Genomic DNA, 56,934 nt, shown 5'->3' on the forward strand with positions numbered 1-56,934 from the left:
ACTGCAGGCAGATAGCCCTTGGGTGGTATGATCTGTCCGCCGACCGACGGGAAGGTTTCGGCGATGAAGCCGGCCACGCCCTGACCGCGCGCTTGAAGTGCTTCGATAGCGGGATCGACCAGATCGGCGTATTTCTGGGCGCGGTCGGGATCGTCCCGTTTGTACGTCCCGCGATAGTCATCGGCGACATCGACCAGTTCGACCCAATCGGCTTTACCAATCCCGCCTGGCTTATTGAACTTGTAGGCCGAGATCGCGACCGCCGCGTTGGTGTTGCCGTGATAGCCGTGATCGGGCGTCACGATTCCCTTGGCCCCGGTGTGGGCGCGGGCAAGGCGCAGGGCCAGCTCGTTCGCTTCGGTGCCCGAGTTCACGAAAAAGCAGACCGCGAACTGATCGGGCAGCTTGGACAGTACCTTGTCCGCAAAGGCGGTTTGCGCGGGGTGCAGATAGCGCGTGTTCGAGTTCATGCGCTTCAACTGATCCGCTGCCACCGCCTGAATACGGGGATGTGCGTGGCCGACATGGGGGACGTTGTTATAGGCGTCCAGATAGGGGCGTCCCCATTCGTCAAACAGGTGATGCTTCCAGCCACGCACCAGCATAACCGGGTCCGAATAGGTCAGGCTGAGGTTGCCTCCGAAATGCGCGCGGCGCCCGTCTAGCACCTGCGCTTTATCGGTCGGCTGATAGCAGACGTGGTCGCCTGGCAGGTTCAGAAGCGCCGCCGGGTTGGGGCAAATGGCACGCCACATATACATCTCGTCCGGGTCGCCAACGCCGGGCCAGTCGGCCTCGATCCCCTCGGTGGTTAGGGCCAATTGGAAATGCACATGCGGGGCCCAGCCGCCGTTCTGGCTGGCATCGCCCAGCTGGCAGAAGGCAGCACCCTTTTCGACCATATCTCCGGGTTTCAGGCGGTCCATGAACTCGGGATTCAGGTGGCCGTAGAGCGTATAGAAGGCGTCGCCCTCGGGCGTTTCGTGCGACAGGATTATGACCCCGCCATAGTCCAAATGTCCGGTGCGGTTTTCGGCCACAAAAACGGTGCCGTCACAGGGTGCGTATAGAGGCTTTCCGGCTGGCGCAAAGGCGTCCACGGCCAGATGCACGGTGCGTCGATCGCTGGCTTTCCACGGGCCTTTGCGGAAGGCGGGCTCGGCATAGATCAGGCGTGGCTCGTGATAGTAGCCCAGCCAGACACGGCCGTTGTCTTCGAATTCTTCGCCCACGCGGGCGGCTTCTGACAAGGGCATGTGGAATGGATTCTGCGGCCATGTGCTGTGTTCGACCGACAGAGACCCTAAGGGTGCATTGCTCAGGTCTTCACCCAAAACGGGCGCGAAGTTCCCGCGCTCTTGATCCAGCCACGCCATGACACGGTCAGCCCCTTCGACAACGGGTAAACCACAAGCCGCGCGCAGGCGTGCGGAAAGAAGGCCGGGGTGCAGATCGTAGCTCTCGAGGAACCGCCACGCGGGCGCTTGGCTGATCGTGACATAGGGATCATCCGGGTTGTCCGCTGCCATCAAGGTGGAGTTCACGACACTGACCGCCAAACGCGTCCGTAAGAGGGGCCAAATTAGGTCGATCTCATCTGCAGTCAGGGGGTACGCTGCGTGATAGCCCGATACGAATGCGGCCAGCGCGGCTTCGGGGTTTGGGTGGTCCAGCACGAGATAGGCGGCGGCCACGGCCACATCACAAATCCGAGGCGCGGCGCACATGTCGCCAAAGTCGATCAACCCGGACAGGGAAAGGCTTAGAAGTCCCCCGTCCACGAGGATGTTATAATCATTTGCGTCATTGTGGATGGCCTGTATTGGTAGGCTATCAAGCGTAGGCTTGATGGCGTCAAAACCAGCATGAATGGTTTCGATCAGCGCGCGGTGGTTGGGTTGTGCAATGCACGATAGCTCATCCCCGATCCATCCCGCCTGCATCAGATCCCACTTGAAATCACGCTGAAGCGCGTCGTGTTGAAAGTCCTGAAGCGCCCACGCCGTTTGGCCCAGTGCTTCCCCAATCTGGTGGATCAGCGCGTCGGTTTTTGGAGCGGCCTTGGCATAGCAACGGCCCGGCAAACGCTCGATCAGCCAGATCAGGCGCTGGGCGCCGGTCTCATCTGGAAGATGAAGGAAACGTGCGCCATCTGGGGTAGGGATGATGCGGGGGATTAGCGCGCTGGGTGCTTTGCCTTGGATGTGATCCATCGCCTTGATTTGCAGATCGACCAACCAATCCTCGCAATCCGGGCGCATGGCCTTAAGGACATACCCTTCACCTGTTTCAGTCTCGGCAAGGAAGTTCAGATCATACTCGCCATCCAACTGCCGAAGCTGGGCGTCGATGCCCCAATGCGTCAACAGTACGTGTTTCCAGTGGTCCATGTGCTGTCCTTCTTGAGGGGCGGATTCGACCCGCGCGCGATGGGGCGATTGTTGCGCATTTTTGGGTGGCTTTGGCAACCTGCCGCCTTCGGTTGATCAAGAAAATCTGTGGAATGTTTTTGAGAGGGCTTGCGTCGCCAAAACTTCTGTGCCCAAACTAAATGACCGGCGGTCATTAAATTGCGATGAGTTGACGCAACGAGAGCTGCCACCAGCCAAGGGAACAACGCGATGAAGCTTACTGTTAATGGTGTCTCCCATGACGTGGATGTCGAAGACGACATGCCGCTTCTGTGGGTTCTGAGGGATGAGTTGAAACTGGATGGCCCGAAATACGGTTGCGGTGTTGCGGCCTGTGGAGCGTGTACGGTTCATGTTGATGGTGTTGCCGTTCGGTCTTGCCAGACGCTGGTTGGCGATGTGGACGGTCCCGTGACCACGATCGAAGGTCTGGGAAACCCCGACGAAATGCACGCCGTGCAGGCCGCTTGGCTGAAACATCAGGTTGCGCAATGCGGATACTGTCAGGGTGGGCAGATGATGCAGGCGGCAGATTTGCTGGCTAACAACCCGGTGCCCACGGATGAAGACATCGACGACGCCATGTCGGGCAACCTGTGTCGCTGTGGCACCTATCCTCGTATTCGCGCCGCTGTGAAGACCGCCGCGCAATCCCTGCAGGAGGGCTGACTATGGGACGTATCGGAACCATTGCACGCCGCACGTTTCTTGTCGGCTCGGCAGCCATTTTGGGTGGAGTCGCTTTCGGCTATTACAAATATAAGCAACCCGTAGACAATCCGCTGGATGATGATCTGGCGCAAGGCGAAGCGGCACTGACGCCCTATGTTTTGATCAACGCCGATGGCGTGACACTGATCACCCCGCGCGCCGACAAGGGGCAGGGGGCATATTCGGTGCAGGCAGCCTTGATCGCCGAGGAACTGGACGTAGAACTGGACCAGATCAACGTCGACCCCGGCCCGCCGTCGCCTGCCTACTGGAATACTGCAATTGCGGCCGAAGGCGTGCCGTTCCCCTCGACCGATCGAGGCATGGCAGCGGAAACCATGCGCGGCTTCATGGGCACGGTGATCAAGCTGATGGGCATGCAAATCACTGGTGGCTCGACAACGGTGCCGGATGGCTTTGAGAAGCTGCGCGTAGCAGGGGCCGTCGCGCGCGAGACGCTGAAAGCGGCGGCGGCCGAGATGTCTGGCCTTGCGATCACGCAGTTGAAAACTGAACGTGGCGCGGTGGTCCTGCCAGACGGTAAGCGGATCCCTTATGAAGCGCTTGCAGCCAAAGCGGCCGAGATCGACCCCGTGACGGATGTGACCCTGCGCCCCTCGACGCAGTGGCGCCTGGTCGGTAAGCCGATGCAACGCGTTGACATGGTGGCAAAATCCACCGGCACGCAGAGCTATGGCATCGACATGCGAATGGAAGGCATGGTGCATGCTGCCGTACGTGTGAACCCGCGCAAAGGCGGCGAGATGATCTCGTTTGACGCGTCAGATGCGGAAGGGATGCGCGGTGTACAGAAGGTGATCCCGGTCACCGGCGGCGTGGGTGTGATTGCCGACAACACGTGGCGTGCGTTTCAGGCTGTCGATGCGATCGATGTCGAATGGGGCGCGGCCCCACACCCGGCTGAACAAGCTGAACACTGGCAGGCGCTGGCAGATGCGATTGACGCTGGTGATGCCGATGCAACACCGCGCGATGACGGCGACGTTGACGGGGTCGCGGCAACGGTCGAAGCCGAATACCGCGCGCCTTATCTGGCCCATGCGCCGCTGGAGCCGATGAACGCCACGGTGCTGGTGACGGACAGCCGCGTAGATGTTTGGACCGGAAACCAGATCCCCCGCATGACGCAGGCCAGCGTTGCCAAGATGACGGGCGTTAGTGCGGATGACGTGCACGTCCACATCTTGATGATGGGCGGCAGCTTCGGGCACCGTCTGGAAGACGAGGTCGTCAAGCGCGCGACCGAATTGGCCATCGCTATGAAGGGCACGCCGGTCAAACTGACCTATAAGCGCGAAGAGGATACGCTTCAGGACTTCACCCGGCCCATCGCAATGATGCGCGGGCGTGGGGCTGTGGCGGATGGCAATGTGACCGCGATGGAAATCAAGGTCGCCGCGCCCTCGATCATGGACAGCCAGATGGTGGAACGTCAGGGCTTCCCGGTCCCCGGCCCGGACACCACGATCACGCAGGCCCTTTGGGATCAACCCTATGCGATCCCGAACTACCGCGTGACGGGATACCGCGCGCCTAAACTGGGGCCGGTCAGCTCGTGGCGCTCGGTCGGGGCGTCGCAAAACGGGTTCTTCCACGAGAACTTCCTGAACGCTCTTATTCACGAGGCCGGCGCGGATCCGGTTGAGGAACGCCTGCGTCTGATGACAGACGACCCGTCCCGCAAGACCTTGGAGGCCGTGGCCGAGATGTCGGGCTGGGGCGGTGAGCTGGCTGCGAACAAAGCGCGAGGCATAGCCTTATGCCTGTCCTTCGGCACCCCCTGCGCGCAGGTGATCGAGATCACGAATGGCGAGGACGGCATCAAGCTGGACAAAGTTTGGGTGGCTGCCGAAGTAGGCAAAGTCGTCGACCCGGTGAATTTCGAAAACCTCGTCGCGGGCGGCGTGATCTGGGGGCTGGGTCATGCGATCAACAGCCAGATCACATACTCCGACGGCATGGCCGAGCAAGAGAATTTCTTCGACTTCGAAGGATTGCGCAACAACCAAGCGCCCGAGGTGTTTGTGCGCGGCATGGAGAACCGGGACTATGTGACCGGCGTAGGCGAACCGCCCGTACCGCCCGCCGCGCCTGCGCTGGCCGAGGCGATCTTTCAAGCGACCGGAGAGCGGCCCACGGAGATGCCATTTGGCGAGAAGTTTGGGTTTGTGTGAGGAGAAACGGGGCGCCTAGCCTCGTTCAATACCATCAAGCAATTCGTTCACTTGCGCCATGAGTTGGGCCATAGTTTCCTGATCGAACCGATTGTGTCGCTGATAGTCAGAGCTTTGGATGATTGCATCTGAAATCCTGACTGCTGCTCTAATAATACGTGGCAAACCTGAAATCTCCAGCGACCACGATTGAGGTGAGAAATGTGCGAATTCGTTCCGAAATTCGTGAAGTCGTGAAAGGTCGCCCGCCTCATTAAACGGAATCTCTTTTGCGTTACGCTTTGTCATGCTGGCGCCAATAGATTTAGGGAGCCGATTGATGAGTAATCTTGTGTCTGCAAGTCTCGGGTTGGGTCGCTCAGAATTTGGGTCATCTCGATTTCGGACGCCATCCTTTTCGCCATACAGGTAATTGTGCATCGCCTTTTCTCCATCATTGGAGAAAACGCCAAGCCCATCCGTTCTAGTCAATATGCAGATGCATGCATTCTGGAGCATGTTATGGGCTGCTAAGATCGCCCATTTCCAAGCGAAAACGTCATCTGGGATCGCCTTTAGTGCACGCGTTAGCTCTTTAACCGCGCTTTCGCATTCAATGAACTCGTCGGTGCTGTAGTAGCCCGATGAATCAGAAACCATTACCGTTTCTTCCCACGCCCAGCCCGCTGTCCCGGCTTCCCAGCCGTTGACCGCCCCTTGGCCTTCTGCGCCGCTTCGCCTGCTGCCTCAATCGCGGATTGCCGCGCCAGCGGGTCGTCCGCCACGGCCAGTTCCACAGCTTCCAGCCGATGCACTTCATCCCGCAGGCGGGCGGCTTCTTCGAATTCGAGGTTCTCGGCGGCCTTGCGCATCTCGGCCTTCAGGCCCTCCAAATGGGCCAGAAGGTTGTCGCCAACCATGGGTTTGTCGATGGTGGCGGTGACGCGGGACATGTCGGTGTCGCCGTCGTACAGCCCGGCCAGAACGTCCTCGACATTCTTCTTCACGGTTTCGGGCGTGATCCCGTGTTTGACGTTATAGGCATGCTGTTTTTCACGCCGCCGTTCGGTTTCCTTCAGCGCTCGTTCCATCGAGCCGGTGATGCGGTCGGCATACATGATGACGCGGCCATCCGCGTTTCGCGCAGCGCGACCGATGGTCTGGATCAGTGAGGTTTCGGACCGCAGGAAGCCTTCCTTATCCGCGTCCAGAATGGCGACCAGCCCGCATTCCGGGATGTCCAAGCCTTCGCGCAGTAGGTTGATGCCAACCAGAACGTCGAACGCCCCAAGGCGCAGGTCGCGCAGGATCTCGATCCGTTCAATCGTGTCGATGTCCGAGTGCATATAGCGCACGCGGATGCCCTGTTCGTGCAGGTATTCGGTCAGATCCTCGGCCATGCGTTTGGTCAGCGTTGTGACCAGCGTGCGCATGTCGTTGGCGGCGACTTTGCGGACTTCGTCCAGCAGATCGTCCACCTGCATTTCGACCGGGCGGATTTCAACCTCGGGGTCCAGAAGGCCGGTGGGGCGGATGACCTGTTCGGCGAAGACACCGCCGGTCTGTTCCAGTTCCCAATTCGAGGGCGTCGCGGACACGAAGACCGATTGCGGGCGCATGGCGTCCCATTCCTCGAACTTCAGGGGGCGGTTGTCCATACAGCTGGGCAGGCGGAACCCGTGTTCGGCCAGCGTGAATTTACGACGGTAGTCACCCCGGTACATGCCGCCGATTTGGGGCACGGACACGTGGCTTTCATCGGCAAAGACAATCGCGTTGTCGGGGATGTACTCGAACAGGGTGGGGGGCGGTTCGCCCGGCGCGCGGCCTGTCAGGTAACGCGAGTAGTTTTCGATCCCGTTGCAGAACCCGGCCGCTTCCAGCATTTCCAGATCGAACTTAGTGCGTTGTTCCAGGCGCTGGGCTTCCAGCAGTTTGCCCTCGTCCTCGAACTGTTTCAGGCGCAGCGTGAGTTCCTGTTTGATGCTTTGAATGGCCTGTTTCAGCGTCGGTGTGGGCGTCACATAGTGCGAGTTCGCGTAAATGCGCACTTTCTCCAGCGTATCGGTCTTGGCGCCGGTCAGCGTGTCAAATTCGGTGATGCTCTCCAGCTCTTCCCCGAAGAAAGAGAACCGCCAACCGCGGTCTTCAAGGTGGCTGGGCCAGACCTCAAGGCTGTCGCCACGCACCCGGAAGGACCCGCGTTGGAACGCATTGTCATTGCGCTTGTACTGCTGGGCAACCAGATCACGCATCATCGCGCGCTGGTCATATTCCTCGCCGACAGTGATGTCTTGCGTCATGGCGGTATAGGTCTCGGGCGAGCCGATACCATAGATGCAGCTGACCGAGGCCACGATGATAACATCGTCGCGTTCCAGAAGCGCCCGCGTGGCTGAGTGGCGCATCCGGTCGATCTGTTCGTTGATCTGGCTTTCCTTCTCGATGAAGGTGTCCGACCGCGCGACATAGGCTTCGGGCTGGTAATAGTCATAGTAGCTGACGAAGTATTCGACCGCGTTGTCTGGGAAGAACCCCTTCATCTCACCATACAGCTGGGCGGCCAAGGTTTTGTTCGGGGCAAGGATGATCGCGGGGCGCTGAGTTTCCTCGATGATCTTGGCCATCGTGAAGGTCTTGCCGGTGCCGGTTGCGCCAAGCAGCACCTGATCTTGTTCGCCATTTTCAATGCCGCTTTTCAGTTCGGCAATCGCCGTGGGCTGGTCGCCTGCGGGCTTGAATGGTGTGTGCATAACGAACCGCTTGCCGCCTTCCAGCTTAGGGCGGGCGACAGGGGCCATGGTGGGGTTGGTCAGCGGGCTGTGTGGGGTCGGGTCATGGGGCATGCGAATCTCTCCGTTCCCCAAGAATGGTCACTTTTTGTTCTTCTTCAAGGGTGCCTAACGCAAGATTAACAAGAATCTCCCCATAATTGGCGAGTTGCAGTGTTAAGTTTTTTTTATGACGTTAGGAATATACCAAACATGTGCCTGAGACACATCCGGAGTATGCAATCAGTGAGTGAGCTGCGTGACTGCATTGCGTGTTTGTATCAAATATCCAAACTTCCCTAAGTATTTACAAAGTAATAATGAAATTGGAAAAAATTTCAAAAATAGTGCAATTAAAGGTGTTTTTCTTCTTGCCGACATTTGGTCTCTGCGATAGCGTGATTAGGCAAGCAGCAGAACGGACTGCCGGTGGCGACGATACACCCACCCCACCCCTCGCTCCCTCGTCGTCTACCGGCAGTCTCCCTGTTCTCATCCCCTCGTCACACTCACGGACCATTCTTAGGTTGAGATACTCACAGAGTGAGCGTTCAGCTGCTGCACATCTTTGATTCAGCCTTGAACTGCGTGGCCGCATGACGGATAACCGTGTCAGTTTTGCAAGGAGATACAGAATGCGTGCTCGTATCTATCAGCCCGCGCGTAACGCGATGTCGTCGGGCATGGGAAAGACCAAGGTTTGGGTTCTTGAGTATGCGGCTGATGCTGCCCGTGAACTTGATCCGCTGATGGGGTGGACGGGGTCGTCGGACACGCAAAGTCAGGTGCGTCTGAAATTCCCAAGTAAAGAGGCCGCGTTGGACTATGCCAAGGAACACGGCATCGAGGCTACCGTCTCTGAACCGCACAAGCGCAAGCCGAATATTCGAACGGGCGGTTATGGTGAAAATTTTGCCACCAACCGTCGCGGTCCCTGGACGCACTAAGACATACCAAATGATCCTGAAAACCCCGCCATGCTGCGGGGTTTTGCTTTTCGGGGTCAGTGGTTCAGGAAACTGCGCGATGCGGCCTCGAACTCGCGCGGCTTTTCTGCGTGAAGCCAGTGGCCCGCGCCGGGGATCTTGGCCTGCTTGGCCGCGGGGAACAGCGCTTTGATGGTGGGGCGGTGCTCCGGCAGGACGTAATCCGAGGTTGCGCCGGCCAGAAACAAGGCCGGACCTGCGAAAGAGCCCGAGACCTCGGGGAAGCCAACGATCTTGGCCATCTCGGTTTCCAGCACATCCAAGTTAAGCCGCCACTTCCGCTCTTTCACGTTCAGCGATTGTAACAGAAACGCCCGGACAGAAGCATCATCAAGCACCTGTGCCAGTTGGCGATCCGCGTCGCTACGGGTGTCTACGAGATCCAGATCAATCCTACGCATGGCCTCGATCATGGATTTCTGGCTGTGTTGATAAGCGATGGGTGCGATATCGGCGACGAGAAGCTTGTTCACCAAGGAATCGTCTTGTAGCGCCAGAATCATCGACGCCTTTCCGCCCATCGAATGTCCGATCACATCTGCCTGACCACCAAGATGGCGGATCACCTGCGCGAGGTCCTCGGCCATGTCGTGATAGCTTTGCGTGTCGAACCAGGGGCTATCGCCGTGGTTCCGCATGTCAACGGACACCACGCACCGATCATCCGATAGGCGTTTGGCAATGACGTTCCAATTGCGGCCCGAGCCGAAGAGCCCGTGGACGATCAGGATTGGCGGGCGGGACGTGTCGTCTCCGAATGTCTGCATCGTAAGCATATGCCCTGATAGCGTGACAGGCGCCTGGTTTGAACCCGGAACTGTCTGCAGGCGGCTTTGGGCTTTCGGATACCCTGCAGGTGCAGCTATGGTTGTTCGTATAGAGATCGGAAATATCGGGGATTGAATTGGATATCGCGGCGCGCACAGATCGGCTTGCCCAATTGCTTGAAGAAAGGCTGGACGTTCGTGGCAAGGGATTTGACGTAAAACTGCGCCGGGCAGGGCGTCTTTTACCGCGCCATTTGCGCATGAAGGGCCGAATGCTTGCTGATGCCACCGCCCGCGCAGATCATCCCCGGCTGCTGCGACAGCTGGACGAGGCGGCTTTGGATTTGGCCGCTGCCGATCTAGAACGCTACTTGCTGAGCATTGATCCTTGGACGCGTCGCAAAAATATCTTTCTAAGCTGGTCCGCAGGCCTGTCGTTCAACCTGCTCTTGGGTGCAGGACTTGTTTTTGCACTACTTTGGTATGTGAGGGGCTGATCCGCTTTCTTCTTTTCCCAAACGCGCTGGGGCGTTATGTCTGAACGCGGTTCAAAGATCGGGGTGGATATGACACGGAAAAGCGAAATTCGGCGCGAAGCGTTGCGTCTAGCCCTGATTGAAGCGGCCGAAGAACGGATCAAGCAGGACGGTGCCGGTGCGATCAAGGCCCGCGAACTTGCTAAAGAGGTCGGATGTGCCACCGGCGCGATTTACAATGTGTTTGAAGATCTAAACGCATTGATCATGGCGGTGAACGGGCGCACCTTTCTTGCGATGGGTAAAAACATTGCGCAAAGCCGGCGCGATGCGGCAGGGCAGCCCCCGCAACGTGTTTTGATCGCAATGTCTTTGACCTATTTAGACTTCGCTGCCAGACACACCAATCTTTGGCGTGCGCTGTTTGATTTGCAAATGACAGTGACCGAGGTGCCGGATTGGTATCAGTCCGAGCTAGATAAGCTCTTCGCGAACATCTCGGAAACTCTTGCCGATCTGTGGCCGACACGCGACGCGGATGAGATCGCGTTGATGACGCGGGCGCTGTTTTCTTCGATACATGGAATCGTTTTGCTGGGTTTGCAGCAAAGAATTTCGGGCGTTCCGAAGGAAATGATTGCGATGATGATCGAGAAAACACTGCTCGAACTGACAAATTCTGCAAGCTAAGTTTCTGAAATAGAAAGATTATCGAAACAAAGTTGAACGCTGTTCACAAAAAGGCTTGAACAACGTTCACGATTTGCTATCTCTATTTGTGAACGATGTTCATGAAATCGGAGGCACAGATGTTCAGAACTTTGAAAACTCTTTTTGATGGGACAAATGCTCGGGCCGAGGAGCAGGTACGGGAAACCTATTCGATCGAGTTGATTGACCAGAAAATTCGCGAAGCCAATCAGGGGCTGAAAGCCGCAAAGATGAGCCTTGCAGCATTGACCCAGCGGGCGCGTACTGAAGAGCGTATGGTTGAAGGCCTGGCGGATCGCATTTCGGATCTGGAAGAGCGCGCGAAGGCGGCGCTTGAAGCCGGGCGGGATGCACTTGCCCAGGAAGCTGCCCAAGCCATCGCGTCTTTGGAAAACGAACGGGCCACACGGAAGGCAACGCAGGAACGGCTTGAGGCACGGGTGATCCGGCTTCGTGCCACGGTCGAGACGGTGAACCGCCGCATAACCGATCTGAAGCAAGGGGCGATTGCGGCTCGTGCTACACGGGTCGAGGCGGGCGTGCATCGCAAGCTGGCCACTACCTTATCGGGCGCGGGTGCGTTGGAAGAGGCTGAAGAGCTGATCCAGAATGTGATGAAGGAAGACGACCCATTCGAACAGGCCGAGATCTTGCGCGAAATCGATCAAGATCTGACCCAGAACAACGTCGCGAGCCGACTAGAGGATGCGGGCTTTGGCGACCGGACGAAGGCAACTGGCGCAAGCGTGCTGGAGCGCCTGAAAGCCTCGAAGTAACCCCCTTAGAGCTACAGAATGAATTGAAGGATTAAGACAATGCAAAAGACACACAGTGATACTTGGTTGATTATGGCTTTGAATGCAGCGGGCGTGGTCGCCGCCTACCTGCTCTTGGGGCTATCGCTTTACAAGTCGGTGGACGTGCCACTTGCCACGAAGGGCTATTGGGGCATGGGGATTGTCCTGCTGACCCTGTCGCTGATCAACCTTGTGAAGTACCGCTTTGACACCCGCGCCAGCGAAGATCGCATTCAACGGATCGAGGATGCGAAGCACGAAAAACTGCTGGAAGAGTTCATTTCCGACGACAAGTAGCCAGCGCCGAAACAAGAAAAGCCCCGGATCGCTCCGGGGCTTTTTGTCTTATAGTGAACCGGATTACAGGTTCGGATACAGCGGGAAGCGCGCGCAGAGGGCGGCGACTTTCTCGCGTACCGAGGCTTCCACATCGGCGTTAGCGTCGGCGCCATTTGCGGCCAGACCGTCGACAACTTCGATGATCAGATCAGCAATCTCGCGGAACTCTGCTTCTCCAAAGCCACGGGTGGTGCCGGCAGGGGTGCCCAGACGGATGCCCGAGGTTACCATCGGCTTTTCCGGGTCAAACGGGATGCCGTTCTTGTTGCAGGTGATGTGAGCGCGCCCAAGAGCTGCGTCCACGATGTTGCCGGTTACGCCTTTCGGGCGCAGGTCCACCAGCATCAGGTGTGTGTCAGTGCCGCCGGACACGATGTCCAGACCACCTTTGACCAGCTGATCGGCCAAGGCTACGGCGTTCGCACGTACTTGCTTCTGGTACTCTTTGAATTCAGGACGCAGCGCTTCACCGAAAGCCGCGGCTTTACCAGCGATGACGTGCATCAAAGGGCCACCCTGAATACCGGGGAAAATTGCCGAGTTCACCTTCTTCGCGATATCTGCGTCGTTGGTTACGATCATGCCACCACGCGGACCGCGCAGGGTTTTGTGGGTGGTGGTGGTTGCAACGTGAGCGTGCGGGAAGGGCGAGGGGTGTTCGCCAGCCGCAATCAGGCCTGCGATGTGGGCCATATCGACCATCAGATAGGCGCCAACCGAATCTGCAATCTCGCGGAACTTGGCGAAATCGATTTGACGCGGAATGGCCGAGCCACCAGCGATGATCATCTGGGGCTTGTGTTCGTTAGCCAGTTCCTGGATCTGGTCATAGTCGATCAGGCTGTCTTCGCGACGCACACCGTAATGCACGGCGTTGAACCACTTGCCTGACTGGTTGGGCTTTGCGCCGTGGGTCAAGTGACCGCCAGCCGACAGGTCCATGCCCAGAATGGTGTCGCCGGGCTTGATCAGCGCCTGGAACACACCTTGGTTCGCCTGCGAACCCGAGTTCGGCTGAACGTTGGCAAATTCACAGCCAAACAGTTCCTTGGCGCGGTCGATGGCCAGGTTCTCGGCCACGTCGACATACTGGCAACCGCCATAGTAACGACGTCCGGGATAACCTTCGGCGTATTTGTTGGTCAGAACCGAGCCCTGAGCCTCCATTACAGCGGCAGAGACGATGTTCTCTGATGCAATCAGCTCGATCTCGTCGCGCTGACGGCCCAGCTCATTGGTGATCGAGCCCCACAGCTCGGGGTCGCGGGTGGCGAGGGATTCGGTAAAGAAACCTTGGTCACGGGTGGCAGTCATGCGCGTTTTCCTTCAATTAAGGTCCGATTCAGGATTTCCTATCGGAAACATCCCATGTCGCAAAGACCAGAAAGCGACGCGGCGACGGAAAGACGCGGCATTATCTGGTGATTTGTGGAAACATGTGGTTGTTTCGGAAACAAAGCCGCCAATCGGGACAATCAGCATGAGTCGAAAAATCGCGTTCGTAGCAAGTGATACGACCATTGCGCTGGCCGCGCATGATGAATTGGTGTCACGCTATGGGAATGTCCCCGAGGACGAGGCCGATATCATCGTAGCACTTGGTGGCGATGGGTTCATGCTGCACACGCTGCACAGTACGCAGCATCTTCCGGCCCCGGTTTATGGCATGAATTGCGGGACGGTTGGGTTCTTGATGAACGAATACGCGCCTGACGGGCTGATCGACCGCCTGATCGTCGCGGAAGAAGAGGTCATCAACCCGCTGTCGATGCGGGCTGAAACAGCGAAAGGCGCGGTATACGAGGCGCTGGCCATCAACGAAGTCAGCTTGTTGCGTGCCGGCCCTCAGGCCGCGAAGCTTCAGATCAGCGTCGATGGGCGGGTGCGTCTGGACGAACTGGTGTGCGATGGGGCGCTTCTGAGTACCCCTGCTGGGTCGACCGCCTACAACTATTCAGCCCACGGACCCATTTTGCCAATTGGATCAGATGTGTTGGCTCTGACTGCCATGGCAGCTTTCCGCCCGCGCCGTTGGCGCGGCGCGCTTTTGCCTAAGAATGCAGTCGTGCGCTTTGATGTGCTTCAGCCGGATAAGCGTCCTGTGATGGCAGATGCGGACAGCCGGTCCGTGCCAAACGTCATTTCGGTCGAGATCCGGTCCTGCAGTGATATCAAGCACCGCATTCTGTTCGACCCCGGACACGGATTGGAAGAACGCCTGATCCGCGAGCAGTTCGTCTAACGAAAAACGCCCCCGAAATCGGGGGCGTTTCTTTTTGTTAGGGTTGGCTTAGTAACCCAAAGAGGCCAGCGCATCTTTGATTTCGTCCAGAATGGCCGGATCGTCGATGGTGGCAGGCATCTTGTATTCCTTGCCATCCGCAATCGACACCATGGTTGCGCGCAGGATTTTGCCCGAGCGTGTCTTGGGCAGGCGATCCACGACCACGCAAAGCTTGAAGGCGGCAACTGGGCCGATTTTCTCGCGTACCAGCTTGACGCATTCGGCGGTGATTTCCTCGTCCGGGCGATCCGTGCCGGCGTTCAGGCAGACCATGCCAAGCGGCAGTTGGCCTTTCAGCTGGTCGGTCACACCGATCACGGCACATTCAGCCACGTCGGGATGTGAGGCCAGAACCTCTTCCATGCCGCCGGTCGACAGGCGGTGGCCTGCCACGTTGATCACGTCGTCGGTGCGCGCCATGATATAGACATAGCCGTCTTCATCGATGTAACCCGCATCGCCAGTCTCGTAATAGCCGGGGAACGTGTTCAGATAGCTCGACTTGAACCGCTCTTCGGCGTTCCACAGGGTCGGCAGCGTGCCGGGGGGCAGGGGCAGTTTGATCGCAATCGCGCCCAGCTCGCCTGCGGGCATCGGGTGTCCGCCTTCGTCCAGGATCTGCACGTCAAAGCCCGGCATCGGAACCGAGGGCGAGCCCAGTTTGATCGGCAGCTCTTCGATCCCGATCGGGTTCGCGGCAATGGCATAACCGGTTTCGGTCTGCCACCAATGGTCCACCACAGGCACTTTCAGCTGATCCTGCGCCCAGACGATGGTGTCGGGGTCAGCGCGTTCGCCAGCCAGATAGACCTGCTTGAGGCAGCTCAGATCGTACTTCTTCACGAATTCGCCCTTGGGGTCTTCGCGTTTCACAGCGCGGAAGGCGGTCGGGGCGGTGAAGAAGGACTTCACGTTGTGCTCGCTGATCACGCGCCAGAAGGTGCCCGCGTCGGGCGTGCCCACGGGTTTACCTTCAAACACGATGGTCGTGTTGCCGTGCACCAGCGGACCATAGGTGATGTAGGAGTGGCCCACGACCCAACCCACGTCAGAAGCCGCCCAGAATACATCGCCGGGATCGACGTTATAGAGGTTCTTCATGGTCCAGTTCAGCGCCACAAGATGCCCGCCGGTGTGGCGGATGACGCCTTTGGGCTGACCCGTGGTGCCCGAAGTGTAGAGAATATAGGCCGGGTGATTGCCTTCGACCGGGACACAGGCGGCGGGGGCGGCGTTTGCTTCCAACTCGGCCCAGTCGAAATCACGACCTTCGATCAGCTCGGCCGGATGCTCTTCGCGCTGCAGGATCAGGGTGAAGTCGGGCTTGTGCTCGGACAGATCAATCGCGCCGTCGAGAAGCGGCTTGTATGCCACGACGCGGCCGGGCTCCAACCCGCAGGATGCTGCGATGATTGCCTTGGGTTTGGCATCGTCGATGCGAACGGCCAGTTCGTTCGAGGCAAAGCCGCCGAACACGACCGAGTGCACGGCACCGATACGGGTGACGGCCAGCATGGCGATCAGCGCTTCAGTGACCATCGGCATATAGATGATGACGCGGTCGCCCTTGGTCACGCCTTTTTCGACCAAAGCACCGGCGACTTTCTCGACGCGGTCTTTCAGTTCGGCATAGGTGGTTTTCGACTGACGGCCGGTGATCGGGCTGTCATAGATGATGGCCACCTGATCGGCGCGTCCATTTTCAACGTGACGGTCCACTGCGTTGTAGCAGGTGTTGACCATCCCGTCCGAGAACCATTCGTATAGCGGGGCGTTGCCGTCAAAGAGCGCCTTGGTGGGGGCCTTGTCCCAGCTGATGGCTTGGGCCGCGTCCATCCAGAACTTTTCTGGGTTCGATTGCCACGCCGCGTAAACGTCTTTGTATGCCATGGTGCACATCCTCCAATTTCCCTTGATGAATGTGTTACGCCGCTACGACCTATCCGGGCAAGAACCGTGTTGGACGTAGCGTCACATTATCGCGGAAAATTTGCAGGGCGGTGGAAAATTGCCTGCAAATTTTTGCAAACCCCAGTGTTTTGAGGGATCTGAGTTTGAAAAAGGCGGGGTTTGCAAAATTGCAAACTCCGCCTTGCAAAGTTTCGCAGGGAATCGTTTAGCCGTAATGCGCAACCGGTGTTCCGGCGATGGCAGACATGTTCAAAAGTCCGCGTGCGGTGATCGAAGGCGTCACGATATGGGCGCGGTTGCCCATGCCCATCAGGATCGGTCCGACCTCCAGTCCCCCACCTTTCACTTTCAGCGTATTGCGCACTGCGCTGGCTGCATCTGTGTTGGCGAAAACCAGCACGTTTGCAGGTCCGTCAAAGCGGGCAGCAGGGAACAGACGGCGACGTACTTCGGGATCCAACGCGGCGTCCACGTGCATTTCGCCCTCATAGGCAAAGTCGCGCGGGGCAGCGTCCAGAATGTCGAGAGCACCGCGCGCACGCGCACCGCTGTCTCCTCCATGATTGCCGAATTGCGAATACGAACAGACAGCGATTTTGGGTTCAACGCCAAACCGACGCACGTGGCGGGCCGCGGCGCAGACGGTTTCGGCGATTTGTTCGGCGCTGGGCGTGTTGTGTACGTGGGTGTCCGCGATGAACAGCGGGCCGTCCTGAAGGATCATCAAGCTCAACGCTCCGACCGGATGCAGTGCTTCATGGCCCAAAATCTGCTGGATATAATTCAAGTGCCACAGATATTGCCCGAACGTACCGGCAATTAGACTGTCCGCATGACCCAAATGGACCATGATGCCCCCGATGGCGGTGGTGTTCGTGCGCATGATCGCCTTGGCCAGATCGGGCGTCACGCCCTTGCGGGCCATCAGTTCGTGATAGGCGCTCCAATAATCGCGATAACGGTCATCTCGTTCAGGGTTTACGACCTCGAAATCACGACCGGGCACGATCGACAGGCCAGCCCGTTCAGCGCGAAGGGCGATCACGTCCGGACGCCCGATCAGGATTGGCGCGTCTGTGGTTTCCTCAATCATCGCATTGGCGGCCCGCAATACGCGCTCGTCCTCGCCCTCGGCAAAGACAATGCGACGTTCGGCGGTGCCTGCGGCTTCGAAAACCGGGCGCATGATCAGCGCGGATTTGAAGACCGAGCCGTCCAGCTTCGACTTGTAGGCATCCAGATCGGCGACCGGACGGGTCGCTACCCCACTTTCCATCGCGGCCTTGGCCACGGCGCTGGCGACCACGCCCATCAAGCGCGGATCGAACGGTTTTGGGATCAGGTAGTCTTCGCCAAAGGTCAGCTGTTCGCCTTTGTACGCAGCTGCGGCCTCGGCCGAGGTGGTGGCGCGGGCCAGTGCTGCGATGCCTTCGATGCAACCCAACTGCATGGCGTCGTTGATTTCGGTCGCGCCGACATCCAAGGCGCCCCGGAAAATGAAGGGAAAACACAGTACGTTGTTGACCTGATTGGGAAAATCCGAGCGCCCCGTTGCCATGATTGCATCTGGCGCAACCTTGCGCACCTCGTCTGGCATGATTTCGGGCGTTGGGTTGGCAAGGGCAAACACGATCGGGCGGTCGGCCATCTTGGCCACCATCTCGGGCTTCAGAACGCCGGGGCCGGAAAGGCCAAGAAACAGATCTGCGCCTTCGATCACGTCATCCAGGCCCGCCGGGCTGTTGCCCTGTGCATATGCTGCTTTCTGTGGCGTCATGTCTTTTTCGCGGCCTTGATAGACCAAGCCTTCGATGTCGCAGAGCCAAACATTCTCGCGTTTGACGCCCAGCTTCAGCAGCATATTCAGGCAAGCAATGCCGGCAGCCCCGCCACCGGTCGAGACGACTTTGATATCCTCAAAGGATTTTCCTGCCACTTTCAGTGCATTGGTGGCCGCTGCCCCAACCACGATGGCGGTTCCGTGCTGATCATCGTGAAAGACAGGGATGTTCATCCGTTCGCGGCAGATTTGTTCAACGATGAAACAATCGGGGGCCTTAATGTCTTCAAGGTTGATCGCGCCAAAGCTTGGTTCCATCGCACAGACGATCTCGGCCAGCTTTTCGGGATTGGATTCGTTCAGCTCAATGTCGAAGCAATCGATATTGGCAAACTTCTTGAACAAAACCGCCTTGCCTTCCATCACAGGCTTTGAGGCCAGCGCCCCAATGTTGCCCAACCCCAGTACGGCGGACCCATTGGAGACAACCGCGACCAGATTGCCGCGTGCCGTGTAACGACTTGCTACTGAAGGATTTTTTGCGATCTCTACGCAGGCTTCAGCTACGCCTGGCGAATAGGCAAGGCTTAGGTCGCGCCCATTTGCCATCGGCTTTGTCGCGCGGATCTCAAGCTTTCCGGGCTGTGGAAATTCGTGATAATCCAGAGCGCGTTTGCGCAGATAGCTGTCTTCGGACATCGGGGTCTCCCAAGGTTTAGATTAGATAGTTTAACTTTAAACCATCTTGCCTCCACCACCCCGATACACCAGCAGTGCAAGGGCAATCAAGTCTGCTCAATGTACAATAGCATGGCATTACCTTGCGGCCAGCCCCTTGATGCTCGGATTGCGCTTGCATCCGAGAATGCAGAGGTTCAGGGTTGCGGGATAGATTTTTTTGCAGGAGCGGATCATGTCGCTGTTGGAAGCTGCCAAGGCCGTGCGTGAAAATGCGCATGCCCCATATTCAAACTTCAAGGTCGGCGCTGCGCTACGCACAAGCGCGGGCGTTGTGCATGTCGGGTGCAATGTCGAGAACATCGCCTATCCAGAAGGGACTTGCGCTGAAGCAGGCGCGATTGCTGCGATGTGTGCAGCGGGCGAACGCGAGATTGCCGAGGCGCTGGTGATCGCGGACGCCCCCTTACCGGTTACGCCCTGCGGTGGCTGCCGTCAGAAACTGGCCGAGTTTTCCGGCCCTGATGTGAAAATTACCATGATGACGATGGGGGGTGAACGCCTGACCATGACCATGGCTGAACTTCTGCCCGGAGCTTTCGGTGCCGCGCATATGGAGAACACATGACCCGCGCCTTCGTAATTGTAATGGATAGCGTGGGCTGCGGTGGCGCCCCCGACGCACACAAGTTTTTTAACAACAAGACCGTGCCGGATACCGGAGCAAACACGCTGGCCCATATCGCGCAAGCCTGCGCCGAGGGGCGTGCCGAAGATGGGCGCTCGGGCCCGCTTTCCGTACCCAATCTGGATGCTTTGGGACTGGGTGCCGCGATCCGTCTGGCGTCGGGTGATCAAACGCCGGGGATGACAGCCTCGCCCACCGGACTGTGGGGGGCAGCAGAAGAAGTCTCGCCAGGAAAAGACACGCCCACGGGTCATTGGGAGATTGCGGGCGTTCCCTTGCCTTGGGATTGGGGATACTTCCCCGACACCGTTCCCGCCTTTCCCGAAGATGTAACTACCGCTATCTGCAAAGCTGCTGGAGTGGACGGTATTCTGGGCGACAAGCATGCTTCGGGTACGGTCGTTTTGGACGAACTAGGGGCAGAGCATATCCGTACCGGGCGACCCATCGTTTATACCTCGGTCGACAGCGTCATTCAGATCGCCGCGCACGAGGAACACTTCGGGCTAGACCGGCTCTATGCCGTGTGTGAAGCCATCGCGCCCATGGTTCATGACATGCGGATCGGCCGCGTCATCGCGCGCCCCTTCTTGGGGTCCGAGGCCAAAGGATTCACCCGCACAACCAACCGCCGTGACTTTGCCATGACACCGCCAGAACCCACGCTGTGCGATTGGGTGACGGATGCGGGCGGCAAAGTGCATGCTATTGGCAAGATTGGGGATATTTTCGCACATCGTGGGATCTCGAACGTACGCAAAGGGGCTGATGCCGACCTGATGGAGTATCTGGTGGCCTCATTCGACGGCGCGCAAGACGGTGATTTGGTTTTTGCCAATTTTGTCGAATTTGACACGAAATACGGCCACCGTCGCGACATCGCGGGCTATGCTCGCGCCTTGGAATGGTTCGACAGCCAAGTACCGCGCGTACTGGGCAAAATGCGCGCGGGCGATCTGGTCCTGTTCACCGCAGATCACGGAAACGATCCCAGCTGGGTCGGCACGGATCACACCCGCGAGCGTGTGCCTGTAGTTGCGGCCGGGCTTGGTGCCCGCGAAGTTGGGCAAGTCGGGTTTTCAGATATAGGTGCGTCAGTTGCAGCGCATCTGGGGCTGAACGCGCGCGGGGCAGGGAGGTCGTTTCTGTGAGCTTTAAAGAACTGCCCAAGGTCGAGCTGCACTTGCATATCGAAGGTGGCGCGCCGCCAGCGTTTATCAGGTCCTTGGCCAAGGAAAAGTCCGTTGATCTTTCGAAAATCTTCACCGAAGACGGCGGGTATGCCTATCGTGACTTCTGGCATTTCCTCGAAGTGTACGAGGCCGCAACATCCGTCCTGACCGGGCCAGAAGAATTTCGCCGCCTGACCAAAGCAGTGCTGGAATCCTGCGCCGAACAAGGTGTCGTCTATGCTGAAACCTTCCTGTCGCCGGACTTCTGCGGTGGGCGTGATCTGGCCGCGTGGAAAGATTACCTTGCCGCCATACAGGACGCCGCCGACGAGGCCGAGCGCGATATGGGCATTACCCTTCGCGGAATCATAACCTGTATCCGCCATTTCGGCCCTGATCTGGCTCGCGAAACTGCGTATTGCGCGCAGGAAACTGCGGGCGATTTTATCACGGGCTTTGGTATGGGCGGGGATGAGAAGTCGGGCAGTCAGGGCGATTTTTCCTATGCGTTCGACATGGCGCGCGAGGCGGGCTTGCGTCTGACCACCCATGCAGGTGAATGGAACGGACCCGACGAGGTGCGCGCCGCATTGGACGATCTGAAAGTCGAACGTATTGGCCACGGCGTGCGCGCGATCGAGGATCTGGCGCTGGTGGACCGTCTGGCCGAGGATGGAGTGACTCTGGAAGTCTGCCCCGGCTCGAATGTGTTTCTGGGGGTATATCCCAACCTGGCTTCGCACCCGATTGCCAAATTGCGCGAACGCGGGGTGAAAGTGACCGTGTCGACGGACGATCCCCCATTTTTCCGTACCGACATGAACAAGGAATACGAAGACCTGTCGCGACAATTCGGTTGGACGGCAGAAGATTTTCGCGAACTGAACATGGTGGCTATAGATGCCGCGTTCTGCGACGACGCCACCCGCACCCGCATCCGCAAACAATTGGAGACGCAAGATGTATGATCACCTGACCGTTGTTGATCACCCCCTGATCCAGCACAAGCTGACATTGATGCGGGATGAAGCCACACCCACCTGTCTGTTCCGACAGCTTCTACGCGAGATCAGCCAGCTGCTGGCCTATGAGGTGACGCGTGAGCTTCCAATGACATCCAAGCGCATCACCACGCCGATGCAGGAAATGGATGCGCCTGTTCTTGCCGGTCGCAAGCTTGCGCTCGTGTCGATCTTGCGCGCAGGCAACGGGTTGCTGGATGGCGTATTGGAACTGATCCCGTCGGCCCGCGTTGGTTTTGTCGGTCTTTATCGTGACGAAGAAACTCTGGAGCCGGTCGAGTATTACTTCAAAGTGCCCGAAGCGATTGACGAACGTCTGGTGATTGCTGTTGATCCGATGCTGGCCACGGGCAACAGCTCGGTCGCGGCGATTGACATGCTGAAGAAGGCTGGTGCCAAGGACATCCTGTTCATGTGCCTTCTGGCCGCACCGGAAGGTGTTGCGCGCATGAAGGAAGCCCATCCCGATGTGCCGATCATCACGGCATCGCTTGATGAGAAACTGAATGAGAAGGGCTATATCGTTCCGGGTCTAGGTGACGCAGGCGACCGGATGTTCGGCACAAAGTAAATATAAGTAGCTTCGGCTGCGAAACGGGCGCCCGTCTGGCCATCAGATCGGCGCCCTTTTTATTCGCCGCAGATCCCTTGCAGCCTTACCCAATCATCATCAGACAAAAGAGGCTTGGCGCTGGCTTCAGGCACCGGATCTGCTTCAATCAGGTGTAGTGTCGACTCACCGGTCAGATCCAACGCATAGGCATAGGGCGTCGCGCTGATGTCTTGCGCCTTGAACCGTTCTAGAAGCGCAGTGGCCTGTACCTCGGATTGGGGCGCGATCAGAAGATCTTCAGCATATTGGTCAATTGCCGCCTCGGGCAGATATCCGGTCGTCAAAAGCCGCACTGTTCCGCGCAGGCCAACATGGTCTAGCAGCGGTAATATCGGATCCGTGCTATCACGACGCAGTTCCTCGGCCAGAAGAAAGCCTGCCAATACGTCCGGATGTTCGAAATCTTCAATCAATGCGCGGTTCAGAAGAGTGATATTCCCCGGCAAATGCTTGGAACTTTGCACACCAGACGACAGCACGACCACGCGAAGGTTCTGATTGCTCGTTGTTTTGCGCGCCAGTCGGGTCAACACAGAACGTCCCTCGCGGCCACGGCATTCCTGCCCGGTGATGCGTCCGATCCGTGTCAGGATTTGCTGTCCAATAGCGGCGCGCGTAGGTTCGGGCACTACCGACACCGTATAGCTGCGCAACGCGCCGGGCAGCCAGAAAACAGCCAGTATCAGCAGAAACGCCAGAATGCCCGCTGTCACCAAGTGGCGCAACCGACCGGGATGAGGGCGGCGACGCTCGATCAGCTTGCGCACCTTTTCAAGCGCGCGGATCATCTCGTCATCTTCGGTCTCCAGCTCTTCCGTGGCATCATCGCCGGGGCGGAAGATTGCTGGACGTTCGCCGGGATTGACGCGCTGGATCGCGGGCAGGGACCAATGGTTCAACACGTTCTCGCGCATGTCCGAGATCGTCAGCGTTGCATCCCCAAGAGACAATAGGACATCCAGCCTTTGCGCCCCCTCTTCGGGGCGCCAAAGGGCTGTGGCCTCAAGCCGGTCATATTTGGTTAGGGCCGTCATGTTCGGACGGGGCTTTCTGCTCGTTCTTAATTGGACGCAGAATAGCGCCAACCAACCCGCCCGGCAATCGGAACTGCTTTAGTCTTCGGAACGTGCCCAGTCACGCAGCTGAAATTTCTGGATTTTCCCGGTCGAGGTCTTGGGAAGCTCGCAGAATTCGATCCGCTTCGGGGTTTTGAACCCAGCCAAACGTTCGCGGGCAAAAGCGATCAACTCTTCCTCGCTTGCGTCGGTGCCGTCTTTCAGCTCGATATAAGCGCAGGGGATCTCGCCCCATTTGTCATCGGGCTTGGCGACTACGGCGCACAGGCTGACGGCAGGGTGATGCATCAGCACGCCTTCAACCTCGACCGAGCTGACGTTTTCGCCGCCCGAGATGATGATGTCTTTTGAGCGGTCGGTGATCTTGATATAGCCATCCGGCGTTTGAAAGGCGACGTCGCCCGAATGGAAATACCCGCCCTGAAACGCCTCGGTGGTGGCTTCATGGTTCTTCAGGTAGCCTTTCATGACCGAGTTGCCTCGGATCATGATCTCGCCCGTGGTTTCGCCATCCATGGGGACTTGCGCCATTGTCTCGTCCAGCACAGTGATGTCCTCCATCTGCGGGAAGGCGACGCCTGTGCGGGCCTTGATCGCGGCGCGGTCGTCTTGTGGAAGCTCGTCCCATTCGGGGCCATTCCAAAGACATTCTGTCACGTGGCCATAGGTTTCCGTCAGGCCGTAAACCTGTGTGACGTTGAAGCCCAAGGGTTCGATCGCGGCCAAGGTGGCCGCAGCGGGCGGGGCGCCTGCGGTGAAGACCTCGACCACGTGATCGAAGCTGCGGCGATGTTCGTCAGGGGCGTTCACGATCATATTCAGCACGATCGGCGCGCCGCCAAAATGGGTCACGCCCTCATCCGCGATGGCGTCGTAGACGGCCTTCGCGGTGATCGCGCGGCAGCACACCACGGTGCCGCCCAGAACCGGCATCATCCAGGTGTGGTTCCAGTTGTTGCAGTGAAACAGCGGCACGATGGTCAGGTAGCGCGGGTAAAGCTGCATGTTCCAGCTAATCGGCGTGCCCATCGTCATCAAATAGGCACCGCGATGGTGATAGACCACGCCCTTCGGCCGCCCGGTGGTGCCCGAGGTATAGTTCAGTGCAAGGCTTTCCCATTCATCCTCCGGCATGATCCAGTCGAAATCTGGGTCTCCGCTTTCCAGCAGATCTTCGTATTCGGGATGGCGACCCGAGGCCGGGAAACCCGCGTCGGGGGCGGCGACTTCGATGATTTCGGGCTGCTGCACGCCATCGTTCGACATCTGCTTAAGGGCCGCTTCGGCCAACGGCACCAGTTCGGAGTCGACCAGTACGGCTTTGGCGGCACCATGGCCAAAAATATAAGCAACCGTGTCGACGTCCAATCGGGTGTTGATCGTGTTCAGAATCGCCCCACAGGCGGGAATGCCAAAGCTGGCTTCGACATGGGCCAGAGTGTTGTGCAAAAGCGTGCCGACCACATCACCGGGCTGGATTCCGCGCGCTGCCAAAGCCGAGGCCAACCGGCTGACACGCCCGTGATATTCGCGATAGGTCAGGCGCCGATCACCCTCGATCACAGCCTCGCGGTTGGGAAACACCTTTGCGGCACGTTGTAGATGTGAAAGCGGGGTCAGGGGCACAAAGTTTGCCGCACATTTATCCAGCCCGCGTTCGTCTGCCATCCAACCCATTCTCACTCCTCCCAAAGCGATGTGTTTTCTTAACCTGTGTCGTTTTCAGAGTGGACCCCAGTGTGCCCCCTGTGGTCAATGGCCCTGAGAGGCTTTTCGGGTAAGGAAAACGACATGGCGGCGGACAGACCATTGGCAGCGGCGGGATTTGTCTTTGCCGCGATGTTCTTTCTGGGGTTCTTCGACAACCTTGTCCGCCAGATCGCGCCCGAGCTTGGGTTGTGGCAGTTCCACCTAATGCGGACCATCATGGCCTTTGGGCTCTTTGCGTTGATGTCCTTGTCGGATCGCGTTCGATTGCGCCCAATTCGGGCTTGGGCCGTTATGGTGCGCGGAGGTCTGGCGGCCATTGCGATGCTGTTTTACTTCGGCGGGTTGGGCTTTTTGCCCGTGGGGCAGGTGGCCTCGGGGCTGTTTACCGCGCCGATTTGGGTGATGCTGATCTCGGCCTTGTTCTTTGGAAAACCCATTGGGTTCACGCGGATGGGGGCGGCCCTTGTGGGCTTCGTCGGCGTAGTGATCGTGCTGGACCCATTTAGCGAAGGCATTCGCCCAGCGGTCGTTGTCCCGATGGCGGCGGGGTTCTTCTATGCGTTGGGGGCAATCGCGACGCGGCAATGGTGCGAGGGGGAATCAGCCCTGTCCATGCTGGCGGCTTTTTTCCTGTGCTTGGGCGTGTTTGGTGCGATTGGAACCGTCGTGATGACGGTCTGGCCGCATGAGGTGCCAATGGGCGCGGATGGGTTCATCTTGCGCGGTGTCGTATGGCCCAGCGGTTGGGCGCTCTTCATCACCTTCTTGCAAGCGATTGGTTCGATTTTAGGAGTCGGGCTTTTGTTCCGCGGCTATCAGTTGGGCGATCCGGCGCAAGTCGCGATCTATGAATACTCGCTTTTGGGCTTTGCTGCGGCGTGGAGCTTTGTCCTTTACGGTGATCGGTTGGGGCCGAGCGCGGTTTTAGGCATGGTGTTGATCGTGGTGTCAGGCATCGTCATCACACTTCGGTCGCGCGAAAGCTAATCGGATACCATTCAAAAAAGAAACGGCCCGAAGTAACTCCGGGCCGTTTGCGTGTTTTAAGGTATGGATCAAGCCGCGTCTTGGGCGCTGTCGAAGCGACCATAGAAGGTCTCGCCTTTTTCGGCCAAATCACGGAGCAGGGCAGGCGTCGTGAAACGCGCGCCGTGGGCGTCAGTCAGGCCGTCGCAGATCTCGACCGCTTTGTCGGCGCCAATCATGTCCAGCCAGCTGAACGGCCCACCCGACCACGGGGCAAAGCCCCACGCCAGGATCGCGCCAACGTCGCCTTCGCGGATGTCTTCCAGAACGCCTTCTTCAAGTGCACGGACGGCTTCCAAAACCTGGCTCATCATCAGGCGATGTTTTACTTCGGTCAGGTCAGGCTGATCGTCTGCCAACGGGAACTTGTCGCCAAGACCTTCCCACAGACCGGTGCGTTTGCCCTTTTCGTCGTAGTTATAGAAACCAGCGTTCGACTTGCGGCCCAAGCGGCCTTCGTCAGCCATCCAGAAGATGATGTCGTCGACGGCTGCATCCGGGTAGTCATCACCCATCGCTGCCTTGGTCGCCTTGGCGATCTTCACGCCCAGATCAATCGAGGTCTCATCGACCAGCTGCAGCGGCCCAACCGGGAAGCCCAGCAGTTTCGCAGCGCCTTCGACCAGCGCGGGCGACACGCCCTCGCCAACCATGCGCATGCCTTCGTTGATGTAAGGAATGATGCAACGGTTGCAGTAGAAGAAACGCGCGTCGTTCACGACGATTGGCGTTTTGCGGATCTGGCGCACATAGTCGAGCGCCTTGGCCACAGCACGCGGACCGGTTTCCTTACCCTTGATGATCTCGACCAGCATCATCCGCTCGACAGGTGAGAAGAAGTGGATGCCGATGAACTGATCAGGACGTTCAGACGCTTTGGCCAGCTCGGTGATCGGCAGGGTCGAGGTGTTGGTGGCATAGATGCAATCGGGGCCAACGACGGCCTCGACCTTCTTGGTCATTTCGGCCTTCACGCCCACGTCCTCGAAGACCGCCTCGATGATCAGGTCTGCGCCTTTCAGCGCGTCCAGATCAGTGGTGGCGGTGATCGCCGACAGAACGGCCTCTTTCTTCTCGGGCGTGGCTTTCTTGCGGGCGATGCCTTTGTCCAGATAGCCCTCGGAATAGGCCTTGCCGCGATCGGCAGCTTCTTGGGTCTGGTCGATCAGAACGACCTCCATGCCAGCCATGGCGGATACCAGCGCAATGCCAGCCCCCATCATGCCTGCGCCCAACACGCCGACTTTCTTGACCGACTGATCATCAACGTCCTTGGGACGCACAGCGCCTTTTTCCAAGGCTTGCTTGTTGATGAAAAGTGAGCGGATCATGGCAGACGAAGACGGGTTCATCAGCACGTTCACGAACCAACGGCATTCCACGCGCAGTGCGTCGTCAAATGGCACCATTGCACCTTCATAGACGGCTGCCAGCAAAGCTTTAGCCGCCGGATAGACGCCATTGGTCTTGCTGTGGATCATTGCAGCCGCGCCAACGAAGGTTTGGAAACCCGCAGGGTGATAGGGCGCGCCGCCGGGCATTTTGTAACCCTTGGCGTCCCATGGTTTCACGATATCCGCGTCGGTTGCGTTCAGCACCCACTCTTTCGCGCGGGCTTGCAGCTCTTCGGGTGCGACGACCTCGTCAATCAGGCCAGCAGCTTTGGCTTTGGCCGGGGCAACGGTTTTGCCTTCCAGCAGGAACGGAGCCGCCGCCATCGCGCCCATCTTGCGAACTAGACGGGTAGTGCCGCCTGCGCCCGGGAAGATGCCGACCATGATTTCGGGCAGGCCGATCTTGGCCTTCGGGTTGTCCGCCGCGATGATGCGGTGACAGGACAGCGGGATTTCCAGACCGATGCCAAGCGCGATGCCGGGCAGGGCGGCGACAATCGGTTTGCCGCCTTTGTTGGTCTTCGGGTCCATACCTGCACGTTCGATTTTGCGCAGCACGCCGTGCATACCCATAACGCCGTCGAACAGACCCTGCGCCGGGTTGTCGCCTGCGTCGTTCTTCATCTGAGCGATGACATTCAGGTCCATACCGCCAGCGAAGTCCTTCTTCGCCGAGGTAATGATCGCGCCTTTCACGGCGTCGTCGGCCAGAACGGTGTCGATATGGGCGTCCAGCTCGCGCAAGGCGTCATAGGACAGCACATTCATGGACTTGTTGGGAACATCCCAAGCAATGGTGGCGACGCCATCGGCGTCCACGGAATAGTGAAAATCAGCCATAGTTACGTCTCCCTCTTACACGCGTTCGATGATGGTTGCGGCGCCCATGCCCGAGCCGATGCAAAGCGTGGCCAGACCGGTTTCCTTGTCGGTGCGCTCCATTTCGTCCAGCAGAGCGCTGAGGATCATCGCGCCGGTGCCGCCCAGCGGGTGGCCCATGGCAATCGCGCCACCGTTCACGTTTACCTTGTTGGTGTCGGCATCAAAGGCTTGGATGAAACGCAGCACGACGGATGCGAAGGCCTCGTTCACCTCAAACAGGTCGATGTCGCCGAAATTCATGCCAGCAGCCTGCAGCACACGCTCGGTCGCTGGAACCGGACCGGTCAGCATGATCGTCGGATCAGTGCCCACTTTGGACGTCGCACGTACGCGCGCACGGGGCTTGATGCCATGCCGCTCGCCGAACTCTTTGTTGCCGATCAGGATAGCCGCAGAGCCATCTGCAATGCCGGACGAGTTGCCAGCGTGGTGCACGTGGTTGATCTTTTCCAGATGCGGGTATTTCAGCAGAGCCACGGCATCAAAGCCGGGCATCTGTTCGCCCATCATTTGGAACGATGGGTTCAACCCGCCAAGCGTTTGCATCGTGGTTTCGCGGATCATCTCGTCCTCGGCCATCACGGTCAGGCCGTTCTGATCGGTGACGGGGATGATCGACTTGAAACGACCGTCTGCGCGGGCAGCTGCGGCGCGTTTCTGACTTTCGACCGCATAGGCATCGCAGTCATCACGGCTGAAACCATATTCGGTCGCGATGATGTCGGCCGAGATGCCCTGCGGTACGAAATAGGCTTTCATGGCAAGATGCGGGTCAGCAGCAATCGCGCCACCGTCCATGCCCATCGGCACGCGGCTCATGCTTTCAACGCCGCCCGCGATATATGCGTCGCCTGCGCCGCCCTTCACTTGGTTGGCCGCCATGTTCACAGCTTCCAAGCCCGAAGCGCAGAAACGGTTGATCGACACGCCCGGAATACGCTCGTCCAAATCGGAATACAGCACCGAGGAGCGGGCCAAACACGCACCTTGTTCACCCACTTGGGTCACGTTGCCCCAGATCACATCCTCGACGGCGTGGCCTTCAAGGTTGTTACGCTCTTTCAGCGCATTCAGCGCTACGGAAGACAGGCGCACCGCTGTCACTTCGTGCAGCGTGCCGTCTTTTTTGCCCTTGCCACGCGGGGTGCGCACGGCGTCATAGATATAGGCGTCGGTCATCGTTCGTCCTTTCGAAATCACGCGCGGTCCGCAGGGGAACCGGGCATCAGGTCATAGGGGTGTTTCCAGCCGGGCGTTTCCGAGATTCGGGTCAGCCAGGCGTCAATTGCGGGCCATTCGGCGCGGTCAAAGCCGAAGGGTTCAGGATAGAAAAGGTAACCAGCACAAGAGATATCAGCGATGGTAAGCTGATCGCCGACCAGCCAGTCGCGGGTCGACAGCTCAGCTTCCAGTGTTTTGTAGGCACCCTTCAGGCGGCCTTGGTTGAAGGCAATCACCTCGGTCGGGCGTTTGTCTTCCGGCAGGAAGTTCATCAGGAAACGGGTCACCCCGGCCATCGAGGACATCTTGTGATTGTCCCAGAACTGCCAGCGCAGAATTTCGCGGCGCTCGTCTGCGCTGCGTCCACCGAGCTTGCCGGATTTCGACGCGACATAGTCCTGAATGGCTCCGGATTGCGACAGAGTTACGTTGCCGTCCACCATCACCGGAACCTCGCCCATCGGGTTGATCTCGCGATATTCCGGGCTGCGGGTTTCGCCGTTGAAGAAGTCAACAAAGACCGGTTCCCACTCTAGCCCGGACAATTCCAGCGCCAATGCGGCCTTATAGGCGTTTCCACTTTCGCCGAAGCAGTAGAGTTTAATCGTCATGGCGTCCCCTCCCAGAGATGTTGTTTTAGCGTTTGCGGGCTTCCAGCTCGGCTGTGAACAGGCGCAGCCGTTCGTTCAGATTGTCTTGCTTTGTCACACTGTCGAAATTTTCGAAGAGAAAGGACAGGGCTTCATTTTCATCAAGCCCTGCCTCGCGTGCGAAACGTTTCAATCGACGGTGGCCTTCCTCGGTCATTGCGCAGGGAAAGCGGCGGGTCATTTTGAAACGTTTTGGCATCGTATCTCCTTAGATCAAGCGCGGATCAAAACAGTTCCGCGTCCAGTGCCATCACCGTATCCGCACCGCTTTCGATCCGTGCCAGATGCATGCCCGTGGCAGGCAGGCGGCGTGCCATATAGTAGCGCGCGGTGGTCAGCTTGGTCTCATAGAACGTCGCGTCGCCTTCACCGGTAGCCAAAGCGTCCAGAGCGGCGCGGGCCTGACGGGCCCACATGAAGCCAAGGCAGACGTGGCCAAAAAGGTGCATGAAGTCATACGACCCGGCCAAAGCATTGTTGGGGTTTTTCGCGGCCGATTGCATGAAATACATGGCCGAGCTTTGCAGATGCTTCGACGCTGTTTTCAGCGGTTCGATGAAGTCTTTCATCTCGTCGCTATCCTGCTCTTTGCAATAGCCTTTGATCATCTCGAAGAACGCCATGATCGGCTTGCCACCGTCTGCGGCCAGTTTGCGGCCCACAAGGTCAAGCGCCTGAACGCCGTTGGCGCCTTCATAGATCTGAGTGATGCGGGCGTCGCGAGTGAACTGGCTCATGCCATGTTCTTCGATATAGCCATGGCCACCATAGACCTGCTGTGCCAGCACGGTCATGTCATAGCCCTGATCGGTCAGGAAACCTTTCAGAACCGGTGTCATCAGGCTGATCAGCCCATCGGCGTCTTTGTCTTCAGCGCGATGTGCTTGGTCGATCAGTTGCGCGCCCCACAGAAGGAATGCACGTGCGCCTTCACAGAAGCTTTTCTGATCCATCAGCGAACGACGAATGTCCGGGTGTACGATCAAAGGATCGGCGGGACCATCAGGGTTCTTTACGCCGGTTACGTCACGTCCCTGAAGGCGGTCTTTGGCATAGATGACGGCGTTCTGATACGCAGCCTCGGCTTGAGCCAGACCTTGCATCGCGACGCCCAGACGGGCTTCGTTCATCATGGTGAACATGGCGCGCATGCCTTTGTGCAGGTCGCCAAGCAAGAAGCCCGTTGCCTCGTCATAGTTCATGACACAGGTCGAGTTTCCGTGGATGCCCATCTTATGTTCGATATTGCCGACCGAGACGCCGTTGCGTGTTCCGACCGAGCCATCGTCGTTCACGTTGAACTTTGGAACGATGAACAGCGACACGCCTTTGATGCCCTCGGGGCCACCGGGGATTTTCGCCAGTACAAGGTGAATGACGTTGTCCGACATGTCGTGATCGCCGGCCGAGATGAAAATCTTCTGGCCCGAGATCTTGTACGACCCATCGTCTTGCGGTTCGGCTTTGGTGCGCATCAAACCCAGATCGGTGCCGCAATGCGGTTCCGTCAGGTTCATGGTTCCGGTCCATTCGCAGCTGACCATCTTCGGCAGGAAGGTTGCTTTCTGTTCGTCCGTGCCATGCGCCAGAATGGCTGAAGCCGCACCATGGGTCAGCCCCTGATACATGGTGAAGGCTTGGTTCGCTGACGAAAACAGCTCGCCCACCGCGGTTCCCAACAGAACGGGCATGTTCTGGCCGCCGAATTCTTCCGGCATGTCCAGTCCAGTCCAGCCGCCCTCTTTCATCTGTTCGAAAGCAGCTTTGAACCCGGTTGGGGTGTAGACAACACCGTTTTCCAGCCGACAGCCTTCCTGATCGCCCACAACATTCAGCGGGGTCAGAACCTCGCTTGCGACCTTACCGGCTTCTTCCAACACAGCGCTGGTGAAGTCACGTTCAAGGTCGGCATAACCGGGGATGTCCGATTGATCAGCCTTCAGTACATCGTGCAGTAGAAAGGCCATGTCTTGGGTGGGCGCGGTATAGCTTGGCATGTCGAGCGTCCTTTGTCTGGTTTAACTGTCTTCGTCGAAAGAGGCGATGGTCTTATCCGCCCATCCAATTTGTTCAGTCAGATCAGAGATCGCGTCGTTCAACTCGTCACGCTGCTGCTTAAGGCCTTCAAGGTGCCGCCGTGCGGCCTCTGTGCTGCGAACCAACTGCGTCTGCTGCTGATCGCCCATGTCGTAAAGGTCCAAAAGCTGGCGAATTTCTTCCAGTGCAAAACCAAAGCGTTTGCCGCGCAGGATCAGTTTCAGACGTGCCCGGTCACGTTTGGTGAACAGGCGTTTCTGGCCCTCCCGGATCGGGGAAAGCAGTTCCTTCGCTTCGTAAAAGCGCAATGTCCGCGCTGTGACGTCGAACGCTTCGCACATTTGGCGAATGGTCATAAGATCGTCGGTCATTCGATACTCCATACATTTCCGACACTGGCCACTGATCTGACCAGTTCCGTCTACAATATATGTTTACGTTTACGTAAATGTAACGTGACGTCGCGTCTTTTCTTGTCGTGGCGTAAAGCCTGATTTTAAAGGGAATGCGCAAGGGGCTGATTTTCAATCAAAAATCGATTTCCCCAAGGGCAAGTCTTTTTTCAAGTTTATGCTGGGTACATTCCCCAAGGCGCGTGGACACCGATAGACGATGCCGCGAATCGTCGCCCTTTTACGCGATTAGCCCAGCCCGTCGGCCACGTCGTCGCGTAGTTTCTGAAGGTCCGTAATGCTTTCCGAAAGCTCTTCATACTGAGTTCGCAGCGCCGACAATTGTCGGTCTGCAAGCTCGATCCAGGCCCGGTTTTGCGCATCGGTGCCTTTCTCATCATAGATCAGCAACCACTGGCGCAATTCTTCCAGCGAAAACCCGAAGCGGCGACCGCGCAGAATCAGTGTCATCCGCGCAACTTCGCGTGGCGTATAGAAGCGCGACCGTCCCTCTTTTTCGGGGGTCAGAAGCTCGATATATTCGTAATAGCGCAAGGTGCGCGGGGTGACATCGAACTTTGCGCACATCTCTTTGAATGTCAGGCGGTCGTCAGACATGGCGCTCCCCACGGTTTCACTTTTCCCAACCGTAAAGGACTGCGCCGGATGGCGCAATTCAGTAGAACCACGCGGTTGACTTGAATGTAGACACTTAGGCGTCAGTTCATGAAGCCGGGCACTAGGATATAGAATGCATAGGCAAGGATCACAGCGGGGACGGTGGAATACAGCGTCGCATAGATCGCGGCCTTCGGGTTCAACGCAATCGCCGGGAATAGGGCGTCACCATCGTTTGACACCGCGTTGCCCATCAAGGCCGCGAAAGGAATGATCCCGTTCAGATACAGCGTCGTGACCAGAACCTGAGGGCCACAGCCGGGGATCAGGCCTACGAGGACCCCCATCAAGGGCAGAAGCGGCGCGATCGATTGGAAAAGCAGTTCCAGATCCAGCCCACCAAACTCGGCCACATAGTCATAGGCCAGATAGGCTCCGATGACCCAGACCGAGATAAAGCTGGTTTCCTCGGCCATGCGGGTCAGGGGGCTGTCTTTGGCATTCGTCATGGCCGACACTTTTGACGTCGCCCAGATGGTAAGGCCAAGGAATGTGCCGACCAAAGCGATCCACATGATTGGGAGGCCGAAGATGTGTCCGACCTCGATCTGCGCCAGTTGTAGGGCACCGACATAGAGGCCCGGGATGGCCAAAAGCAGATAGGCCACGTCCTGAGGGCGGGTTTTGCCGATCAGCGGGGCAAGCTCGCAACCGGCCAGCGTCGAGGCGCGGTATTCTACTGTGTGGAAACGATCAACGATCCAGCCTGACAGGATGCCGACAGCAAGGGATAGGGGCAGCACAACCGCAGCCGCGTCAGGACGGGTTGCCAGCAGCAGGAAGGCGGCGTCGCCCATAGTGGCTGTCAAAGTGGCGACTACGGCACCGAACCCTACGTGCCCCGAGCTATAGGCTGCAACGACAACCACAGCACCACCACAACCGGGTGTCGCACCCAGCATCGCTGCCAATGGAACCTGTGCGCCTTTGGCGTTCGACAGAACCTCGCCGATATCGAACTTGAACAGCCGCTCTGCCCCGTAGAACAGAAGTAACGTAGCGGCAACAAATACCGAGACCTGCACATAGGCGTCGGTCATCAACTCGCGGGTCAGCGCGCCCAAATGGCCTGGCGCAATGGCCAGCGCGGCCATGATGGCCAACACCAGAAGGCGTTTGGGACGTCGCACACCGAAGGGCGTGGCTATGGTCGTGGCGTCTGTCATGTCGCTACTTTTAATTGCGAATAATTCTTAATTGCGAAACTAGGGGCTGGACGCGTGAATTGCAAGCGCCAATAAAAGACGTGAAAGCAAAAGGATATTGCCAATGATGAAAGGCATGACGGCCGAACAGAAGGCCGAGCTCGCGCGGAAGTTCACCGAGGCCATTCCGCATTGCAAGGCGCTGGGTATGGTGCTGGAAAAGCTGGAAGACGGCGAAGCGATCATGTCCATGCCGTATGATGAAAAGCTGATCGGGGATCCGCGCACCGGCGTCATCCACGGCGGCGCGGTATCAGCGCTTTTGGATACGTGCTGTGGCTCGGCGGTGATGAGCCACCCCAAAGCCCCCGCGATCACAGCGACGATCGATCTGCGTATTGACTATATGCGCCCGGCCACACCGGGTCAGAAGATCACAGCAAAAGCGACCTGCTACCACGTCACGCGCTCGGTCGCTTTTGTGCGTGCTGTGGCGTTGGACGAAGACGAGGGTCGCCCTGTTGCGACGGCCTCGGGGGCGTTTACTGCCGATGGCAACCCCAAGCGCCGCTCGACCGAGATTTCCAATGACATCACCGATGATGTCAGCGAAGGAGGTGCCGCATGAGCTTGCCCCCGAACCATAAACGCCCCGAACCGGTCGCGGTTGTGAAGCAACGTCGCGATGCCGCCCTATCAGGGCTGGTGGATGGCGTGCCTTACGTGCAGTTTCTGGGTATTCATGTCGAACGCCACGGAGACGAGCTGACGGCCATCTTGCCGTTTGACGACAAGCTCATCGGGAATCCGATGTTGCCTGCGATCCATGGCGGCGTGACCGCTGCGTTTCTGGAAACGGCTGCGGTGATCCAGCTTAGCTGGTCCACCCTGTGGGAGGACATGGAAAGCGGCGCCTTTGATCCCTCGACTCTTGGTCCGGACAACATGCCTTATCTGCCCAAGACCATTGATTTCTCGATCGACTATCTGCGGTCTGGGCTGCCACGCGATGCCTATGCACGCGCGCGGGTGGTGCGACAGGGGCGGCGCTATGCCTCGGTCCATGTGGAAGCATGGCAAGACAGACGCGAGAAGCTTTATGCGCAGGCGACCGGCCACTTCTTGATGCCCGGCTCGTGAACGGCCCCGCGCTGACCCATCGGCGCGTTCTGGCGGTTGCCGGGCCGATTGTTCTGTCCAATGTGACCGTACCCATTCTGGGGCTGGTGGATACTGGCGTCATCGGCCAGTTGGGTGCAGCGGTACCCATTGGTGCTGTCGGCATTGGGGCAGTGATCCTGTCGACCTTCTTTTGGCTCTTTGGTTTTCTGCGCATGGGCACAACCGGCCTGACCGCTCAGGCCCACGGAGCCGGACGACAGGGCGAGGTCGCCGCGATGCTGACCCGCGCCTTGTTGATTGCCGTTGTCGCGGGTTTGGCGCTTATTGCCTTGCAGGGACCACTTTTCTGGGCGGCGTTTCAGGTGGCTCCGGCGTCAGATGAGGTCGAAACACTGGCGCGCGACTACCTCGCCATCCGGATCTGGGGCGCACCTTTCGCCATCTCGGTCTATGCGTTTACCGGCTGGCTGATCGCTCTGGAACGCGCGCGATCCGTGTTGGTTCTACAAGTGGTGATGAACGGGGTGAACATCGGGCTGGACCTGTGGTTCGTGCTTGGGCTGGATTTGGGCGTCGAAGGTGTTGCGATTGCCACCCTTTTGGCAGAGTTCTCGGGCGCGGCGCTGGGCCTGTGGCTGTGCCGCGACATCTTCCGCAACCCGGCATGGTGCGACCGCGCGCGGGTGCTGGACGGGCCGACATTGAAGAATATGGCCGTGGTGAACACCGACATCCTTCTACGCTCGCTATTCATCATGGCGATTTTCACCAGCTTCACCTTCTATGGTTCAGGCCTGTCCGACACGGAACTCGCCGCAAATCAGGTGCTGATGCAGTTTCTGCATGTCACTGCCTATGCGATGGACGGATTCGCCTTCGGGGCCGAGGCGTTTGTCGGCCAAGCGCTTGGCGCCCGAAACCGCGTAGCCGTCAGGCGGGCATCTGTGATGTCCAGCATGTGGGGGGCCGGGATATCCTGCGCATTGGCGCTGGGCTTTTTGCTGGTCGGCGGCTGGGGCATCGACATCATGACCACCGCACCGGATGTGCGTCAGGTCGCGCGGGATTTCCTGCCATATATGATACTGGCCCCGCTTTTGGGTTGGCCTGCGTGGATGCTGGATGGGATATTCATCGGGGCCACGCGCACAAGCGACATGCGCAACATGATGATCCTGTCCGCTGCGATCTATTTTGCTGCGGTCTATGCCCTAATGCCCGCATTGGGCAATCACGGGCTGTGGGTCGCCCTGCTGATTTCCTTCGTAGCCCGAGGGGCAACGCTTGGCCTGCGCTACCCGGCGCTAGAGCGGTCGGCCGGTTAAAAGCGTTAGAGGATCTCCAACACACTTTCCGGAGGCCGCCCGATCCGCGCCTTGCCATCTTTCAACACGATGGGCCGTTCGATCAGGATGGGGTGTGCCAACATGGCGGCGATCAGATCGTCCTCGGGCGTGTCGGCGGACAGGCCCAGCTCTTTAAAGACCTTCTCACCCTTGCGCACTATCTCGATCGGTGTGACGGCCAACGCGGTCAGGACCGCCCGCAATTCTGCCTCACACGGCGCGTCTTCCAAATAACGGCGCACGGTTACGTCTTCGCCTTGCTCTTCCACCAACGCCAATGTCTGACGTGACTTCGAGCAGCGAGGGTTGTGCCAAATCTCGGTCATAGCCACGCCTCGCGTCCGGTGCCCACGGCGTCTGCAACACTGTTGAACCCGTCGCGTTCCAACCGTTCATCAATCCCGCGTGCGATGTCTTCCACAAGGCTGATGCCTTTGTAGGCCAGCGAAGAGTACAGCTGCACGACCGATGCTCCCGCAAGGATCTTCTGATACGCATCCTCGGCGGATGCGATGCCTCCGACACCGATCAGCGGCATCTGTCCATCCGTCAGTTGCGATAGGCGCGCCAACACGCGCGTGGACTTTTCGAACAAAGGTGGGCCAGAAAGACCGCCAGCTTCGCCCTTATGAGAACTTTTCAAACCTTCGCGCGACAATGTGGTGTTGGTGGCGATCACCGCATCCACTTTCACTTCCTGCGCGACACCGGCCACTTCCGCCAGTTCCTCATCCGTCAGATCGGGTGCGATCTTCAGGAAAATGGGGGTGAATTTGTCGTGATTTTTGCGTGCGTCCAAAACGCCCTGCAACAGACCGCGCAGCGCATCGGCACCCTGTAGATCGCGCAGCTTCTCGGTGTTGGGCGAGCTGACATTGACCGTCACGAAATCCACAAACGGCCCGCAGCAATTGAACACCTTCACATAATCCGCCGCGCGGTCGTCGCTATCTTTGTTGGCACCAAGGTTCAGTCCAACGGGCACCGGGCGCTGACGCGAGCGGCGAGTCAGGCGGGCGGCGGCGGCCTCCATCCCTTCGTTGTTGAAGCCGAAGCGGTTGATCACGGCCTGATCTTCGGTCAGGCGAAACAGACGCGGCTTGGGATTGCCAGGCTGCGGGCGCGGCGTGACAGCGCCCACCTCGACAAAGCCAAAGCCCGCTTGGGTCAGCGCATCCACCACGGTGGCGTTCTTGTCATAGCCCGCGGCAAGACCGACTGGATTGGTCATCTCCATCCCACAGAAGGTGGTCTTCAACCGGTCCGAGGTGACAATCCCCGGCATCGGCACCACACCCGCCTTCATTGCCATTAAGGCCAGCGTGTGCGAGCGTTCAGGATCCACCTGATGCAGGGCTTTCAGCGCAATCTTCTCGATCAGGTTCATGCCAAACCCTCCGGAAATTCGTGGCCGTCAGGGCCCAGAGAAAGCTCTCGGTCCCAAAGGGCTTCAGACAGCATCAATTCGCGGTACAAATGCGGAAACAATGCTCCCCCGCGCGAGGGCTCCCATTTCAGTTTCCCGCCCATAGCGTCCGCTTCGAACGCGACCAGAACCAACCCGTCTTCGTCGGTGAAATGCTTGGCAGCGGTTTCGCGCACCTGATCAGCGGTCGAAAAATGGATGAACCCGTCCTGCACATCAATCGGTGCGCCGGTGGTCTTTCCTGCCATCTTGAAGGCCTGCCACTCGGCAGCCCGAAGTATCTTGTAAATCTGCATGGCTCTCATGTGCCGCGTTGGCCCCGGTGCGTCAAGTGCGCGTCAAGCGGTGATGGCAATTCGCGGCATTAACCAAGGCGATCACGTCATGTTCTTGTTACGTCAGCTTGCCACCTAAACACGAGAGTTTTGACAAGCTGGCCCGACTCACGCCACGCTCGTACTCAATTGAATAAACGACAGGGGGTTCCCATGATTTTTCGTCTTATGACTTCGGCTGCTGCTTTGGCCGTGACCACAGGAGCAGCAATGGCCGACTATTCGTTGACCGTTCTTCACACCAACGACTTCCACGCCCGGTTCGAACCAATCAGCAAGTATGACAGCGGTTGCTCGGCCGAAGATAATACCGAGGGCAAGTGCTTTGGCGGCTCGGCCCGTCTGCAAACCGCGATCGAGGAAGCGCGTTCGCGCACCAACAATGCAATCCTTGTGGATGGCGGTGACCAGTTCCAGGGCACGCTGTTCTATACCTATTACAAGGGCAAGCTTGCCGCTGAGATGATGAACCAGATGGGCTATGACGCGATGACCGTGGGCAACCACGAGTTTGACGATGGCCCGGAAGTACTGCGCGGCTTCATGGATGCCGTGAACTTCCCGGTGCTGATGTCGAACGCAGATGTCTCGGGCGAACCTTTGCTGGCTGATAAGCTGGCGAAGTCCACCGTGATCGAGCGTGGCGGCGAAAAGCTGGGCCTGATCGGCCTGACACCGCAGGACACGGACGAGCTGGCCAGCCCCGGCGATAACATCGTCTTCACCGATCCAGTTGGTGCTGTGCAGGGCGAGGTCGACAAACTGACCGAAATGGGCGTGAACAAGATCATCGTGCTCAGCCACTCGGGCTATGGTGTCGACCAGAAGGTTGCCGCAGGCACCACAGGTGTCGACATTATCGTGGGCGGCCACACCAACACGCTGCTGTCCAACTCGAACGAACGTGCGGAAGGCCCGTATCCGACCATGGTTGGATCGACGGCGATTGTCTCGGCCTATGCGTACGGCAAGTTCTTGGGCGAGCTGAACGTGACCTTTGACGACGAAGGCAACATCACCGAAGCCAAGGGCGAACCGCTGATCATGGATGGTGGCGTGCATGAACATGAAGCCACCAAAGCCCGCATTGCCGAAGCCGCAGCGCCGCTGGAAGAAATCCGTCAACGCGTCGTTGCCAATACCGCCGAGGCGATTGATGGCGAGCGCGGCTCGTGCCGTGCAATGGAATGCGCCATGGGCAACATCATTGCTGACGCGATGCTGGACCGCGTGAAGGATCAGGGCATCGAGATCGCAATTCAGAACGGCGGCGGCATCCGTGCGTCGATCGATGCGGGCGATGTCACCATGGGCGAAGTGCTGACCGTGCTGCCGTTCCAAAACACGCTGTCGACCTTCCAAGTGTCAGGCGAAACCATTGTTGCCGCGCTTGAAAACGGCGTTAGCCAGCACGAGGAAGGCGCAGGGCGCTTCCCCCAGGTGGCAGGCATGACCTATGCGTTTGATGTCTCGAAAGAGCCGGGAAGCCGGGTGTCTGACGTGATGGTCGGCGGTGCGCCGATTGATCCGGCTAAAATGTACGGCGTTGTGTCCAACAACTACGTGCGCAACGGCGGCGATGGCTACAAAATGTTCCGTGATGCGCAGAACGCCTATGACTATGGTCCCGATCTGGCGGATGTGACTGCCGAGTACATGGCCAAGATGGGTCCGGTGAAGCCGATGCTGGACGGACGTATCATGCAGAAATAAGGGCGACTGACCCTTTGAAAGCCTCCGACGGGAAACCGCCGGGGGCTTTTTCGTTTCATGAAGGCGCGTTATGATGCGCGCATGGACCATCCGCTTTTTGACCTCATCGAACAGAAAATCCGCGCCGCCGAAGAGGCTGGCGACTTCGATAATCTCGAAGGCGCGGGAAAGCCGCTGCCCAAGGTGGATGACCCCGAGAACGCAGTGTTCAATCGGCTGGTGCAGGAAAGTGGTGCCGTGCCCGAGTTTGTGCGTCTGACACGAGAACTAAAGCGGCTGCGCGAGGAACTGGCAGAAACCGGTGATCGCACCCGCCGCACCGACATCATGAAGGAAATGTCGATGATGGACGCGCAGATCGAACTGGCGCGCAAGGGGCGCTATTGACCATTCCAGCGCTTGGTCGCAGCTAGAACGCGAAGGCCAAACCGTCGCGCAGTCTCAAGATCTTCGGGCAGCAGATCCTCGTCCGCACCCAGTTGTTCGGTCACCATCAGCCCTAGCCAGCTTCCGTCTCGGTTCAGTCCGGGATGATCAGGTTTCACGGGCGCGCCAATGTCAGTGGGGCCAACCCAGATCATGCCCATCTGGGCTGCGAAGATCGACAGACGTTGCAGCGCGGCCAGCTTGTCCCCGGAAGGGTGAATGGCCGTGGTAAAGCCCGCTGCGATCTTGTCCTTCCAAACGCTGTGTTCCCAACGTGTATCAATCTGTTCCAGAAACAGACTGAAGCGGGCAGCGGCGGATCCCATATAGGTGGGCGCACCGAAGATGATCGCGTCGGCCTGATCCAGCGCTTGCCAGTCGGCATCGCTCAGGGAGTCCACATCCAGCGGTCGGGCCTCGTCGCCGATGGCCTTGGCGATGGCGTTCGCGATGCGTTTTGTGTGTCCGAACCCGGAAAAATAGGGGATGCAAATGCTGAGCTTCTTCATGCTGCCACTCTGCTGCGAAACGGCGATCACTCCAAGCGAAATCATTTCTTCCCACAGCGCGTTGGCTGTGGTCATCTGATTGGGCGGAGGAGCATCACATGACCATATTCACCGGACCAGAGATCTGCAAACTGGAAGCGCACGAGGTTGTTGCATTGTTGCGTAAGGGCGAGCTGTCGCCGGATGATCTGATTGACGCTTCCGAGGCGCGATTGGCTCAAGTGGAGCCTGATGTGAATGCGGTGCCGGTGATCTGTGCGGATCGGGCACGTGCGGCGGCAAAGACGTTGAATGGCGATCACAATCATCCCGGCTGGCTGGCGGGTCTTCCCATAGGGATCAAGGATCTGACGCCGGTAGCAGGTGTGCGGTCGACCTTCGGCACCAAGGCCCTTGCCGACAATATCCCGAAAGACAGTGACCCGATTGTGACGCGGCTTGAGGGGCGTGGCGGCGTGGTCATGGGCAAGACGAACACACCCGAGTTCGGGGCAGGGGGAAACACGTTTAACGATGTATTTGGGGCGACGCTGAACCCGTGGGACACGCGCCTGAACGCTGGTGGCTCGTCTGGTGGGGCGGCGGTGTCGCTGGCCACGGGATCACTATGGCTGAGCCACGGGTCAGACCATGGCGGCAGTCTGCGAACCCCGGCGGCTTATTGCGGAATTGTGGGGTTGCGCCCCAGTCCCGGCCTGTGCGCGTCCGCGTCCGTTACGGGATTTATCGGAGAGGGCGTTCAAGGGCCGATGGCGCGATCTGTCACGGATTGCGCCTTGTTTCTGGATGCGATGGCGGGATTTGAACCGCGCGCGCCGCTGTCTTTCCCGGCTCCGAATACGCCCTATCAGGAAGTGGTTAAACAAGCCGGCACCAAGCTGCGCATTGGCTTCGCCCCTGATCTTGGCGGTTTCGCCCCGGTCGATACGGATATGGCCCGGTATTTACAGCGCGCGATGAGCGCGATGGAGGGCGCAGGTGCAACGGTCGAGGAAGCCTGCCCAGACCTGCCCGACTTGGAGCGTACCTATCACGTCATCCGCGGTGGTATGTGGGTTGCGAACTTCATCAAGGCTCCGAAGAATCTGACCCAACATTTCAAACCGACTTTGGCCGAGAACCTATCCTTTGGCTTGTCACTGACCGCAGAAGATATCGCCAAGGCGCAACTGTCCCGCTCGCTGATTTATGACAACATGCGCGGCTTCCTTGAAAGCCACGATGTGCTAGCCTGCCCGGTGGTCGGCAACATGCCCCATCCACAATCTGAGGAATGGGTAAGCGAGGTTGGCGGGCAAACCCTGACTGGATACATGGACTGGCTGCGCTTTGCCTTCCTGGCGACCGTGGCGGGACTGCCCGCGATCTCGGTGCCTATTGGGCTGTCGGATGACGGGTTGCCGGTCGGGCTTCAGCTGATTGCCCCCCCGCGTGGCGAGGCAAAGCTTCTTGCCGCAGCCCGTGCGGTTGAAATGGTGATGGGTGGGCCACTTGGTCCGATTGACCCGGTCACGCCCAAAAGCTAAGCCCAAGGCGATTTCAGGAGAGCCGACATGTACGACCAGAACCACCTTGCCCACGCTATTTCTCGCGCCTCGGATGGGCGTCACGACGCCACTTTCTTGACGGATGGGCGCACGGGCAAAGTGACCAGCTATGGCGAATTCTGGGCCAATGCAGAGCGCATGGCGGCGGCATTGGTGGCGCTGGGTGTCGCGCCGGGGGATCGCGTGGCCGTACAGGCTCCGAAAGAGCCCGCGATGTTGGAGCTTTACGTGGGCACGGTACTGGCGGGCGGTGTGTTTCTGCCGCTGAACACGGCCTATACGCCGGACGAGGTCTCGTATTTCTTGGGTGATGCGGCCCCGCGCGTGTTCGTCTGTGAGCCGGGCAAACTTGAAGCACTGACGTCGGTTGCCAACGATGCAAGTGTTGCGCATGTGCTGACGCTTGGCGCAGGCGAGTCTGGAACGCTGGTCCCCGCCCGTGACGCACAAGAGCCAAGCTTCGAGGCCGTGGCGCGCGAAGCGCTGGACCTTGCCGCGATCCTCTATACATCAGGCACCACCGGGCGGTCGAAGGGCGCGATGCTGACCCACCGCGCGTTGGCTTCGAATAGCGAAACCTTGCGGGATTACTGGCGCTTTACTGACAAAGACGTGCTCATCCATGCGCTGCCGATTTTCCACACCCACGGGTTGTTTGTTGCGACCAATGTGACCCTGATGGCAGGCGGGGCGGCGGTCTTCCTGCCGGGCTTCGATGCTGAAGCGATCATTGATGCGATGCCGAATGCGACCGCGCTGATGGGCGTGCCGACCTTCTATACGCGCCTCCTGAAAGACGACCGTCTGGCCGAGGCATCCAAGGGGATGCGGCTTTTCGTGTCCGGATCCGCGCCGCTTCTGGCCGAGACCCATGATCGCTGGCGTGAGGTCACGGGCCACGCGATCCTTGAGCGCTATGGCATGACTGAAACCAACATGAACACCTCAAACCCCTATGACGGCGAGCGTCGCGCAGGCACTGTTGGTTTTCCGCTGCCGGGGGTTGAGGTGAAAGTTTGCGACCCGGTATCGGGTGAGACATTGCCCGATGGTGAAATCGGCGTGCTGGAAGTGCGCGGCGACAACGTCTTCGCGGGCTATTGGCAGATGCCTGAAAAGACTGCGGAAGAGCTGCGCGAGGATGGCTGGTTCATCACGGGCGACTTGGCCATGATCGATCCGGATGGCTATGTGACTATTGTCGGGCGCGGCAAGGACCTGATCATCACCGGCGGTTTCAACGTCTATCCGAAAGAGGTCGAAGGCGTAATCGACGAGCTGCCGGGGGTTCTGGAAAGTGCGGTGATTGCCGTCCCGCATGAGGATTTCGGCGAAGCTGTGGTGGCCGTCGTTGTGGCGCAGGATGGTGCATCTCTAGACGAGAGCATATTGAAAGCGGGTCTGGCTGACAGCCTAGCCAAGTTCAAGCAGCCAAAGCGCGTGGTCGTCGTGGATGAGCTTCCGCGCAATACGATGGGCAAAGTGCAAAAGAACATTATGCGCGAGACTTATGCGGATCTGTTGAAGGGGTAGGGGCGCTGCCCCTCGCGGCGGTGCCGCTCACCCCGGGATATTTCTGGTAAGAAAATGAGAGAGGCCGGACCTGTGTCGAGGGTCAGGGTGCTCTATCCGGGCGGTGGGCCGTCTTTCAGGCGGTAGCCCACAAAGGCCGCGTGCAGATAGTTGCGTCTTAGGGATGGGAACGGGAAGCGTGGCAGGGGGCGTGTGTGCACTGGAAGCTCGGATATGCGCCCAAGTGCCATGTCGGCAAGCCGCGCGCCAGTCCATGTGCCCATCGCAACGCCGTTGCCGTGAAAGTTCAGACCTGCCCATGCGTTGGTGCTGTCGCCGATCGGTCCGGCATAGGGCAGAAGGTCTTGCGAGAGGCTGATGAGGCCTGACCAGAAATGCGGGGTTTCGATATTTCCCCAGGCCGGGAACATTGCGGCAAGGTGCTGTTTCATCCGTGCGCGCATCGCGGCCTGACCTTCGGAACTGGCCCCGACATTGCCACGCGCGCCGAACAGGAACCGCCCATCAGGCAGCAGCCGAAAATAGTGCAACAGGTTGCGGCTGTCATAGGCCATCAGGTCCGTGCTCCAACCTTGTGCTGCGATCTCATCCGGGGTCAATTTGCGGGTCACAAGGATGTTAGACTGGACCGGCAAATAACGTCCGGTCAGCCAATCCGGCACGCCGTCAGACGAATACCCATTGGTGGCGATGATCAGCTTTTTCGTGGTGATCCGGGCCGTGGGCGTTGTCAGGACGTGGTGGGTGTCGGCGTGGGCAATATGGGCCACAGGGCTGTTGGCGGACAGGGTGGCCCCTGCCGCTTGGGCAGCAATTGCCAAGCCACTGACATAGCGACCGGGATTGAGGGCAAAGCCCAAGGGCAGGATCAGCCCACCGTGAAAGGCGCCGTTCATGCCGCGTGTTTTCAGGTCTTCCGCCGGAATAAGCTCGGCCGGGTGGCCCAGTTCGGCCCACTCGGCTTGCTCGGCGCGGAGATCCCCCATGGCCTGGGGCGTGTGGGCGAGGAGGAGTTCGCCGTCCGAGTGGGTGTCGGCGTCGATATTGTGACGTTCCAACAGCTCGGCCACCAGTTCGACCGCAGCTTTCTGTGCTGAGAAATATGCCTTCGTGGCATCTTCTCCGAAACGCTTTCGGATCCCGCTCAGCCCCAGTTTGTCACCACCGATCGTGCAAAATCCCCCATTGCGACCGGACGCGCCCCAGCCGGGGGACTTCGCGTCCAAAACCACCACTTCGGCCCCAGCTTGGGCAAGGTGAAGTGCCGCCGAAAGCCCAGTGAAGCCGCCGCCAATGACCGCGACTTCAACTTGATGATCCCCTTCAAGGGCGGGCCAATCGCCTTCGGGGCGCGGCCAGATACATTCTGCTCGCGCGGCGTCGGAATAGGCGTAGTCCTCGTAGATGCGTCTGGGTGCTTTGGGGGGCATCAGAGGCGTCCGAGGTAGGTACGATACTCCACATGGGTAATTTCATGGGTGAGCTGCGCGATCTCGTCGCGGCGCATGGCGGAATAGACATCCACATAGCGCTGACCGAAGATTTCGACCGCTACGTCCGAGGCCGCGAACCGCTCGACCGTCTGGAACCAGTCCGCAGATAGGGTTTCTGCAGGTTCCGCACCCGCATCGTCCAGTGGCAAGGGCAGGGCAGGTTTGGTGTTCAGCCCATGCAACATACCGCCAAGGATCGCGGTGATTGCCAGATAGGGGTTCACGTCGGCGCCCGCAATCCGGTGTTCCAGACGTGCGCCGGGGCCTTTGGTTTCCGGAAGGCGCACACCCGCCGCGCGGTTATCAAAGCCCCAATCGGGGGCCGAAGGCGCGAAGCTTAGCGGTTTGAAGCGACGGTAAGAGTTCATATGCGGGGCGAAGATCGCCTGTAGGTCACGCATCGTATCCAGCGTCCCGCCCACTGCGTATTTCAGCGCATCAGATGGCCCATCCGAGCCGTCGTCAAACACGTTCTTGCCGTCGCGATCCACGACCGAGGCGTGCACGTGCATCCCGTTGCCGGGGAAGTCTGCATAGGGCTTGGCCATGAAAGTGGCTTCCATCCCATGTGTGCGGGCCACCCCACGCACGAGACGCTTGAACAGCAGCGCCGTATCGGCGGCCCACATCACGTCATCGGTGTGGTGGAAGTTGATCTCGAACTGGCCGGGGCCGTACTCGGCGATCAAGGTATCCGTGGCCAGACCCTGCAGCTCGGACGCTTTCAGGATGTCGTCCAGAATGTCCTGCGTGCGCTCCAGCACCTCAAGGTCATAGTTCTGTGCGTCGGGGCTGCGATCCGGCGGGGTCGGCGCTGCATCCTGATCGGTGCGGGGTTTGAACAGATAAAACTCCAGCTCGGTTGCAAGCACCGGGTGCAGACCCGCCGCGTGCAACTTGTCGACCATACGCACCAATTGCTGGCGCGAGGAAAGGTCCGAAATTTCGCCAGTATCTGGGTCAATCATTTCGACTTGCACTTGTGCCACGTTGCCCTTGGCCCACGGGACAGGTTTAAGCGATCCCGCCACGGGTACGATGCGCCCGTCGGGGTCGCCGACGATGATGCCCAGCCCGGTTGCCTCAACCTCTTCGCCCATGATGTTGGGTGCGTAGGTTGAAATCGGCAGGCGCACGGCGCCCTCGGTCAGTTTCTTTTCATCATCCCCCGGCAACCATTTGCCGCGCAAAACGGCATTGGCATCGCACAGCATCAGCTCGACCCGGTCAGGACGCCCATGGGTTTTGCAATAGGTTGCGTATTCTTCCAGAAAGTCGCTCACTGGATAGCCTCCTGTTCGTCCTTCGCGCGTTTCGCGATGGACCGTTTCGAGGTGAGAGATGCCCCAATCACGCCGACCGCCACAAGGGTAATCATGATCGTGGATAGGGCGTTGATCTCGGGGCTAACGCCCAATCGGACTGCCGAGAAGATCTTGATCGGCAGCGTGGTCGAGCTTGGGCCAGAGGTGAAGCTGGCGATGACAAGGTCATCCAGCGATAGGGTGAAGGCCAGAAGCCAGCCTGAAATCACCGCAGGCGCGATGATGGGCAAGGTGACAAGGCGGAAGGCCTCGAAGCCGGTGCAGCCAAGGTCCAGTGCGGCCTCTTCCAGCGATTGGTCAAAAGTCACTAGGCGGGATGACACCACGACCGAGACGTAACACATCGAGAATGTTGTATGCGCCAGCACGATGGTCAGCACGCCGCGGTCCAGGCCGATGGCGATGAACAGAAGCAGAAGCGACAGACCGGTGATTACCTCGGGCATCACCAGCGGCGCATAGATCATGCCGCTGAACAAGGTGCGCCCGTGGAAGCGTCCTGCGCGGACCATCACATAAGCAGCCATTGTGCCCAGCACAGTTGCCACGGTCGAGGACATTACCGCCACTTTCAGCGTGACCCATGCGGCATCAAGGAAAGCTTCGTTGCGGAACAGCTCGCCATACCATTTGGTCGAGAAACCCGCCCAGACGGTCACAAGTTTGCCGCCGTTGAACGAATAGACGATCAGGATCAGCATCGGGATATAGAGGAAGGCAAACCCGAGGGTCAGCGATACTGTATTGAACCAGCTTAGACGTCTCATTTGCCGGCCTCCCTTTGCTTTTCTTCGTTGCGTTGGAACAGCACGATGGGAATGATCAGGATCAGCAGAAGCACGACGGCCACAGCCGAGGCGACCGGCCAGTCGCGGTTCGAGAAGAACTCTTCCCACAGAACCTTACCGATCATCAGCGTTTTCGATCCGCCCAGAAGCGACGGGATCACGAACTCGCCCATGGCAGGGATGAAGACCAGGAAGCTGCCAGCAATGATGCCCTGTTTGGCAAGCGGCAACGTCACCAGCCAGAACGCGGTCATGCGCGAGCAGCCAAGGTCTTCGGCAGCTTCCAGCAGGCTTTCGTCCAGACGCTCCAGCGCCGAATAGATCGGCAGCACCATGAAAGGCAGATAGGTGTAGACAATACCGATATAGACGGCGGTGTTGGTGTTCAAAATGGTCAGCGGCTCGCCAATGATACCGATGCCCATCAGAAGCTGGTTCAGTAGACCTTCCTGGCTCAGGATCGCTTTCCACGCATAAACGCGGATTAGGAACGAGGTCCAGAAGGGCAAGATGATCATCATCATCAGGGTCGGGCGCCATTCATCCGGAGCACGGCTCATGCCATACGCGATAGGGAAACCCACAAGCAGCGCAAGGATCGTCGACATCGTCGCGATCTTCAGGCTGGACAGATAGGCTTTCCAATACAGGTCGTCTTGGGTGAGCCACGTGAAGTTTTCGATATCCAGCTCGGATAGCCACGCCGTGAAACCTGCCCAGCCTTGGGACAGGTCCAGCGTAGGGGTGTAGGGCGGGATGGCCAGTGCTGTGTCCGACAGGCTGATTTTCAGCACGATCAAGAACGGCACCAGAAACAGGGCCAGAAGCCAAAAATAGGGGACGGAAATCAGGCCAAAGCGTTTCATGACGTCAACACCACGCCCGCGGTGTCGGTGAAGCTGAGCCACACATCCTGTTCCCACGTGATCGCGCGGCGGCGAATGCGGCGGGTGTTGGCGGCCTGCGCTTTGATCAACTGCCCGGTGGACGTCTGGATCACATAGGTCGACATGTTGCCCAGATAGGCGATGTCATGCACCTTGCCGTGCACGATGTTGGTCATGTCTGAAGGTCGCTCGGTCGAGATATTCACCTTCTCGGGGCGGATCGCCAGCGTGGCACGGGTGCCCGCAGGAATTTCGTCATGGGCGATGCCGATCAGATCCTGCTGACCTTCGGCCCAGCTGATCGTTGCATGGTCGTCGCCGGATTTGGTGACACTGCCTTCGATCAGGTTCACGTCGCCGATAAAGTCGGCAACATAGACCGATCCGGGCTCTTCATAGATCTTCGCGGGGGTGTCGACCTGAATGATCTTGCCGTGGTCCATCACGGCGATGCGCGAGGCAACCGTCATGGCTTCTTCCTGATCGTGGGTCACGATCACGAAGGTGGTGCCGGTCTGTTCCTGAATGTCCATCAGCTCGAACTGAGTATCCTGACGCAACTTTTTATCCAGCGCGCCAAGCGGTTCGTCCAGCAACAGAAGCTTAGGGGCCTTCGCCAAGGACCGCGCCAGCGCCACACGCTGTCGCTGTCCACCCGAAATCTGATGGGGCTTGCGGTTCGCGAATTTACCCAGTTGCACAAGGTTCAGCATCTCGTCGACGCGTGCTGCAATCTGGTCCTTCGGAAGCTTGTCGCGTTTCAGGCCAAAGGCGATGTTTTCAGCAACCGACAAATGTGGGAACAGCGCATAGCTTTGGAACATCATGTTCACCGCGCGCTTGTTCGGCGGGATCGGCGCGACGTCTTGCCCGTCGATCAGAATGGTACCCTCGGTCTGGGTCTCGAAGCCTCCCAGCATCCGCATCATCGTGGTCTTGCCGCAGCCTGACGGACCCAACAGTGCGAAGAACTCTTTTTCATAGATGTCGATAGTCAGATCATCGATTGCGGTGAAGTCGCCAAAGCGCTTGGTGACGTTCTGGAACCGGATCAACGGGGTGGCCTGGGCATCTTCCCAGGGGGCAAACTCGGCAGGTGCCGTGGCAAGTGCGACGTCAGACATGATGAACCTCGGGGGAATAAGGGAACTCCCCCCGATGCGAATACACCGGAGGGAGCGGGAGAGTGGGCTTAGGTGCCCGACTTGATTTTGGTCCACAGGCGCGTGACGACGCGCTGGACTTTCGGTGCGTAAGGCGTGGTGGTGTACAGCGTACCCAGCGCTTCTTCGGTCGGATAGATCGCCGGATCGCCGATCACGTCCTCTTCCAGATGCGCTTGCGACGCTTCGTTGCCGTTTGCGTAGTAAACATAGTTCGACGCTGCCGCCATGTTGTGCTCGTCCATGATGAAGTTCAGGAACTTGTGAGCAGCATCAGGGTTCGGTGCGTCCGCCGGGATCGCCATCTGGTCGAACCACATCAGCGAACCTTCCTTGAAGGCGTTATAGGCGATCTCGACACCATTGTCGGCTTCAGCTGCGCGGTCACGCGCCTGCAGAACGTCGCCCGACCAGCCCACGGCTACACAGATGTCGCCATTGGCGAGCGCATTGATGTATTCCGAGCTGTGGAACTTCTGTACGTAGGGCGCAATGGCAGTCAAAATCGGCTCGGCCTTGGCGATAACCTCGGGGTCGTGGCTGTCAGGATCTTCGCCCAGATAGGCAAGTGTTGCCGGGATGATTTCTGCCGGGGCGTCAAGAATGTGCACGCCGCAGGCCGCCAGCTTTTCCATGTTGGCCGGATCCATGATCAGCGCAAGGCTGTCGATCGGAGCATCTTCGCCAAGCACTTCTTTGACTTTGCCGACATTTACGCCAGCACCGGTGGTGCCCCACATATAGTTGATCGAATAGGCGTTCTCAGGATCATACTTGGCAGTCCGGCTGGCGATAACATCCCACATGTTGCCATGGTTGGAGAGTTTCGACATGTCGAGCGGCTGGAACGCACCAGCAGTGATCTGGCGTTGCAGGAAGGTGCCCGAAGGAACCACAACGTCATAGCCCGACCCACCGGCCAGCATCTTGGTCTCCAGAACTTCGTTCGAATCGAAAACGTCATAGATCAGCTCGATCCCGGTCTCTTCTTCGAATTTTGTCAGCAGTTCTTCGTCGATATAGTCCGACCAGTTATAGACGCGCACTTCTTCGGCGGTGGCAGCGGTTGCCCCCATCACAAAGGCTGCGCTCATCATAAGCCAGGATTTTTTCATACACTCTCTCCCTGTTTGGGGCGTGACGCCCATTTGCGACATTTGATCAAAAAACTTCGCTTCACGCAATATGGTAAAATTGCAGAAGCCATAGTAGGTTGCTTTCAAAGATTATCTTCGGAGCCGCAATAGGCAAAACATTTGTAACAACGGGGGCAAACTTGTCTGATAGCCAAGCCAAACTGCCAGATCATCAGCGGGTTTACCGCAAATTGCGGGAAATGATTCTATTTGGAGAGCTGGCACCGGGCCAGCCGGTTACCATTCAGGGGCTGGTCTCGACGCTTGATGTGGGTATGACCCCCGTGCGTGAAGCGATCCGGCGGCTGACGTCGGAAGGGGCGTTGGAGTTCAAGGGCAATCGCCGTGTTTCGGTACCGCAGCCCGATATGTCTCAGTGGAACGACATCGCCTATGCGCGCCTGTCCGTCGAGCCCGAACTGGCTCGGAAAGCTACAGAAAACATTGGCGAGGAAGAGCTTGCGCGGCTGTCTTCCTATGATGATCAGTTGAACGCTGCCATCGATAAGGGCGATGTGCGTGGCTACCTTGAACACAACTATCGCTTCCATGCGTACCTGTATGACCTTGCAGGGTCCGAGGTTCTGTCCTCCATCGCAAATATGCTGTGGCTTCGGGCTGGTCCTTCGCTGCGCGTGGTGCTGGGCCGCTATGGCACGGCCAACCTTCCTGACAAACATGCCGAAGCTATGGCTGCTATGCGCGCGGGCGATGGGGAAGGGGTCGCGGGTGCCATTCGCGAAGACATCGAGCAGGGAATCGCTCAGGTCCGCGAGACGCTTTTGTCTGCCTGAATTTGATCAGATCGCAGGTCATGCGTTGACAGCTTAATTTTTGATCATATTGTGAACTCAGCTTTTGGCGCGATCCGAAGGGTGGGTGATTCTCCTGTCCGTTGGCGCGACCCGACCACGTTTTCTAGGAGATCCAGGATGAACAAGATCACCAACCATCTGCCCACGGCCGAGCTTCAGGCCATTGATGCTGCTCACCACATGCACCCGTTCACCAATGACGGTGAACTGGGTCAGAAAGGCGCGCGGGTTATTACCTCGGCCAAGGGCGTGTTCCTGAAAGACAGCGAAGGCGAAGAAATTCTGGACGGCATGGCTGGCCTGTGGTGCGTAAACATCGGCTATGGCAATGACTCGATTGCCGAAGTTGCTGCCCGCCAGATGCGTGAGCTTCCCTATTATAACACCTTCTTCCAAACGACCCACGTGCCCGCAATCGCGTTGGCACAGAAGCTGGCAGAGCTGGCACCGGGTGATCTGAACCACGTGTTCTATGCCAATGGCGGCTCGGACGCGAATGACACCAACATCCGTATGGTCCGTACGTATTGGGCCGAGAAGGGTCAGCCGGAACGTGACGTGATCATCTCGCGCTGGAACGCTTATCACGGGTCGACGATTGGCGGCACGTCGCTGGGCGGCATGAAGGGCATGCACGGTCAGGGCAGCCTGCCGATCCCCGGCATCGAGTTCATCGAGCAGCCCAACTGGTATGCCGAAGGCGGCGACATGAGCCCAGAAGAATTCGGTCTGGCCCGCGCACAGGAACTGGAAACCAAGATCAAAGAGGTTGGCGCCGACAAGGTTGCAGCCTTCATTGGTGAGCCGATTCAGGGTGCTGGCGGCGTGATTGTGGCCCCCGACGGTTACTGGGCTGAAATTCAACGGATTTGCCAGAAATATGACATCCTGCTGATCGTGGACGAGGTCATCACCGGATTTGGCCGCACCGGCAACTGGTTCGGCAGCCAGACCCTTGATCTGAAGCCTGACATTATGACCGTCGCAAAGGGTCTCAGCTCAGGCTATGCGCCGATTGGGGCGTCGCTTGTGTCGGATAAAGTTGCGGCAGTGCTCGCCGGGACCGAGTTCAATCACGGCTATACCTATTCGGGTCACCCGGTTGCCTGTGCGGTTGCGTTGGAAAACCTGCGCATCATGGAAGAGGAAGGCATTGTCGAGCATGTGCGTGATGTCGCTGCCCCCTATCTGGCTAAGAAATGGCACGAGCTGGCGGATCACCCGATGGTAGGTGAAACCAAGATCGTGGGCCTGATGGCCTCGCTTGCGCTGACGCCTGATAAGGATGCACGTGCGCCCTTCGCTGCGGATGCGGGTACCGTTGGCCTGATCACGCGCGAACGGTGCTTCGCCAACAACTTGATCATGCGTCACGTTGGTGATCGCATGGTGATCGCACCACCGCTGGTCATCACTACGGACGAAATCGATACGCTGATCGCCCGCGCTCGCAAGGCGCTGGATGAAGCCTATGAGATCGTAAAAGAAAAAGGCCTTCTGGTCGCTGGGTAATCCAGTTTCAGGGGCGGGCCTCGGGTCCGCTCCTTCCGATATTTGACACCCCCAAGAAGATCCGAGGGATCCATGGACCTGCTCACCGCCAATGACCGCCACGGGGAGTATCCCCAATCCTGGTATGCCGCTACAGCCGAAGCACCCGGCCCGTTTCCTGCTGCACAGGGTGACGTGTCGTGTGATGTCTGTGTGATTGGTGGTGGGTTTACCGGTCTGTCAGCAGCCCTGCATCTTGCCGAGCGCGGCTACGACGTCGTGCTTCTGGAAGCACAGCGTGTGGGCTTCGGTGCCTCTGGCCGCAATGGCGGTCAGGTCGGCATGGGCCAGCGTCTGGATCAGGACGAGCTGGAAAAGATGGTGGGCAAGGATGACGCCCGCAAGCTGTGGGACATGGCTCGCGAAAGCGTCCAGATGGTGCGCGACATGGTGGCCAAACACGCGCCCGATGCAGGGTTCACCGACGGCATTATCCACGCCATGCACCGCGCGCGATACGTGCCCGAGGATCATGCCTATGTCCGCAAGCTGAACGAGGATTACGGTTATGACCTGATCCGCACCGTGGACCGCGAAGAGATGCGCGAGCTGTGTGGCTCGCCTGCTTATCACGGCGGCTCGCTCGACATGGGGGCAGGGCACACGCACCCGCTACGCCTTGCCTTTGGCATGGCGCGGGCGGCAGTCGCCGCAGGCGCACGTATCTTTGAAACCAGCCGCGTGACCCAAGTGAAGGAAGGCGGAACTGTCACTGTTCAGACGAACAAAGCCAAGATCCGCGCCAGCCATCTGGTCTGGGCCTGCAATGGCTATCTTGGAAACACGCAGTCGCAAGTTGCTGCACGGGTCATGCCGATCAACAACTACATTTTGGCGACCGAGCCACTGGACGAAGGGTTTGCCAAATCTCTGATCCGTGACGGACACGCCGTGGCGGACAGTAAGTTCGTGATCAACTATTTCCGGCTCTCTGAAGACAATCGGATGCTGTTCGGCGGAGCGGAAAGCTATGGCTACAAGTTCCCTAAGGATATTCGCAAACTGGTGTCAAAGCCGATGCTGGAAATCTATCCGCAGCTGAAAGACACCAAGATCGACTATGCCTGGGGTGGGACGCTGGGCATCACCATGAACCGGATGCCGCATTTCGAACGGCTGCAGGGGAATGTGCTGTCGGCTTCGGGGTACTCTGGCCACGGAGTGGGCATGGCGACGCTGGGCGGCAAAATGGTGGCCGAGGCGATCTCGGGTCAAGCCGAACGTTTTGATCTGATGGCGCAGGTGCCGACCCAACGCTTCCCGGGCGGCGTGGCTCTGCGCTGGCCACTTCTGGTGGCGGCGATGTTGTGGTTCAGTCTGCGCGACAAGCTGTAGACGCGTGTCTCGCGTTTAGCCCTTCGGGCCACCCACATCGCTGGGCGCAACGGCAACTGTTTTCACAATTGCATAAAGCTCGGACCCGACACTTAGGTCCAACGCGGCGAGCGACCGTTTGGTGATCCGTGCCAGCACACGTCCGGCGGGTGTATCGAGTGACAAAATGGCTCCGGGACCTGCCCCTTCTTGCACTTCATGGACCACGCCGGGCAGACAGTTCAGAGCGGAGATGCCTTCAGGTCGTCCTCGTGACAGGATCACGTCCTGCGCCGCAATCCGAACCCGAACCTGAGAGCCGGGATCACGCGATATCCGCGGCAGAAACAGCGGGATGCCCCCAGCGGTCAATTCGGTCAGCCCGTCGTCGTGATGCATGGCAACACGCGCCTTTATCACGGCCCCCACAGACCTGACGTCTCCGGGGCTGAAGCTGGGATCGCCCAGAACCTCGATGGCGTCGCCTTGCCGGACTACGCGCCCGCCATCCAGCGCCACGACCGTGGTGGCCAGCCGCGCGACCTCGCTGGTCGAGTGCGTTACGTAAAGAATTGGCACCTCGCCCTCGTCACGCAGGCGTTCGAAATAGGGCAGGATCTCGTCCTTGCGGGGATCGTCCAGCGCAGCCAGAGGTTCGTCGGCAAGGATCAGTTGTGGGCGTGACAATAGTGCCCGCCCGATGGCAACCCGCTGCTTTTCGCCACCTGACAATCGCGGCGTGCGGCGGTCCAGAAGGTGCCCTATGCCCAGCATCTCGACCACATGGTCGAAACGCGCGGTGTCCGCAGGCTGGCGGGTGACGCGGCGGGCATAGTCCAGATTGCGACGGACGGTCAGATGCGGAAACAGACGGGCATCCTGAAAGACATAGCCGATGCGGCGTTCATTCGCGGGCAGGCGGATGCCCTGCGCGCTATCCAGAAGCACATGATCCCCCACTGCGATCCGTCCGGAAACATCACGGGTCAGGCCGGCGACAGCATCCACAATGCTGGTCTTACCCGATCCCGATGCGCCGAACAGCACGGTCAGTCCTGCGGGCGCAGTGACATCCACGTCCAGATCAAAACCGGGGCGGCTGGCGCGCAGGGCGATGGACAAAGCAGGTTTTGTCATGCGTCCTCCATCCGTTTGGCGACGCGGCGTGCCAGAACTTCGGACGCCACCAGCGCGCCCATCGCGATGATGATCGAGATTATGACCAGCCGTAGTGCCGCGTTCTCGCCGCCCGGAACTTGCAGGAAGCTATAGATAGCGGATGGGACCGTGCGCGTCTCACCGGGGATATTCGAGACGAAGGTGATGGTGGCGCCGAATTCGCCCATGGCTTTGGCGAACCCAAGGATTGCCCCCGCGATGATGCCGGGCAGGGAGAGGGGCAAAGTGACGGTGGAGAACACCGCCCAGCGGCTTGCCCCCAAAGTGGCGGCGGCGGCCTCGAGTTTGGGGTCCACTGCTTCGATTGACAGGCGAATAGCGCGCACCATCAGCGGAAAGCCCATGATCGCTGCGGCCAGCGCGGCTCCGGTCCAGCGGAAGGCCAGTGGCAGGCCGAGCTTAGCAAAGGCTGCCCCAAGCGGTGCCGTGCCGCCGAAGGTCAGAAGCAGCAAGTATCCTGTGACAACAGGCGGTAGGATCAGCGGAAGATGCACCAGACCATTCACTACCTGCTTGCCAGGAAAGTCTTTCCGGGCCAGCAGATGTGCAACCCAGATCGCTATGGGCAAGGATAGCACCGTCGCCCAGCCTGCAACTTTCAGCGAAAGCGCGACCGCCTGCCATTCTGCCGGGCCAAGCCAGCTCATTCCGGGACCTCAGGTGCAGGTAGGAAGCCGTGGCGTTGCAAGATTGCTTGCCCTGCGTCGCTGGTCAGATAGTCCAGAAAAGCGGTGGCGGTCGCGACGTCGCCAGATGCGATTGCTGCCGCCGGATAGGTGATTTGTGGGTGCGTCTCGGCAGGGAAAGGCGCGACACTGCGCACT

53 protein-coding genes (2 of these 53 cut by a window edge) are annotated in these 56,934 nt (G+C 58.8%); 23 read left to right on the top strand and 30 right to left on the bottom strand.

What is annotated here, in order from left to right:
- Nucleotides 1-2,390 carry the 5' portion of an aminotransferase class III-fold pyridoxal phosphate-dependent enzyme gene (locus tag ACP15F_RS02530; RefSeq protein ID WP_424939275.1) on the bottom strand. It extends 610 nt beyond the left edge of the window, so 2,390 of the gene's 3,000 nt are visible here — the first part of the coding sequence; its start codon is at nt 2,388-2,390; the stop codon falls past the left edge of the window.
- A 231-nt stretch (nt 2,391-2,621) separates the two neighbouring features.
- Here ACP15F_RS02530 and ACP15F_RS02535 point away from each other — a divergent pair, with 231 nt between their 5' ends.
- Together ACP15F_RS02535 and ACP15F_RS02540 are read left to right on the top strand one after the other, a co-directional pair.
- The gene (locus ACP15F_RS02535; RefSeq protein ID WP_424939276.1) at nt 2,622-3,080 is read left to right on the top strand and encodes a (2Fe-2S)-binding protein; all 459 of its coding nucleotides are present in this window, start codon (nt 2,622-2,624) and stop codon (nt 3,078-3,080) included.
- A 2-nt stretch (nt 3,081-3,082) separates the two neighbouring features.
- Nucleotides 3,083-5,317, top strand: a complete 2,235-nt coding sequence (locus tag ACP15F_RS02540; RefSeq protein ID WP_424939277.1) for a molybdopterin cofactor-binding domain-containing protein — start codon at nt 3,083-3,085, stop codon at nt 5,315-5,317.
- 15 nt (nt 5,318-5,332) lie between these two features.
- Here ACP15F_RS02540 and ACP15F_RS02545 read toward each other — a convergent pair whose 3' ends face one another.
- Nucleotides 5,333-5,956: a hypothetical protein gene (locus tag ACP15F_RS02545; RefSeq protein WP_424939278.1), complete on the bottom strand. Its 624-nt coding sequence runs from the start codon at nt 5,954-5,956 to the stop codon at nt 5,333-5,335.
- Complete coding sequence (uvrB, locus tag ACP15F_RS02550; RefSeq protein WP_424939279.1) at nt 5,956-8,142, bottom strand: excinuclease ABC subunit UvrB; 2,187 nt, start codon at nt 8,140-8,142, stop codon at nt 5,956-5,958. Before uvrB ends, ACP15F_RS02545 begins: the two co-directional genes overlap by 1 nt.
- Nucleotides 8,143-8,702: 560 nt before the next feature.
- Here uvrB and ACP15F_RS02555 point away from each other — a divergent pair.
- Nucleotides 8,703-9,014, top strand: a complete 312-nt coding sequence (locus ACP15F_RS02555; protein WP_424939280.1) for an ETC complex I subunit — start codon at nt 8,703-8,705, stop codon at nt 9,012-9,014.
- A gap of 56 nt (nt 9,015-9,070) precedes the next feature.
- On the opposite strand, the gene ACP15F_RS02560 is transcribed toward ACP15F_RS02555, so the two are convergent.
- Nucleotides 9,071-9,829: an alpha/beta fold hydrolase gene (locus ACP15F_RS02560; protein ID WP_424939281.1), complete on the bottom strand. Its 759-nt coding sequence runs from the start codon at nt 9,827-9,829 to the stop codon at nt 9,071-9,073.
- A 128-nt stretch (nt 9,830-9,957) separates the two neighbouring features.
- On the opposite strand from ACP15F_RS02560, the gene ACP15F_RS02565 reads away from it, so the two are divergent.
- From ACP15F_RS02565 to ACP15F_RS02580, 4 genes are all read left to right on the top strand, one after another.
- Nucleotides 9,958-10,317 (top strand): hypothetical protein, encoded by a 360-nt coding sequence (locus ACP15F_RS02565; protein WP_424939282.1) that lies wholly within the window; start codon nt 9,958-9,960, stop codon nt 10,315-10,317.
- Between the two features lie 69 nt (nt 10,318-10,386).
- Nucleotides 10,387-10,986 (top strand): TetR/AcrR family transcriptional regulator, encoded by a 600-nt coding sequence (locus ACP15F_RS02570; protein ID WP_424939283.1) that lies wholly within the window; start codon nt 10,387-10,389, stop codon nt 10,984-10,986.
- A 119-nt stretch (nt 10,987-11,105) separates the two neighbouring features.
- The gene (locus ACP15F_RS02575) at nt 11,106-11,783 is read left to right on the top strand and encodes a PspA/IM30 family protein (RefSeq protein ID WP_424939284.1); all 678 of its coding nucleotides are present in this window, start codon (nt 11,106-11,108) and stop codon (nt 11,781-11,783) included.
- A gap of 39 nt (nt 11,784-11,822) precedes the next feature.
- The gene (locus ACP15F_RS02580) at nt 11,823-12,101 is read left to right on the top strand and encodes a hypothetical protein (protein WP_424939285.1); all 279 of its coding nucleotides are present in this window, start codon (nt 11,823-11,825) and stop codon (nt 12,099-12,101) included.
- A gap of 63 nt (nt 12,102-12,164) precedes the next feature.
- Here the strand turns inward: ACP15F_RS02580 and glyA are convergent, their stop codons facing one another.
- Nucleotides 12,165-13,457, bottom strand: coding sequence for a serine hydroxymethyltransferase (glyA, locus tag ACP15F_RS02585; protein WP_424939286.1), 1,293 nt, complete (start codon nt 13,455-13,457; stop codon nt 12,165-12,167).
- A 166-nt stretch (nt 13,458-13,623) separates the two neighbouring features.
- Here glyA and ACP15F_RS02590 point away from each other — a divergent pair, with 166 nt between their 5' ends.
- Nucleotides 13,624-14,385: an NAD kinase gene (locus ACP15F_RS02590; protein WP_424939287.1), complete on the top strand. Its 762-nt coding sequence runs from the start codon at nt 13,624-13,626 to the stop codon at nt 14,383-14,385.
- A gap of 48 nt (nt 14,386-14,433) precedes the next feature.
- Here the strand turns inward: ACP15F_RS02590 and ACP15F_RS02595 are convergent, their stop codons facing one another.
- Together ACP15F_RS02595 and ACP15F_RS02600 are read right to left on the bottom strand one after the other, a co-directional pair.
- On the bottom strand, nt 14,434-16,317 hold the full coding sequence (locus ACP15F_RS02595) for a propionyl-CoA synthetase (protein WP_424939288.1): 1,884 nt from the start codon (nt 16,315-16,317) through the stop codon (nt 14,434-14,436).
- A gap of 226 nt (nt 16,318-16,543) precedes the next feature.
- Nucleotides 16,544-18,817: an NADP-dependent malic enzyme gene (locus ACP15F_RS02600; protein WP_424939289.1), complete on the bottom strand. Its 2,274-nt coding sequence runs from the start codon at nt 18,815-18,817 to the stop codon at nt 16,544-16,546.
- A 214-nt stretch (nt 18,818-19,031) separates the two neighbouring features.
- Here ACP15F_RS02600 and ACP15F_RS02605 point away from each other — a divergent pair, with 214 nt between their 5' ends.
- From ACP15F_RS02605 to upp, 4 genes are read left to right on the top strand one after another with little or no spacing between them, the layout of a single operon-like run.
- Nucleotides 19,032-19,424, top strand: a complete 393-nt coding sequence (locus ACP15F_RS02605) for a cytidine deaminase (RefSeq protein WP_424939290.1) — start codon at nt 19,032-19,034, stop codon at nt 19,422-19,424.
- Entirely contained in the window at nt 19,421-20,635 is a 1,215-nt protein-coding gene (locus tag ACP15F_RS02610; protein WP_424939291.1) for a phosphopentomutase, read from the top strand. Before ACP15F_RS02605 ends, ACP15F_RS02610 begins: the two co-directional genes overlap by 4 nt.
- Entirely contained in the window at nt 20,632-21,624 is a 993-nt protein-coding gene (locus ACP15F_RS02615; protein WP_424939292.1) for an adenosine deaminase, read from the top strand. Before ACP15F_RS02610 ends, ACP15F_RS02615 begins: the two co-directional genes overlap by 4 nt.
- Nucleotides 21,617-22,249: a uracil phosphoribosyltransferase gene (upp, locus tag ACP15F_RS02620; protein ID WP_424939293.1), complete on the top strand. Its 633-nt coding sequence runs from the start codon at nt 21,617-21,619 to the stop codon at nt 22,247-22,249. The genes ACP15F_RS02615 and upp overlap by 8 nt, the downstream gene beginning before the upstream one ends.
- A 59-nt stretch (nt 22,250-22,308) precedes the next feature.
- On the opposite strand, the gene ACP15F_RS02625 is transcribed toward upp, so the two are convergent.
- Entirely contained in the window at nt 22,309-23,325 is a 1,017-nt protein-coding gene (locus ACP15F_RS02625) for a hypothetical protein (protein WP_424939294.1), read from the bottom strand.
- Between the two features lie 78 nt (nt 23,326-23,403).
- A complete protein-coding gene (locus ACP15F_RS02630; protein WP_424939295.1) occupies nt 23,404-25,044 on the bottom strand; it encodes a long-chain-fatty-acid--CoA ligase in 1,641 nt (546 codons plus the stop codon).
- A 114-nt stretch (nt 25,045-25,158) separates the two neighbouring features.
- Here ACP15F_RS02630 and ACP15F_RS02635 point away from each other — a divergent pair, with 114 nt between their 5' ends.
- Nucleotides 25,159-26,064 carry a DMT family transporter gene (locus ACP15F_RS02635; protein WP_424939296.1) on the top strand — a complete coding sequence of 302 codons (906 nt, stop codon included), beginning with the start codon at nt 25,159-25,161 and terminating at the stop codon, nt 26,062-26,064.
- A gap of 68 nt (nt 26,065-26,132) precedes the next feature.
- Here the strand turns inward: ACP15F_RS02635 and ACP15F_RS02640 are convergent, their stop codons facing one another.
- The 8 genes from ACP15F_RS02640 to ACP15F_RS02675 all read right to left on the bottom strand — a co-directional run bounded on the left by ACP15F_RS02640 (nt 26,133) and on the right by ACP15F_RS02675 (nt 34,523).
- Nucleotides 26,133-28,337 (bottom strand): 3-hydroxyacyl-CoA dehydrogenase NAD-binding domain-containing protein, encoded by a 2,205-nt coding sequence (locus ACP15F_RS02640; protein WP_424939297.1) that lies wholly within the window; start codon nt 28,335-28,337, stop codon nt 26,133-26,135.
- Between the two features lie 15 nt (nt 28,338-28,352).
- Nucleotides 28,353-29,558: an acetyl-CoA C-acetyltransferase gene (locus tag ACP15F_RS02645; protein ID WP_424939298.1), complete on the bottom strand. Its 1,206-nt coding sequence runs from the start codon at nt 29,556-29,558 to the stop codon at nt 28,353-28,355.
- Nucleotides 29,559-29,575: 17 nt separating this feature from the next.
- Nucleotides 29,576-30,211: a glutathione S-transferase family protein gene (locus tag ACP15F_RS02650; RefSeq protein WP_424939299.1), complete on the bottom strand. Its 636-nt coding sequence runs from the start codon at nt 30,209-30,211 to the stop codon at nt 29,576-29,578.
- A gap of 25 nt (nt 30,212-30,236) precedes the next feature.
- Complete coding sequence (locus ACP15F_RS02655) at nt 30,237-30,449, bottom strand: hypothetical protein (protein ID WP_424939300.1); 213 nt, start codon at nt 30,447-30,449, stop codon at nt 30,237-30,239.
- A 25-nt stretch (nt 30,450-30,474) separates the two neighbouring features.
- The gene (locus ACP15F_RS02660; protein WP_424939301.1) at nt 30,475-32,247 is read right to left on the bottom strand and encodes an acyl-CoA dehydrogenase C-terminal domain-containing protein; all 1,773 of its coding nucleotides are present in this window, start codon (nt 32,245-32,247) and stop codon (nt 30,475-30,477) included.
- Nucleotides 32,248-32,268: 21 nt separating this feature from the next.
- Nucleotides 32,269-32,658 carry a MerR family transcriptional regulator gene (locus ACP15F_RS02665; protein ID WP_424939302.1) on the bottom strand — a complete coding sequence of 130 codons (390 nt, stop codon included), beginning with the start codon at nt 32,656-32,658 and terminating at the stop codon, nt 32,269-32,271.
- A 270-nt stretch (nt 32,659-32,928) separates the two neighbouring features.
- Nucleotides 32,929-33,297: a MerR family transcriptional regulator gene (locus ACP15F_RS02670; RefSeq protein ID WP_424939303.1), complete on the bottom strand. Its 369-nt coding sequence runs from the start codon at nt 33,295-33,297 to the stop codon at nt 32,929-32,931.
- A 101-nt stretch (nt 33,298-33,398) separates the two neighbouring features.
- Nucleotides 33,399-34,523: a putative manganese transporter gene (locus tag ACP15F_RS02675; RefSeq protein ID WP_424939304.1), complete on the bottom strand. Its 1,125-nt coding sequence runs from the start codon at nt 34,521-34,523 to the stop codon at nt 33,399-33,401.
- A 103-nt stretch (nt 34,524-34,626) separates the two neighbouring features.
- On the opposite strand from ACP15F_RS02675, the gene ACP15F_RS02680 reads away from it, so the two are divergent.
- The 3 genes from ACP15F_RS02680 to ACP15F_RS02690 are packed head-to-tail and all read left to right on the top strand — an operon-like array spanning nt 34,627 to nt 36,949.
- The gene (locus tag ACP15F_RS02680) at nt 34,627-35,130 is read left to right on the top strand and encodes a PaaI family thioesterase (RefSeq protein ID WP_424939305.1); all 504 of its coding nucleotides are present in this window, start codon (nt 34,627-34,629) and stop codon (nt 35,128-35,130) included.
- Nucleotides 35,127-35,642, top strand: a complete 516-nt coding sequence (locus ACP15F_RS02685) for a PaaI family thioesterase (RefSeq protein ID WP_424939306.1) — start codon at nt 35,127-35,129, stop codon at nt 35,640-35,642. Before ACP15F_RS02680 ends, ACP15F_RS02685 begins: the two co-directional genes overlap by 4 nt.
- Complete coding sequence (locus tag ACP15F_RS02690; protein ID WP_424939307.1) at nt 35,576-36,949, top strand: MATE family efflux transporter; 1,374 nt, start codon at nt 35,576-35,578, stop codon at nt 36,947-36,949. Before ACP15F_RS02685 ends, ACP15F_RS02690 begins: the two co-directional genes overlap by 67 nt.
- Before the next feature lie 5 nt (nt 36,950-36,954).
- On the opposite strand, the gene arsC is transcribed toward ACP15F_RS02690, so the two are convergent.
- From arsC to ACP15F_RS02705, 3 genes are read right to left on the bottom strand one after another with little or no spacing between them, the layout of a single operon-like run.
- The gene (arsC, locus tag ACP15F_RS02695) at nt 36,955-37,296 is read right to left on the bottom strand and encodes an arsenate reductase (glutaredoxin) (RefSeq protein ID WP_424939308.1); all 342 of its coding nucleotides are present in this window, start codon (nt 37,294-37,296) and stop codon (nt 36,955-36,957) included.
- Entirely contained in the window at nt 37,293-38,357 is a 1,065-nt protein-coding gene (locus ACP15F_RS02700; RefSeq protein WP_424939309.1) for a quinone-dependent dihydroorotate dehydrogenase, read from the bottom strand. Before ACP15F_RS02700 ends, arsC begins: the two co-directional genes overlap by 4 nt.
- Nucleotides 38,354-38,692, bottom strand: coding sequence for a DUF952 domain-containing protein (locus ACP15F_RS02705; protein WP_424939310.1), 339 nt, complete (start codon nt 38,690-38,692; stop codon nt 38,354-38,356). The genes ACP15F_RS02700 and ACP15F_RS02705 overlap by 4 nt, the downstream gene beginning before the upstream one ends.
- Before the next feature lie 192 nt (nt 38,693-38,884).
- On the opposite strand from ACP15F_RS02705, the gene ACP15F_RS02710 reads away from it, so the two are divergent.
- Both ACP15F_RS02710 and ACP15F_RS02715 read left to right on the top strand, forming a co-directional pair.
- Nucleotides 38,885-40,444 (top strand): bifunctional metallophosphatase/5'-nucleotidase, encoded by a 1,560-nt coding sequence (locus ACP15F_RS02710; protein ID WP_424939311.1) that lies wholly within the window; start codon nt 38,885-38,887, stop codon nt 40,442-40,444.
- An 81-nt stretch (nt 40,445-40,525) separates the two neighbouring features.
- A complete protein-coding gene (locus tag ACP15F_RS02715; RefSeq protein WP_108857396.1) occupies nt 40,526-40,831 on the top strand; it encodes a DUF1992 domain-containing protein in 306 nt (101 codons plus the stop codon).
- Here the strand turns inward: ACP15F_RS02715 and ACP15F_RS02720 are convergent.
- Nucleotides 40,825-41,454, bottom strand: coding sequence for a flavodoxin family protein (locus tag ACP15F_RS02720; protein ID WP_424939312.1), 630 nt, complete (start codon nt 41,452-41,454; stop codon nt 40,825-40,827). The two genes, ACP15F_RS02715 and ACP15F_RS02720, sit on opposite strands and share 7 nt — an antisense overlap.
- A gap of 23 nt (nt 41,455-41,477) precedes the next feature.
- On the opposite strand from ACP15F_RS02720, the gene ACP15F_RS02725 reads away from it, so the two are divergent.
- Complete coding sequence (locus tag ACP15F_RS02725) at nt 41,478-42,905, top strand: amidase (RefSeq protein WP_424939313.1); 1,428 nt, start codon at nt 41,478-41,480, stop codon at nt 42,903-42,905.
- Between the two features lie 27 nt (nt 42,906-42,932).
- On the top strand, nt 42,933-44,459 hold the full coding sequence (locus ACP15F_RS02730; protein ID WP_424939314.1) for a malonate--CoA ligase: 1,527 nt from the start codon (nt 42,933-42,935) through the stop codon (nt 44,457-44,459).
- 92 nt (nt 44,460-44,551) lie between these two features.
- Here the strand turns inward: ACP15F_RS02730 and ACP15F_RS02735 are convergent, their stop codons facing one another.
- The 6 genes from ACP15F_RS02735 to ACP15F_RS02760 form a co-directional block, all read right to left on the bottom strand.
- Nucleotides 44,552-45,889 (bottom strand): NAD(P)/FAD-dependent oxidoreductase, encoded by a 1,338-nt coding sequence (locus ACP15F_RS02735; protein ID WP_424939315.1) that lies wholly within the window; start codon nt 45,887-45,889, stop codon nt 44,552-44,554.
- On the bottom strand, nt 45,889-47,235 hold the full coding sequence (locus tag ACP15F_RS02740; protein WP_424939316.1) for a glutamine synthetase family protein: 1,347 nt from the start codon (nt 47,233-47,235) through the stop codon (nt 45,889-45,891). The genes ACP15F_RS02735 and ACP15F_RS02740 overlap by 1 nt, the downstream gene beginning before the upstream one ends.
- On the bottom strand, nt 47,232-48,044 hold the full coding sequence (locus ACP15F_RS02745; RefSeq protein WP_424939317.1) for an ABC transporter permease: 813 nt from the start codon (nt 48,042-48,044) through the stop codon (nt 47,232-47,234). The genes ACP15F_RS02740 and ACP15F_RS02745 overlap by 4 nt, the downstream gene beginning before the upstream one ends.
- Nucleotides 48,041-48,931: an ABC transporter permease subunit gene (locus ACP15F_RS02750; protein WP_424939318.1), complete on the bottom strand. Its 891-nt coding sequence runs from the start codon at nt 48,929-48,931 to the stop codon at nt 48,041-48,043. Before ACP15F_RS02750 ends, ACP15F_RS02745 begins: the two co-directional genes overlap by 4 nt.
- On the bottom strand, nt 48,928-50,076 hold the full coding sequence (locus tag ACP15F_RS02755) for an ABC transporter ATP-binding protein (RefSeq protein ID WP_424939319.1): 1,149 nt from the start codon (nt 50,074-50,076) through the stop codon (nt 48,928-48,930). The genes ACP15F_RS02750 and ACP15F_RS02755 overlap by 4 nt, the downstream gene beginning before the upstream one ends.
- 68 nt (nt 50,077-50,144) lie before the next feature.
- Nucleotides 50,145-51,230, bottom strand: coding sequence for a polyamine ABC transporter substrate-binding protein (locus ACP15F_RS02760; protein WP_424939320.1), 1,086 nt, complete (start codon nt 51,228-51,230; stop codon nt 50,145-50,147).
- Between the two features lie 161 nt (nt 51,231-51,391).
- On the opposite strand from ACP15F_RS02760, the gene ACP15F_RS02765 reads away from it, so the two are divergent.
- From ACP15F_RS02765 to ACP15F_RS02775, 3 genes are all read left to right on the top strand, one after another.
- A complete protein-coding gene (locus tag ACP15F_RS02765; protein WP_424939321.1) occupies nt 51,392-52,045 on the top strand; it encodes a GntR family transcriptional regulator in 654 nt (217 codons plus the stop codon).
- 138 nt (nt 52,046-52,183) lie between these two features.
- Complete coding sequence (locus ACP15F_RS02770; protein ID WP_424939322.1) at nt 52,184-53,578, top strand: aspartate aminotransferase family protein; 1,395 nt, start codon at nt 52,184-52,186, stop codon at nt 53,576-53,578.
- Nucleotides 53,579-53,650: 72 nt separating this feature from the next.
- A complete protein-coding gene (locus tag ACP15F_RS02775) occupies nt 53,651-54,952 on the top strand; it encodes an NAD(P)/FAD-dependent oxidoreductase (protein ID WP_424939323.1) in 1,302 nt (433 codons plus the stop codon).
- A gap of 15 nt (nt 54,953-54,967) precedes the next feature.
- On the opposite strand, the gene modC is transcribed toward ACP15F_RS02775, so the two are convergent.
- The 3 genes in view from modC to modA are tightly spaced (each overlapping or abutting the next) and all read right to left on the bottom strand, a layout consistent with a single transcriptional unit that may run on beyond the window.
- Nucleotides 54,968-56,068, bottom strand: coding sequence for a molybdenum ABC transporter ATP-binding protein (modC, locus tag ACP15F_RS02780; protein ID WP_424939324.1), 1,101 nt, complete (start codon nt 56,066-56,068; stop codon nt 54,968-54,970).
- The gene (gene modB, locus ACP15F_RS02785) at nt 56,065-56,757 is read right to left on the bottom strand and encodes a molybdate ABC transporter permease subunit (protein WP_424939325.1); all 693 of its coding nucleotides are present in this window, start codon (nt 56,755-56,757) and stop codon (nt 56,065-56,067) included. Before modB ends, modC begins: the two co-directional genes overlap by 4 nt.
- A protein-coding gene (gene modA / locus ACP15F_RS02790; RefSeq protein ID WP_424939326.1) for a molybdate ABC transporter substrate-binding protein crosses the window boundary here: on the bottom strand, nt 56,754-56,934 show its final stretch. Its footprint extends 518 nt past the window's final position; the window shows 181 of its 699 coding nt (coding positions 519-699); the start codon falls outside the window, past its right edge; its stop codon occupies nt 56,754-56,756. The genes modB and modA overlap by 4 nt, the downstream gene beginning before the upstream one ends.

Origin of the sequence: Aliiroseovarius sp. S253, assembly GCF_049800855.1 — a bacterium.
In the GTDB taxonomy this organism is placed as follows: domain Bacteria; phylum Pseudomonadota; class Alphaproteobacteria; order Rhodobacterales; family Rhodobacteraceae; genus Aliiroseovarius.

Coding starts and splice junctions, on each gene's coding strand:
- ACP15F_RS02535 (WP_424939276.1), top strand. CDS start 2,622: ATGAAGCTTACTGTTAATGGTGTCTCCCATGACGTGGATGTCGAAGAC.
- ACP15F_RS02540 (WP_424939277.1), top strand. CDS start 3,083: ATGGGACGTATCGGAACCATTGCACGCCGCACGTTTCTTGTCGGCTCG.
- ACP15F_RS02545 (WP_424939278.1), bottom strand. CDS start 5,956: ATGGTTTCTGATTCATCGGGCTACTACAGCACCGACGAGTTCATTGAA.
- uvrB (WP_424939279.1), bottom strand. CDS start 8,142: ATGCCCCATGACCCGACCCCACACAGCCCGCTGACCAACCCCACCATG.
- ACP15F_RS02555 (WP_424939280.1), top strand. CDS start 8,703: ATGCGTGCTCGTATCTATCAGCCCGCGCGTAACGCGATGTCGTCGGGC.
- ACP15F_RS02560 (WP_424939281.1), bottom strand. CDS start 9,829: ATGCTTACGATGCAGACATTCGGAGACGACACGTCCCGCCCGCCAATC.
- ACP15F_RS02570 (WP_424939283.1), top strand. CDS start 10,387: ATGACACGGAAAAGCGAAATTCGGCGCGAAGCGTTGCGTCTAGCCCTG.
- ACP15F_RS02575 (WP_424939284.1), top strand. CDS start 11,106: ATGTTCAGAACTTTGAAAACTCTTTTTGATGGGACAAATGCTCGGGCC.
- ACP15F_RS02580 (WP_424939285.1), top strand. CDS start 11,823: ATGCAAAAGACACACAGTGATACTTGGTTGATTATGGCTTTGAATGCA.
- glyA (WP_424939286.1), bottom strand. CDS start 13,457: ATGACTGCCACCCGTGACCAAGGTTTCTTTACCGAATCCCTCGCCACC.
- ACP15F_RS02590 (WP_424939287.1), top strand. CDS start 13,624: ATGAGTCGAAAAATCGCGTTCGTAGCAAGTGATACGACCATTGCGCTG.
- ACP15F_RS02595 (WP_424939288.1), bottom strand. CDS start 16,317: ATGGCATACAAAGACGTTTACGCGGCGTGGCAATCGAACCCAGAAAAG.
- ACP15F_RS02600 (WP_424939289.1), bottom strand. CDS start 18,817: ATGTCCGAAGACAGCTATCTGCGCAAACGCGCTCTGGATTATCACGAA.
- ACP15F_RS02605 (WP_424939290.1), top strand. CDS start 19,032: ATGTCGCTGTTGGAAGCTGCCAAGGCCGTGCGTGAAAATGCGCATGCC.
- ACP15F_RS02610 (WP_424939291.1), top strand. CDS start 19,421: ATGACCCGCGCCTTCGTAATTGTAATGGATAGCGTGGGCTGCGGTGGC.
- upp (WP_424939293.1), top strand. CDS start 21,617: ATGTATGATCACCTGACCGTTGTTGATCACCCCCTGATCCAGCACAAG.
- ACP15F_RS02625 (WP_424939294.1), bottom strand. CDS start 23,325: ATGACGGCCCTAACCAAATATGACCGGCTTGAGGCCACAGCCCTTTGG.
- ACP15F_RS02630 (WP_424939295.1), bottom strand. CDS start 25,044: ATGGGTTGGATGGCAGACGAACGCGGGCTGGATAAATGTGCGGCAAAC.
- ACP15F_RS02635 (WP_424939296.1), top strand. CDS start 25,159: ATGGCGGCGGACAGACCATTGGCAGCGGCGGGATTTGTCTTTGCCGCG.
- ACP15F_RS02640 (WP_424939297.1), bottom strand. CDS start 28,337: ATGGCTGATTTTCACTATTCCGTGGACGCCGATGGCGTCGCCACCATT.
- ACP15F_RS02645 (WP_424939298.1), bottom strand. CDS start 29,558: ATGACCGACGCCTATATCTATGACGCCGTGCGCACCCCGCGTGGCAAG.
- ACP15F_RS02650 (WP_424939299.1), bottom strand. CDS start 30,211: ATGACGATTAAACTCTACTGCTTCGGCGAAAGTGGAAACGCCTATAAG.
- ACP15F_RS02655 (WP_424939300.1), bottom strand. CDS start 30,449: ATGCCAAAACGTTTCAAAATGACCCGCCGCTTTCCCTGCGCAATGACC.
- ACP15F_RS02660 (WP_424939301.1), bottom strand. CDS start 32,247: ATGCCAAGCTATACCGCGCCCACCCAAGACATGGCCTTTCTACTGCAC.
- ACP15F_RS02665 (WP_424939302.1), bottom strand. CDS start 32,658: ATGACCGACGATCTTATGACCATTCGCCAAATGTGCGAAGCGTTCGAC.
- ACP15F_RS02670 (WP_424939303.1), bottom strand. CDS start 33,297: ATGTCTGACGACCGCCTGACATTCAAAGAGATGTGCGCAAAGTTCGAT.
- ACP15F_RS02675 (WP_424939304.1), bottom strand. CDS start 34,523: ATGACAGACGCCACGACCATAGCCACGCCCTTCGGTGTGCGACGTCCC.
- ACP15F_RS02680 (WP_424939305.1), top strand. CDS start 34,627: ATGATGAAAGGCATGACGGCCGAACAGAAGGCCGAGCTCGCGCGGAAG.
- ACP15F_RS02685 (WP_424939306.1), top strand. CDS start 35,127: ATGAGCTTGCCCCCGAACCATAAACGCCCCGAACCGGTCGCGGTTGTG.
- ACP15F_RS02690 (WP_424939307.1), top strand. CDS start 35,576: ATGGCAAGACAGACGCGAGAAGCTTTATGCGCAGGCGACCGGCCACTT.
- arsC (WP_424939308.1), bottom strand. CDS start 37,296: ATGACCGAGATTTGGCACAACCCTCGCTGCTCGAAGTCACGTCAGACA.
- ACP15F_RS02700 (WP_424939309.1), bottom strand. CDS start 38,357: ATGAACCTGATCGAGAAGATTGCGCTGAAAGCCCTGCATCAGGTGGAT.
- ACP15F_RS02705 (WP_424939310.1), bottom strand. CDS start 38,692: ATGCAGATTTACAAGATACTTCGGGCTGCCGAGTGGCAGGCCTTCAAG.
- ACP15F_RS02710 (WP_424939311.1), top strand. CDS start 38,885: ATGATTTTTCGTCTTATGACTTCGGCTGCTGCTTTGGCCGTGACCACA.
- ACP15F_RS02715 (WP_108857396.1), top strand. CDS start 40,526: ATGGACCATCCGCTTTTTGACCTCATCGAACAGAAAATCCGCGCCGCC.
- ACP15F_RS02720 (WP_424939312.1), bottom strand. CDS start 41,454: ATGACCACAGCCAACGCGCTGTGGGAAGAAATGATTTCGCTTGGAGTG.
- ACP15F_RS02725 (WP_424939313.1), top strand. CDS start 41,478: ATGACCATATTCACCGGACCAGAGATCTGCAAACTGGAAGCGCACGAG.
- ACP15F_RS02730 (WP_424939314.1), top strand. CDS start 42,933: ATGTACGACCAGAACCACCTTGCCCACGCTATTTCTCGCGCCTCGGAT.
- ACP15F_RS02735 (WP_424939315.1), bottom strand. CDS start 45,889: ATGCCCCCCAAAGCACCCAGACGCATCTACGAGGACTACGCCTATTCC.
- ACP15F_RS02745 (WP_424939317.1), bottom strand. CDS start 48,044: ATGAGACGTCTAAGCTGGTTCAATACAGTATCGCTGACCCTCGGGTTT.
- ACP15F_RS02750 (WP_424939318.1), bottom strand. CDS start 48,931: ATGAAACGCTTTGGCCTGATTTCCGTCCCCTATTTTTGGCTTCTGGCC.
- ACP15F_RS02755 (WP_424939319.1), bottom strand. CDS start 50,076: ATGTCTGACGTCGCACTTGCCACGGCACCTGCCGAGTTTGCCCCCTGG.
- ACP15F_RS02760 (WP_424939320.1), bottom strand. CDS start 51,230: ATGAAAAAATCCTGGCTTATGATGAGCGCAGCCTTTGTGATGGGGGCA.
- ACP15F_RS02770 (WP_424939322.1), top strand. CDS start 52,184: ATGAACAAGATCACCAACCATCTGCCCACGGCCGAGCTTCAGGCCATT.
- ACP15F_RS02775 (WP_424939323.1), top strand. CDS start 53,651: ATGGACCTGCTCACCGCCAATGACCGCCACGGGGAGTATCCCCAATCC.
- modC (WP_424939324.1), bottom strand. CDS start 56,068: ATGACAAAACCTGCTTTGTCCATCGCCCTGCGCGCCAGCCGCCCCGGT.
- modB (WP_424939325.1), bottom strand. CDS start 56,757: ATGAGCTGGCTTGGCCCGGCAGAATGGCAGGCGGTCGCGCTTTCGCTG.